The following is a 57,671-nucleotide window of genomic DNA, read 5'->3' as shown; positions in this document are numbered from 1 at the left end:
ATCTTTATCACAAATGAGCTCCGCAGTCGTTCGAACATCAGTAACAAGACTAGGAGTCTCCATACCAGCCTTCTCTAACACCCATGCTACGCGCGACGGAACATCGCCACAGCGAATTGCGACAGCATCTAAGCTCTCAGCTCTCCTAAGATATTCAGCTTGGCCGATAGCTGCACAGATAGCGTCAGTATCTGGATTAAGGTGCCCGATGACGTATGTGGGGTGTTGGCTTTTCAGAGTCATGTGTAAATTAATTTTAGGGCGTTAAGCTCAACAGATTTTAGGCGCATTGCAATAGCGAGTTACTAGATCTTCCAAATCTGGGAGTAAATCCATCCCTTAGACCATGATTGTTCGCAACTTATCTCAGCCCCTTTCTTCGTAAAAGCTGTGTCATCTCGAGACACCTCCCACATCGGCTGTCCTGCAATCACACAAAAAAAACACTGCATCAGCCACATCATAACACGTTCCCTCTTCCCCCCTTCATAGCAGAAATCACTCACCACAACACTCGCTCCTGGCTTTACTTTTTGAATCAACAAATCAGCTACTCTTGGCCTAACACTGGGCTCAAAAGTATCTAATACGAAATGTGCCACCACCAAGTCGTACTCACCTCCACCCCAATCTTCTATTCTCGATTGATGCCAGCTCACACGAGAGTCAGCCTCCACCCGACTCTGGGCCACTGCGACCATCGACGCGCTTGGCTCTACGTAGTCGACTCGGATACGTCCATAGCGGCCTATCAGTTCACGCAAAAAGCGCCCATCACCCCCACCAACAATAAGCACCTTACTGTCCTCTACCAGATGCAAATTATTAAGACACCACAACCGCACATTCTCTAACTTTCTAGCGAACACAATACGCTCAATCGCACAATAAAGCTTCGCTACCCTCGAGTAGTCTATACCAGCCACAACACCAATGGAGCTGGCAGAATCAAAGCTAAATCAGCCATGACTCTCAATGCATCTAGAGAGAACCGGGAACGCCTCCGATTTATAAACTGTAAAAGAGCTCCTGAAGCCATCACCGCATAACAAAGCGGTGCACTGTAATCATCCACCCAAAATGCAGCAGCCAATACGCTACCCACGATAAGAGCCATCAAACCAATGGTTAAAGATAGCTCACTTTCCTGCTTCACCAAGATATCGTCAGAACGCCTCGAGCGCTCCCACAGGTCGATCGCATTAATATTCATCACACACAGCAAGGCAAATAAAAGGACATGCACTGATAATAAAACCTGATGCAAGCTCGCAAATACCATCCCTAGCAATTGCGCAATCGATACAAAAAATGCAGTAACAAAGGAACCTCCTCCCGCCCCAGCTACTCGAACAAATGGCTCTACCACGTCCGACACGACAATCGGTAAAGGTTCAGAAGCCACCGCTATTGGAGCTGCCACCCCAAAAGCAAAAGTCATCCCAGCAATAAAATTTTTCCAATAGGCAACGTCCCCTCGATCAAAAACCGAAACGAAACAATAGAGCACCACCAACAGTCCTCCAACAATCCCAATGGTCAATAAATCCATCGAGAGAATAAAAAGAGAAGCGTAACTACAATAAGCTACCACTATCCCCACTAGCACCAATAACACCCAACGACTTTGCCAATGGAATCGGTGCCGCCACGGCATTTCACCATCTAACTCATGCTTCCCGCGCTTAACATCGCGAATTCTATCTAAGACATAGACACACCAAACTGCGCCTGCCAGTACAATATAGGAAGATGACTCCACGTACTGAACCCGCGTAGAGCGCGCCAACATCCACATCCAGACTAATGCCACCAAAGGAGCGTCTAGGCTCAGTAAATTTGGCAACATCCAGGCTGGAGGGCGCTTAGTCATAACAAGTTCTCCTCCTGCTGAAGGAATTAGTGAGTATGCTCTTCATCCTTATGATCATGGTCATGATCGTGACTATGATCATCGTGTGCCGCATCAGAGTGGCCGTGCCCATGGTCGTCGTGCCCGTGCTCATCATGAGATTCATAAAGCTTCTGAGTTTTATCCCAGTCGTGCTTTTCACAAGAAGAGATGCCTACGAATGCTGCGACAACGCCTGCGCTTAAAATAAAAGATTTCATTACGGCCAGAATCCATACCCCGTATCCAACGGAAATCAAGCCATCAATATGCAAATGCCTTAACAAGCCTGTCAGAATCAGAACCTAAAGAGACTTCCCCCTCGTCTACCAACTAAAACAAAGGCCCCTCCAATGGCGACACCAAGGAAAATCATCGCCCAGACTCCTAATGCTGAAGCAATTTCATGCCCATTACCCAAGGTACTCAACAGAGCGTAAATCGCTTTAGTCACTGGAAAATGCTCGACCTGCTGCGCCAAAATCAAACTGTCAGACACCTCCAACATCGCAAACGCAAACGCCAGAATCGAACCTGCGATCAAACTAGACCCAATGAGAGGCAAGCCAATACGCCAAAACGCACGTGATGGAGACGCCCCAACTGTATGCGCAGCCTCCTCAAGCTCTACGCTACTCTGCTCCAGCCCCGCTACTGCCGCTCTCACAACAAATGGTAAACGCCTCACTCCATAGGCAACAATCAACAGCATCGCTGGATTACCATTAGCTCCCACCAAAAAGCTAAACAAACCATCACCTTCACTCATTGAAAGATAACCAAAGGCTAAAACCAAGCCCGGCACAGCCAGAGGCAACATCATCAAACCATCAAGCAAGCTCCGTCCCCACAATTTACTTCGCACCACAACCCACGCTATTCCCACACCTAATACTAAATCTAACAATGTTGCACCAGTGGCATAGAACAAACTGTTACGTATAGAACCGACAACTAACGGATGCCCTAAGCCATCACTATAGTGAGCCAGAGTCAGAGACTCAGGCAATATCGTCCCATACCAGTCAGTGGAAGTTGAAAGAAACAACACCCCAAAATGGGGAATACAAGCGATCAAGAAAACTGCCACAAACCCCACAGACACACACCAACCTCTAAATCCACCTAAATCCTTTGCCGAGGAACTACCCTTAGGCTTAGTCGAATGTGACAGCTTATTTCGACCCAACAAAAGCTTTGAAAAAACGAATACAAAAACTGAAATCGTCAGCATTACTGCCACCAGCGCGTAAGGAATAGGGTTACTCCCTAGATCTTTGATTCCCTCATAAACTTGAACTGGAGCCACACGATTATAGTCAAATACCAAAGGCACTCCCAACTCAGTAAATGCCCAAATAAAGACAATCGCAGCTCCGGCAAAAATCCCCGGCATGCAGAGTGGTAGAGTAATTTTCTTAAAGCGCTTCCATGGCGAGGCACCTAAGTTCTGAGCCGCCTGCTCCATCGCTGGATCCAGATTCCCTAGCGCAGCTAGGATGTTCATATAAAGTATTGGATACAAATGCAGAGCATTCATCACCACGACGCCAAAAAACTTACCTTCACCTAACCAGTCGAATGGTTGAGCAGCCGACATCATCCCTAAATCTATCAAAAATGCATTGAGGGCACCCTCCACTCCTAGAATTTGACGCACCCCCACAGCCCCCACAAATGGCGGCAAAACTAGAGGTGCGAGTACTAACATACTCAACCACTTCTTGCCAGGGAAAGCCCAGCGATACGAAGCCAGCGCTAGCGGCAAAGCCACCAGAAAGGTAACTACTGTACTTACCACGCCGAGCGCAAGAGCGTTCCACAAGCCCTCTAGATACACTGGATTCGAAAATACAGCCCATAAGTAATCGATAGAAAACGCCCCATTCTCATCAAGAAACGCCTGCTTCATGACATCGGCCACAGGCATCAAGAAAAAGATCCCAAAAAACACAATGACACCCAAAGCGATGAGCACCGCACGGCTATTTTTCATTACTTACCTCCACCTCTAAATCTCTCGTTTCGCTGTACAATCTTCGGAACACACCAGTCATACGCTTCGACATCTCCACCACTTCTAGCTTTGACTCCGAGCGCAGCTGTCCCTGAATTTCCCCACGGGCTTTATCATAGGATGCATAAGACACATCGTGAAAATGCTCCCCAGCTCGCTTTGGAAAACCACTTCGCGCAAGCGACGCCCACGCTTCTTGTAGTTCGCTATGAGCATCAATACACATACTCTTAATGATCGTTCGCAGAGAGTCAAAAACCGGCCCAGTAATATCTCCTTGGTAGACAAACAATGGCGCTTCTTTAAATGGATCGATCGGGTCTGAGAAATCTTTTAAATTCTTCGCAGTGTAGACAGCTGGTCGGATAGGCAACCTCCTCAAACTCCTGCACTCGGGGCCATTTTCAGTCCCCACTTTCTTATTCCACAGAACTTGCCCTTCCTCTGTTAATAAGAATTCCACAAAGCCCTGTGCTAAAGTTTTGTTCGGCGCTTCACGAAATACTGCCACCGGGTCTACCCCTATAGAAGTCCCTCCAGATGGAGCTACCCATTGAAGCCGCGAACTGCCATCCGCTTTCTTTAACTTCTCATGATACGTCCTCCCATAAAAATCAATACACATACCTGCCACAGCATCCCCCTGGGCAACATCATGAGGAATTTTCGCTGCTGAATCTGTAAAATAACGAGCATTAGCAGCGATCTTTTGGATCAAATTGAGCCCCTCTGCCCATCCTATGCGGATCGACCTCAACCTTCTCATGCTCTCAGTCTCGCCTGGTTCACGCTTGGTCCGGGCTAAAGCCAGCTGAATTTTTTGTTGCACTAGCATCTCAAAAGCACGAGCAACTGAGCCGCTTTTCGTAGGATCAGCTAGAGCTATTTTTCCAAAATATTTAGGGTCGCCGAGATCATCCCAACTCGCAGGAGGATCGACACCAATGCGTTTCAAACCATCTACATTATAGCAGATCCCAAACTGAGCGACACACACACCTACCCAGTACTGCTCGTCATCATAAAATGCCTCACCTGTATACTGCTTAGGAATTCCATGTTCACCCTCAAACCATTGCGACTGCTTCGTAAACACCTCTAACTTCTCAAACCGACCTGCCTGAGCCATCTTTTCATAAATAAATTCCCCACCCCCAAAAAATACATCCAACCCAACACCTTCCCCCTCAGTCGCAGCATCAAACTTACGGTCTAATACCATCCGAATTTCTGAGGAACCACCCGGCGTGCGCCAATCTATATACACACTCTTCCCCGTCTTTTGCTTCCAGTAACGATTAAATGCTACACCAAACTCACTGCGAATCGTCTCATTATGTGGAGTCATCACCACTAAGACTTCATCAGCTTTTGAACGGCTAACAGCTTCGGGACGTTGTAAAACCAACGGAGCAATCGCCACAATCAGTAATACCCCCACAACCCAAAGCCGTTTATTCCAGTACTTCTTCATCTGTTGTTAAGGCTTCAACATTACGACATCCTGCTGTCGTGCCGTAAGAGCTATGCGCTCATTAGGTTCACGTAAAAGCCGTGGATTCAGCTCTGACACTTGCAAATACAAGCCATCGTCACTTTGCACTAAGTATTGAATAGTCGCACCTTGATACACTCTCTCAACTACCTGACCATGAATCTGATTGATCACATCTCCACTATCATCAAAACGTAACGCTTCAGGCCGTATCGCAATAGCGACAAAATCACCAACATCTGGCTTCCACCCAGGTTCAGTAACAAAACCTTGGAAAATTTCACCCGCTCGAGAAACTACCCTCACCACATAACCACCAGCGTCATCGCGCACGATCCAATCCACTTTACCACTGAGAAAATTCACTTCTCCCATAAACTGAGCAACGTGTTTGCTACGTGGCGCCCGGTAAACCTCTTCAGGAGTGCCAACCTGAGCAATATGCCCATCCCGCATAATCCCAATTTTGTCAGCCACCGAAAGTGCCTCCTCTTGATCATGCGTCACGTAAATAGCCGTCAGTCCAAACTCTTTCACAATACGACGAATCTCAGTCCGCATTTCCAATCGTAACTGAGCATCTAGATTTGAAAGCGGCTCATCTAACAGTAAACACTTAGGTCTAACAACAAGTGCCCTAGCGAGCGCGACCCTCTGTTGCTGGCCGCCGGAAAGTGAGTCTACTCGACGATCTTCATAACCATCGAGGTGCACACCTTTCAAAGCTTCGAGCGTACGATCGACCAACTCATCGCCATCCACTCCACGTTCCTCTAACCCAAACGCCACATTTTCACCTACTGACATGTGTGGCCATAGAGCATAAGACTGAAAAACCATTGCCGCTTCACGTTTATGCGTAGGGACCTGAGTCACATCGCGATCACCGAAATAAATAGTTCCTGCGTCTGGTTCCTCGAGCCCTGCTATAGTTCTGAGTAAAGTCGTTTTGCCGCAACCACTAGAGCCTAACAAAAAGAACAATTCACCTCCTCCAACATGCAGGTTCACACTATCTAACACCACAGCATCCTTGCTATAGCTTTTCTTCACCCCATCTATCTGAATTGCATCCATCGCTTCGAGCTCATACTTCCCATATACAGAGGGGAATGCAAGGAGAGATCTATCTGTTACGTTATTGCTCCAATGCCTGCAAGGGGTAATCCGAAACTTGCTCAAGTTTGATGCCGTACACCTTTGCTATTTCTGGCGCATCTGACTTCTTATAAACATCTCGATAATAAATCTCTTTCACCCCATAAGCGCACAATGTTTGCATACATGCAGTGCAAGGCATAGTTGTCGTAGCAATTACCTTGGCCTCACCTCTTTTAAAAAGACTGCACAAGTTCACCTCAGCATGAAGCATGAACTTCTGACGCCCCTCTCTATCATCCCAAAAACCAAATGGAGCATCAAAGCCTGGCGCAAGTCCGTTATACGCTGTTCCAATCACGCGGTTATCAAAATCAAGTGCCGCGGCTCCCACCTTACGAAATGGATCTTCACTCCGCAAACTCGCTACATGAGCTAAAGCCATTGCATACTGAGGAATAGAAAGTCGTTCGCTGCTCATGTCGGCATAGAACATGGTGCGACAAAATCTCTCAACACTTTTCTGCAAGCGCACTCATTACGATATACGATCACGATCACCCTACTTTTTTCACATTGGCTTCATCCCCACTTCAACTTAGCATAAAAACTAGCTCGCATGTTCTCACGTAGAAAATCTCTTAAACTCCTTCTCGCAGCCACTCCAGTTGCCGCATGTGCCCACGCATTTCTTTTTGAGCCAAAACTGCTCAGCATCACTCGAAGAGAAATCATCATTCCCTCACTCCCCCCTGAGTTCGATGGATTCACGATCGCTCAGCTCAGTGACTTTCATTTCAAACCAGGAACTGACAACCACCTTATGGAAGAAGTTGTCTCCTCGGTTAACCAAAAAAAGGTAGACTTGATAGCTCTCACTGGAGATTACGTAACCGATGATAGCGAAGTCATCTTCCCCTTGTTAGAATATATAAATCGCCTGCAAGCTAAACACGGAATCTATGCCACTCTGGGCAATCACGATGGCTGGAGTAATCAAAGAACCTTCTACAAACGCCTCTTCGAAAAATCTAACATCCCATTTTTAATCAATCAAAATACAGAACTCTCGATCAATGGAGAATCCATCTTCATTGCAGGTACAGACTACGTCTGGGACGGTCAGCCAGATGCGAAGCAAACACTCAAAGGCATTCACAAAGACGCCACCGTATTAGCACTAGTCCACGAACCAGACTACTTCGATACCATGCGCTCCCTCAGGAAAATCGACATCCAGCTCTCAGGTCACACCCACGGAGGTCAATGCCGAGTCCCTTTCATCGGCTACGCTCCAGTAAAAGTGCGATACGGAGAAAACTATGTGTATGACCATTTTGAAAGGGACGGCTCCCAGCTCTTTGTCTCTCGAGGAGTTGGCACCTCTGGCCTCCGCGTGCGCTTTGCCTGCCCTCCAGAGCTCGCTATTTTAACTTTACGAAGTGCAGAAAGCTAAAGAAAATCGAAGCTAACTCCCTCGTGAAATCCATTCATTTAGCTGAGTCCAGCCTTTCACTAAGGCTAGTATTGACGGATTATATTTCTCCTCCATAATCCGCTGCGCACCCAGTGCGACTGAATAAAATAGCGCCTCATCCGAGGTGAAATTTCAGATTTCAACACATAATACAATTATGGCCAATTACGCAATTAACGGTTTCGGACGTATCGGACGTAACGTCCTTCGCTCACTCATCGAAAAAGGTGAACTTGAAAAGGTCGTCGCGATCAACGACCTCACTGACAACAAGACTCTCGCACACCTTCTTAAGTACGACTCATCACAAGGCAAGCTCGACGCAGAAATTTCCTATGACGAAGAAAACATCATCGTCAACGGTCACAAGATCAAAGCTACTGCACAACGCGACCCTGAGCTACTTCCATGGAAAGAGCTCGGCGTAGACGTCGTTCTCGAATCCACTGGTTTCTTCGCTTCCCAAGAAGGTGGCCAGAAGCACATCACAGCCGGTGCTAAAAAAGTTCTTATCTCCGCACCAGCAGCTGGTCCTGACCTTACAATGTGTATCGGCATCAACGATCACGAGTACGACGCAGCTAAACACCACATCGTATCTAACGCATCCTGCACAACAAACTGTCTTGCACCACTCGTTAAGGTTCTTAACGACAAGTGGGGAGTTGTTCGCGGCGTGATGGCTACTATCCACTCCTATACGAACGATCAGCGCATCCTCGACCTTCCACACAGCGATCTCCGCCGTGCACGCGCAGCTGCAGTGAACATCATTCCTTCCTCCACAGGAGCAGCTAAGGCAATCGGTCTTGTGATCCCTGAACTTCAAGGCAAGCTCACAGGTAACTCCTACCGCGTGCCTACACCTACTGGTTCCCTCACTGACTTTGTTGCTGAGCTTAAAGCTGACGTAACTGTTGAAGAAGTAAACGCAGCATTCAAAGAAGCTGCTGAAGGCCCTATGAAGGGTGTACTCGAGTACTCTGAAGATCCACTCGTTCTTCAAGACATCGTTTCTAACCCACACAGCTCTATCTTCGACGCAGGCTGCACCATGATCATTGAAGGTAACATGATCAAAGTTGCTTCTTGGTATGACAACGAGTGGGGTTACTCCAATCGTGCCGCTGAAGGCCTCGCAATGCTTGCTAAAGGTCTCTAATCTATCACTTTTGATGGAAATCATTTCCAACAGGGGAGGCTCTAACAGGTCTCCCCTGTTTTCTTTACTTCACCACTATTTTTAACCGATACATTTTCAAACTATGTCCAAACTAACCATCCGCGACATCGACGTTCAGGGCAAAGAAGTCCTCATGCGTGTAGACTTCAATGTCCCTCTCAACGATGAACTCGAGATCACTGACGAGACTCGTATCCTCGGTGCTCTCCCATCTATCAAGCACCTCCTCGATGGTGGCGCAAAACTCGTACTCTGTTCCCACCTCGGCCGCCCTAAGGGTGAGCCCCAAGAAAAATACTCACTCCGCCCAGTCGCCAAGCGCCTCTCTGAGCACCTCGGTGCTCCAGTCGCTTTTGCTGACGACACCGTGGGTGAGCACGCGGCGACTCTCCGTGCATCACTCGAAGCTGGCCAAGCAATGGTCCTTGAGAACACACGCTTCGACAACCGCGAGACAGCAAATGACGCTGAATTCGCCAAAGCTCTCGCAGGAAATGCTGAAATCTTCGTCAACGACGCATTCGGCACCGCTCACCGCGCTCACGCATCCACCGAAGGAGTCACACACTTCGTCGAAAAATCCGTTTCTGGCTTCCTCATCGAAAAAGAACTCGAGTTCCTTCAAGTAAAACTCGAAAGCCCAGCAAAGCCGTTCCTTGCAATCATGGGTGGCGCTAAAGTTTCCGACAAAATCCAAGTTATCAAGTCCATGATGGATAAGGCTGACGAGTTCATCATCGGTGGCGCTATGGCATACACATTCCGTCTCGCTCAAGGCTACAAAGTCGGTGATTCACTCGTGGAACCTGACTTCGTAGAACTCGCAAAAGAAATTCTCGCCCAAGCTGAAGCAAAGGGCATCAAATTCCACCTCCCTGCTGACACACGCGTCACCCAAGAATTCAGCCCGACTGCTGAAACAAAAGTGACTGCACCATACGCAGACGGTGGCGGCATCGAAGACGGCTGGGAAGGTATCGACATCGGTGATGTTGCAATCCCACAGTTTGAAGAAGTCGTTGCTCGTGCGGGCACCATCCTTTGGAACGGCCCAATGGGCGTATTCGAAATGGACAACTTCGCAGCAGGCACCAAAGCTCTCACAGCAGCAGTAGCTAAAGCTGACGCGCTCACCATCGTTGGTGGTGGCGACTCCGTAACTGCGGCGAATAAGTTTGCCAACCCAGCTGACTTTAGCTTCCTCTCCACTGGAGGCGGCGCATCACTCGAACTTCTCGAAGGCAAGACCCTTCCTGGCGTAGCAGCACTCACAAATAAATAACTTAAAAGGGGCTACCAACCTCTTTGTAACAATTTCAAAACCTCCAGACCTAACACTCTAACAAACACTAACTAATATCATGTCACGTAATCTCATCGTTGCAGCAAACTGGAAGCTGAACAAAGGCCCAGCAGAAGCAGCAGCATTCCTCGACGCATTCGTTCCTAAAGTAGAAGCATTTACAGGCTCCGCCCAGATCGTCATCGCAGCTCCATTCGTTACCATTCCATCAGTCGTTGCCAAACTTGCAGGCAACAGTCGCATCGCAGTAGCAGCGCAAAACTGCTCCGAGCAAGAGTCCGGTGCATTCACTGGCGAAATCAGCACAGCAATGCTCAAAGAAGTTGGCGTTCAGTACATCATCACCGGCCACTCCGAACGCCGCTCCATCTATGGTGAAAGCGATGCAGTCATCAACGCTAAGAACAAAAAGATCCTCGCAGAAGGCCTTAAGCCGATCTTCTGTATCGGTGAAACTCTCGAAGAACGCGAAGGCGGCAAGCTCGAGTCCGTTCTCCGCACACAGATCACTGAAGGACTCAAAGACATCGCTTCCCTCGAAGACGTAGTCATCGCTTACGAGCCCGTTTGGGCAATCGGCACAGGTGTCACAGCCTCCGCTGAGCAAGCACAAGACACACAGAAGTACGTCCGCTCCGTGATTGCTGACCTCTATGATCAGTCCACTGCAGACGCAGTACAGATCCAATACGGTGGTTCCGTAAAGCCAGGCAATGCTGGTGAACTCCTCGGCCAAGCAGACATCGACGGCGCACTCGTCGGCGGTGCAGCCCTCGAAGCAGACAGCTTCTTCGGCATCCTCGAGAACTCTGCTTCTTAAGCATAGAAAGCCGAGCAACCGCTCAGCAATCCAATCATTTTAGCCTCGCTCACCCCAGAGCGAGGCTTTTTCATTTATCAGCTTTTCTAAATAGGAACACACTACACGACAATTTTTTTGGGAAAAGCTCCATTATCAATCCATCCTAAAAACTGATTCCACAGTTGCTCTAAGCGTTTGGGGTGATTGAGCATTTCAATCACATGCTCGAGGCCAGCCCTGAAGTAACTCTTGCGTTTTATATAAGCAGGCAGGGTTTTGTTATGCTTCAAAATGACTCCCCAACTAAAACAGAAGAAGAAGCTTAGGGTGACCACGGCTACTAGTGTGTCGACTCTTTTTGCTTCCCTTAGATGAGTGTCTTCTATGTTGAGCCCTTTCTTTTTGAAGTGACCAAAGAGTACTTCAATACCCCAGCGACGCTGATAGGCGTTCAGAGCTTTCTTACTTTTGAAACGGTTACTCACGACGTAAAGCGTTTGGGTACGTTGTGTTCGAACTTCTTTTTTACCAAAATAGAGATTCATTCCCCAGATACTTTGGCGTTCTACCCGCGAGCGTTTACACTCCATAGCGAGTAGATCACCAACAATGGTATTTGCTTTGATTCGCAACACAAAAGTAACTTCCTTCTTGTCTAACCAAGCAAGCCACCTCTTCCCGTGGAATTCGCGATCCATAGCAATGAAGTAAATGTCCTTGGCAGGCAGAACTTCGAGAAGTTTACTCATTAGCCCAATGCGTAGCTTTGTGTTGGAGTTCCCTCGTTTGGAAGTCTGTGGTAAGGTTTGCCAAACGAGAGGAACAGCTATTTTTCCCACAATCACTCCGATAGTTAGGATGTTGATGTGAGTTTTACCGAACTGCCAATTGGTTCGATCAATACTCAAAATATAGCCATCCTTAGGTTTAGGGATTTTTCCCAAAATGAGTTGCGTGATAGCGAGCATGGGCAGTTCCCATGTGGCAAAGAACCTTTGGAACCGACGGTAACGACTACTTTGTGAGCACTCCATTTGGCTATCCGTGGCCAGCTTCACCAAATTGACAGATCGAGACTTTGTGATCGCAAAAATAATGTCAGCGAGACACTTGAGACGTGAAAGATTCCCTCCAACCTGCTGTCTCAGAGTTGTTAGTATAGAAATGTGTAAAGACATGCCTATTTTGCGGCATGGCACTTGTAGTCAAGGTTTTATCTAACAAGCAGTTGTGATTTTTTGTCGTGTAGTGTGAAATAGGAAATCAGACGCCATATATGAAAGTTGTTCCGATTACTCCCACGATCCAACAATGAAATTAACGATACTCTCAATCATCACCCATCTGTCCACAATTCCAGCAATGCTGGCCGCTGAGATAGCATGGAACAAAGTTGACAGTTGGGCCTATCAGCTTTGCAACTATACCAATGATACATTAGACGAAATCACTAGCTCCCAATTTGACCTAGTAGTGATTGACCTCTCTAGAAATGGCCAAAGTGATTTCTTTAAAAGGGCTGAAATCGAAGCCGTTCAACAATCCAACAAACTCGTACTCGCGTATTTTGAAATCGGCGCCATTGAACAATATCGCCCTGAGTGGAACGATGTGCCAAAGGATCTCAAAGCTGGCCGTGTCGCAAACTGGCCAAAGGAACAATATGTTAAATTCTGGGATGAACGTTGGTGGCCAATTGTCAGAAGTCGTATCGACCAAGCGTTAACAGCTGGTTTCAATGGAGCTTATCTCGACATGGTGACCACCTACGCAGAAATACCAAACACGGAACTGAAGGAAGAAGAACGAGCCCATAAAATGGTAGAACTTATCGAACGCATCAGCACATACGCCAAAACCAAAGATCCATCTTTCAAAATTGTCCCACAAAACTGCCCCGAACTCTACACTTGGTCCTATTCGGAACCCAAACTGAACCAAAAGTATATCAACGCCATCGATGGTCTAGGCTTAGAATCCGTATTTTTCATGGCCCATGACAGACCCGCCCAACATCAATGGAGCGTAGAAAATAGAAAAAACGCTATAGCTATTAAGGCGGCCAATAAACTTGTCCTCGGCGTTGACTACGCAAAAAAAGTAACTTCGATTAGACAAGCCTATCAAAAACAAAGAGCCCTAGGATTTATTCCTTATGTCAGCGTGGAAACTCTGGAAGTTCTTCAAATAAAAAACAGCTTTTGAGCCTATTATAAAAACATCTCCCTATCATCTAGATTAAAAAAATAAGACATCATTCAGCAAAAGGATAATCGGTATACCCTTCTGCCCCACCGCTGTAAAAGAGGTCAGCTCTAGGCTCGTTCAAGGGTAAATCTTTTGCGAAGCGATGCACTAAATCAGGGTTGGCAATAAACTGCTGACCCCAAGCTGCGCCATCAGCTTCCCCCTTCGCTATGAGGCCTGCGGCTGTGGCGGCATCCAATCCTTGATTGGCGATAAAAACACCTCCAAAGCGTTCTTTTAGTTTCGGTCCGAGTCGTGGCTCCTCTTGCGACTCGCGGGCGAAGATGAACGCGATGCCACGTTCCTTCATCGCATCGGCTACGTAACCAAAAGTCGCCTCCGGATCGGAGTCGCCCATGTCGTGAGCATCACAGCGTGGCGCTATGTGCAGGCCGACACGATCGGATCCCCATACAGATATAGCCGCATCCACTACTTCAAGCATGAGCCGTGCACGATTTTCAATCGGCCCGCCATATCCATCGCTCCGCTGATTAGTGGAATCCTGCAAAAATTGGTCGAGTAGATAGCCGTTGGCCCCATGCAGCTCGACCCCGTCGAAACCCGCGAGTTTGGCATTCTCAGCCCCTTTGCGATAAGCTTCTACGATGTCGGTAATCTCATCGATCTCCAGAGCACGGGGCGTTTCAAATGCTTTCTTTGGGCGCACTAGACTGACATGGCCATCGGCTGCGATCGCGCTCGGTGCCACTGGCTGCTTACCCTCTAAATATGTAGAATCCGAAATGCGTCCCACGTGCCAGAGCTGTAAGATAATCTTTCCACCTTTGGCGTGCACTGCCTCGGTGACTATCTTCCAGCCTGCAACTTGCTCGTCCGACCAAATGCCCGGCGTGTCAGGATAACCGACTCCCATCGGGTCCACCGAAGTCGCTTCGCTTATAATTAACCCAGCGCTAGCGCGCTGCGCATAATACTCTGCCATCATAGCATTCGGCACGCGACCTTTGCTAGCACGGCAACGGGTGAGTGGAGCCATGATAATACGATTAGCTAAGTCCCATGCTCCGATTTGGATCGGGCTAAGTAGAGTGGATTCAGAAGGCTGTTCAGTAGTCATAATCATTCTTTTGTTCTAGTTTCATCGAACAAGTCGACTCGTTATCTGTGAAGTCAATTAATAGTTCGTATTTTATCGAACAATGTGTATCTATTTACATACGTGAAAATCTACACTCACCCGGATCTCGAGCAAGTTTCACTTTCTCAAGTGATGCAGGCTTTGTCTGACCCCTGTCGTATAGGGATTATGCAGGCACTCATCGCCGAGAAAGAGCTCGCCTGTAATGCCTTGCCAGTGTCAGTGGCGAAGGCGACACTATCACACCACATGGCTGTATTGCGCGATGCGGGACTAATCCGAACGCGTGTGGAAGGAACAAAATGCCTCAACTCAGTGCGCATGGAAGCTTTCGAAGACTATTTTCCCGGCTTACTCGATCTGTTGAAGGCCGCATAATCAGCCTAGCACATGCCCATGCACTCACAGAAAAAACTCCTTCCACCAACTTTTCCTTCACTCAATTCAAAACTACCTGTTTACTTTCACTGTTCACGCTGCTGCTGAAGCAAACATTGATAGCACAATCGCAACGATCCTCAGTAAAGTCCATGAACTCCAAGCTACGTTTGATGCTGATGGTCCCTATGTCACAGAAAAATCTGGAAAAGCTAAAAACGCACCAAGTATCTGGAGCCATCAAAAGAGCTCATCTTGGCATAGCTCGCCTGTCAACTTTTCTAACAAAGACCCTCGGTAATTCTGGCCAAACTCGACCCACTCTGTAGGCGCGTCTTGTTTAGCGCAGAAGACATTCACTTGCCCTAAACCTCCATCTTTTAAAAGCCCAGAGACTGTTCGAGTCGCAACATTGGGGCAATTGCAGTCACCACTAAGATGACCTAACACCACATGCGCGAGGCGCTCGCACCCGACATCGGCAATGAGTTCACCAGCTTGGGTATTCGATAAATGCCCGTGGCGACTCGCAATCCGTTGCTTAGTTGACCATGGTCGTTTGGTGTCAGCTTCTAGCAGCTCTTCGTCATAGTTAGATTCAACAAACAGCGCATCAGCTTCGCGCAGGTGCATTCGCATCGCTTGCGTTACATAGCCGACATCAGTCACTAAACCAAACTTCGTTGAAGCCGCTGTCAGAGTGAATCCCACCGGCTCCGCGGCATCATGCGGGATTGGAAATGGATGGACAGTAAATTGTTCGAGCTCGAAATCTTGTCCAGTGTGGAAGACCTTCCACTGCACCTCAGACTTCATCCCCCATTGCAGCGCCTCCTTAGTCATAGCATTCGCGTAAACTGGGATACTCCTTTTCCGCAAAAGAACATCCACTCCTCGAGCATGATCACTATGCTCATGGGTGAGCAAAATACCAGTGAGCGAATCTGGATCGATACCTAACAAGGTGAGTCTGTGGGTAAGCTGTTTAGCACTCAGTCCTGCATCCACTAATAGCCTAGTGTTGCCACATTCTAGAACTGTTGCATTTCCTCCGCTGCCACTCCCTAGTACTGCCATCCGCATTCTCACTGCAAAAACAGTATTCAAATCCACCGTCTACTCAAGCCAGATTCTAATGTTCCTAGAATATCCTGCAGACTCATTCACCTCCTTCATTAGGTACCAGTGGGACCACGAGCTTTTGAAATATCTAACACATTAGATTATGGATTAAACTCTAACATCTTACACTCAACAATCATACAAAGGAAACCATCCACCGAGTCAGGTTTCATTGGTAGCTCGTAGTTCACACATATTCTCAAGCATTACTTCTGACCTAGAAGCTCTTGGGTAGTTCTGAGTCAGAGAAAAAGGTGATCGTTGAGACTAATGGTAAAAGAATTCAATCTTTAAGCGTGAAGCGATTGTGCTCGAGGTGCTAAGGTCAAAAGAAATTACTGCCATGAATTTTAATAGTTAGTGATTTTTATTCAATGTAGCAACTATGGCTTATAATCTCAGCACATGCATTGACGCTATCTACCGGCAGGAATCTGGTAAGGTATTGGCGACCTTAGTTCGAGTCCTCAAGGATATCGACCTTGCAGAAGAAGCAATGCAAGATGCTTTTGTAGCCGCCATCACAGCATGGAACTCAAAAGGTATTCCAGAAAATCCTGCGGCTTGGTTGATCTCGACGGGCCGTTTTAAGGCGATCGATGCGATCCGCAAGCGAGCACGTCTGAACAAATTGGAACCAGAACTCCAGCGTCAGCTCGATGAAATACAATCTGCTAATCTTTCTTTTTCCGAGCGTGCAATCAAAGATGACCGTCTACGACTCATCTTTGCCTGCTGCCACCCAGCGATTGACCTCAAAGTTCAAGTTCCTTTAACACTCCGTGAAGTCTGCGGATTGTCCACGGAGAACATATCGAGTGCCTTTTTAGTGCCCACTGCTACTATGGCTCAACGTATCGTGCGTGGCAAAGCTAAGATTCGGGCAGCAAAAATTCCATTTGAAATTCCCGATGCCACTGCACTACCGGAGCGCCTTGATGGAGTATTGTCTGTGATTTACCTCGTGTTCAATGAAGGCTACTCCGCTTCATCTGGCGATACTGCTCTGCGAGCCGAGCTTTCACAGGAAGCTATTCGACTTGCACGTCTTTTGTATGACTTACTTCCTGATCCCGAAGTCCAAGGACTGCTCGCTTTGATGCTACTGCACGAATCTAGGAGGGCTGCACGCACAAATGAGCAAGATGATCTCATTTTACTCGAAGAACAAGACCGCAGTCTTTGGGATCAAAACATGATTCGAGAAGGGCAACAGTTAGTTCGGCAAAGTCTCGCTTCGCGAGAGTTTGGTACTTTTACGATTCAAGCAGCCCTCTCCGCCGTACATGCCGAAGCCAAAACGGCTGAAACAACTGATTGGCCGCAGATTGTGGCACTTTACAACGTACTTGGCCAAATCGAACCTTCGCCAGTCGTTGAACTCAACCGAGCAGTAGCAATCTCCATGAGCGAAGGCATAGAAGCGGGACTCAAAATCGTAGACGACCTACTGAGAGAGGGAGAACTTGATAACTATCACTTGGCCCATGCTGCCCAAGGCGAATTATTGCGACGCTTAGGCAAATTTACCGAGGCCAAAGGCTCATTCGAAAAAGCGCTTTCACTCACGAAACAAGCCCCCGAACGCCGTCTTCTGCAGCGCCGTATTGCGTCTCTCGTGTCGAAGTGAAATAAATGTAAAAAATTTCTGTCTCTTTGTCGAAATCGTAAATGACCAGACGACTAGTCAATGAATGACGTCACTGCTGAAGCAATTGCAGGACGGATTCGACTAATCATAACAACAGAAAGAAAAATAATATGAAAGTAATGGTCATCGTAAAAGCGACTCAAAGCTCTGAATCAGGAGAACTTCCCGATCCAGAATTGATGAAGGCAATGGGGAAATTCAATGAAGAGCTCGTTAAAGCTGGCGTCATGCTATCAGGAGATGGACTCAAGCCGAGTTCCGAAGGTGTACGAATTCGGTTCAGTGGAAAAGAACGTAGTGTAACCGATGGTCCCTTCGCAGAAACCAAGGAGCTGATCGCTGGATATTGGGTGTGGGAAGTAGAATCGATGAAAGATGCTATCGACTGGGTGAAGCGTTGTCCTAATCCGATGATCGAGGACTCTGATATCGAGATTCGCCCCTTCTATGAACTCTCCGATTTTGCAGAGATTGACCCGTCCGGTGAAATACGTGAGCACGAAGCTAGCTTACGGGATGAGATTTCCATGCAAACTGCGAATGTAGAACCTTACTTATTCTTTGGAGGCCGTTGCGAAGAGGCCCTTAAATTTTATCAAAACGTGTTACATGCAAAAGTCGGTCTTGTAATGCGTCACTCGGACAGCCCTGAACCAGCCCCTGCTGGCATGCTTCCCGAAGGTTTTGAGAACAAGATCATGCACACCGAGTTCTCAGTAGGGAAAGTTAAACTCATGGCATCCGATGGCTGCGGCGAGTCAGTCAAAAGTGATTCTAGCGGCTACCAGTTGGCGCTCACCGTTCCCAGCGAGCCAGTCGCGCAACGCGTTTTTGATGATCTCTCCAAAGGTGGGGAAATTGTCATGCCAATTGGGAAAACCTTTTGGTCGCCATTCTTCGGTATCGTCACTGACCAGTTCGGTGTCGGATGGATGGTCATGGTACCAGCTATGAACGATTGCAAATGTTAGCCTTTAGTCGATATACACTCAACCCCATACAATTATGAAATATATGTTACTCATCTACGGAAGTGAAGAGTCTTGGACAGAGCAAGAGCGGAAAGACTGCATGCTTGAATCGATGGCTATTTGTGACGAATTGGAGGAACAAGGAAAATGGATTGCCTCCTCGCCCCTTTATCCCGTCTCCTGCGCCACTAGCTTACGGATACGCGAAGGGCGTCGCGAAATCACTGATGGTCCCTTCGCCGAGACTACGGAGCAACTAGGCGGTTACTATATAATCGACGTCGAAAACCTAGACGAAGCGATTGCCATCGCCGAACGACTCCCTCCATCGAAAAAAGGCACAGTCGAAATTCGGCCGCTATTTCCATTGCCCACTCGCAATACGACCGACCATGCTGAGCAATAGTGCAAAAACGAATTATCACAACAATCAAAGGAAAAAAAAGTTATGTCAGGATATACAGATGGATTTGTCATCACGATTCCAAAAAGCAACATCGAGGAATACCAAAAGACGGCTGAGGTCGCTAAAGACGTGTGGCTGGAGTACGGTGCACTTGATTATCGGGAATGTATTGGTGAAGACCTTGAAAGTCAAAACGACTGTGGATCGTTTCTTTCCGCTTTAAAAGTTGGCGAAGGTGAAACAGTAGTTTTCGCATGGATCTCTTTCGAGTCCCGGGTGCATCGAGACATCGTAAATTCCAAGGTTATGAAAGATCCTCGTATCATGGATATATGCGGTAGCGATGAAATGCCATTCGATCCTAAACGCATGCTCTATGGTGGTTTCGAGGTTTTTGTATCTCGTTAATTTTAATCGAAAGGTCTATGAAACTAAAGTTACCCTTTAGCTCGGATTTAAGCACCAAACAGAAGAAAGCGCCCGTTTTTACACCTGGATCATACTGGATTCCCAGATCCTCAGTGTGACACAAGTCGCCCAATAGATGGGTAAAAACTTCAAAGCCTTTTACCGATTTCAGCTTTAGCTCAGCGCCCCCCAATAATTGAGTAGTCACACAAGTATCATATTATCCCACTTAGTAGCAGACGGCTGCTTCAAGTAAGATTGTTGTGCAAATCTCTCATTTTTGCCTTTCGTCGCTGGGTAAATCCTCTACACCTCTGTGCATGAACGTGATGAATGTAATGATCGGGTCGACTTTTGCCCTTCTTGTTGCGGGACTTTTTATTTCCTACAGTAGCATGAAGAGTACTCCTACCGAGACTCCGGCTGCTCTTGAAATTGCCCGTCTCGAAAAACGTGAAGCCCAGCTAGAAACTGCTCTCGCTAAAGGAAAGGCAGAACAGCAAAACTACACATCTCAATTCGAATCAGCTCCTAGCCAATTCAGCCCTATGTCTGGAAGCAACGAACTTGAAAAAGTCAGAGCCGAATTACTGAACCTTAAAAAAGAACGTGACTCCATCGAAGAAAAAGCAGGTGCAGTAATCGAAGATGCACTCGCTCACAGTTCACCCGATCCTAAAGAGAAGAAGCGCTCAAGCCTCATCGACACAGCACTCGTTATGGCGCGCATCACTGAATACGACAACGTCAACAAAGTCGCGGGCATCCACATCGAACGCGTCGGCAATGTCAACACTGGTGACGTTCTCGGGATTCGCAGAAATTCTGGCATCATTGGCCGCCTCACTATCGGAATGATTGACCGCAATCAAGGCGTCGCCGACCCACTTCCTGGTTCATTCCTCGGTGGATCAATCGATATTCAAGAGGGCGACGAACTCATTCTTCCTCCAGACTGATCCATCCAGACATTACTTGAGAAAAAGCGAGCTTCGGCTCGCTTTTTTATTGTCCACCACCATCCCAACAGATTTAGAGTGGCTTCGTGGATCAGCTTACTATCACTCAACTCAAACAGCACGCTGGCGACTCACCAGTCACCGCCTCTATCGACGTTCAACTTCAGTCGTGCATCACCAAAACGACGAAGTCTGGAAAACCCTACCTCGAGCTCGTCCTCGCTGACTCCATTGACCAATTCACCCTCAAAATCTGGGAGAACCTCCCGCAGTTCAAACTTGCTCAGGAACTCCCGGCCGAATCCTTCCTTCGTCTGGCTGGTGACTGGACTCAGAATCAATATGGACTCGACGCCCAACGCTGGGACTTCCGCCCGCTGACTGAAAGCGAAATTGCCGACCTGCTCACTGGGGATCCAGAAACAAGCGCACAGCAAAAGAAAGATTGGAAAGCCATTCTTGAACTCACAGGCTCGATCTCAGATCCAAGGCTCAACACTCTCTGTAAGCTATTCATCGAAAAGCACGGGCTCCACTTCCAACGCACTGCCGCTGCGCGTAAGAACCACCATGCTCGACGCGGTGGACTCGTTGAACATGTGGCTCAAATGATGCGCAGCGCAAAGGCGATCTCAGGAGTCTACACTGACCTTAACTCCGATTTACTTATCGCCGGTGTCCTATTCCACGACTGTGGAAAAATGTGGGAAAACACCTACCCAGAAACTGGTTTCGCCCAGCCATACGATCTGCAAGGTGAAATGCTAGGGCACATTCCCCTCGGCATCGATCTCTGTGGTAAGCTCTGGGCTGAAATGATGCAAAATACTCCAGAGTCATGGAACGACCTCTATCCACTCAACGAAGACGTGAGAATCCACCTCCTCCACCTCATTGCCAGCCACCACGGCACTTACGAATTTGGTTCTCCGACTCTACCGCGCACACCAGAAGCAATCGCCCTCCACTACATCGACAACCTCGACGCAAAGTACGAGATGTTCAAACAGGCTTACAATGCCGCCCCAGAACTCGCCCCTGGTATCCAACAAAAACAATTCCCACTCCCTGCGAATCTGGTTACGCCGCTAGCTGTATTTCCACCCCTCGAAGATTCTCCAGTTCTCAAAGAAGAGAACGCTAAAGAGAAACCCGTGCTCGAAGATAAACCCGCAGAAGCAAAAAAGCCCAGCGTCCCTGAGACGGAAAAAAAGGAAGTCGAGGCTCCTGAACTCGAAGACGAACTGCAGGCCCAACCTTTCACTGGAGAACTTTTTTAAAAGCTCCCATCCCGATTAAATCAAAAAGCCTAGATGAAATAACCATCTAGGCTTTTGTTTAGTATTTCAAATAAGAATTCCTATTTCTTCTTGCCTCCCTTATCTGCGATCCAACCAATCTTCTTGGTCTTTGGGATTTCAGCCTTGTGTGCTTCTACCTTCTCATGAAGTTGCTTAGCAATTTCAGGGAACTCGTTGATCACGTTTTTCGTCTGACTCAGGTCATTCTCTAAGTCATAGAGCTGAGCCTTTGGAGCATCTTTCTTATAACTCCCTTTCACCACATCATTATTGTGCTGACCAGTATGCGGAAAAACTCTCACCCCACCCACAGCATGCTGTCCCCATGGTTGAACGAAGCCACCCGTGTCACGAGCGGGAATATAGAGCCACTTCTTAGTCCGGATAGATACATGGTTTGAGCTATTCGAAAGCACGATTAAATCCTCGCGAATTGGCTTATCTACCTCTCCCTTAATCTCCTTCAGCTGACTCACACTATCAAGTTCCTCAGGGAGTTCTTGCCCCACGATTTCTGCAAAGGTTGCTAAGAAATCAATCTGACTCACTAGATTATGAGACTCACGTCCAGCAGGAACATTCCCAGTCCATTTTACGATCATTGGAACGCGGTGACCACCTTCCCAAACGCCAAATTTAAAACCTTGGAGCTCACCATTGAGCTTGTGCCCCATCTCCCACGCCTTTTGGCCTTCATGATTCAGCATCCCCCCATTATCTGAAGTGAAAATGATCAAGGTCTCACGTCCATTTTTTTCCTTAGCAGCTTCTACAGCCTTGACCACCTCACCGACCATCCAATCGAGTTCATGCGTAAAATCTCCATACTTACCACACTCACTGGTCCCATCAAATCGTGGATCCGGTGTGAACGGGTGATGGATATGGCTTGTTGCTAGATACAAGAAATACGGTTTCTCATTCTGCGCGTTGATCCACTCGGTCGAGAGTGCAACAAATTGATTTCCGATCTGGAAATCATCATACAGCTCGTGTGCCTTCTTACCTCCACCTATACGACCTGCTCCCTTTCCTGGCAACGGCTTCGCCCATACTTTTCCACCATTTTTTATAGGGTCCTTAGGGTCATGTCCGACGACAGTTCCATTCTCCATAAAAATAAATGGAGGAACCGAGTTCGCAGATGGAATCACATAACTGTAATCAAAACCAATATCATTCGGCCCTGGCACTACTGGTGTTTCATTATAATTCGTTTTTCCCTCACCCAGCCCTAAATGCCACTTCCCTATGATCGCAGTGGAATAACCTGCTTTTTTTAGGAGGCTCGCCATGTTGACCTGATCAGTTTTTATAGTCAGAGGAGAAAAGCCAGTCGTTGGCCCCCAGAGATTAATCCTTGTTGGGTAATTTCCGGTCAGTAGTCCGTAGCGAGATGGCGAACACACAGCAGAGGGCGAATGCGCATCAGTAAAACGCGTTCCTTGTTCAGCCAGTTTATCAATATTCGGTGTCTGAAGTTTTGTTGCTCCGTAACAGGATAAATCGCCGTAGCCGAGATCATCGGCATTAATCAATACAATGTTCGGCAGCTCACTCGCAGCAAAAAGTGATGAACTGACAGTCATAAACAAGCCACTAAGATAGTATTTCAATTTCATAATCGTTTAAAAAAAATCTTTCCCAGCCTTACTTCTTCTTGCCCTTGATCTGGACAGCATGCTTATTATCAGGAGTTTTATATGGCTCATCTCCGAGTGGGCGCGCATTGACCCCACGCTTCGCACTATCACCAATATCTTTTCGTGCCTGTTCAACTAACTTCTGCAGTTCAACTACAATCTCAGGATTCTCATTAGCGATGTTGTGTTCCTCAGAAATATCCTTCTCAATATTATAAAGCTCAACCTCTGTCTGCCATCCTCGATCTGCTGGAGGTACCATCTTTGGCCAATTTTTGAGCGAGGCGATCTTTTTATCCTCTTCTATGTGCGGAACTAACAACTTCCATTTCCCCTTCCTCACCCCACGTAAACGGGTATGCGAGTAGTAGTAAAACGTACGGTCAAGTTCACTATCTTCACCGTGCCACAGCTCACTCACATCGATCCCATCAATCACCCGGTCAGTCGGGACTTCACCGCCAGCGAGCCTAGCAAAGGTCGGAAGAATATCGATCGTCGCGGTAACTTGTTCACTCACTTTCCCTGCTGGAACTTTCCCTGGAGCTCTAATCACGAATGGAACACGTGAGCCTCCTTCATATGCCGAACACTTCGCACCACGCAATGGTGCAGCGCTGCCACCATCCTCTTTCTTCACCCACCAAGGACCATTATCACTGGTAAAGATCACATAGGTATTGTCATCGAGCCCTTTCTCTTTGAGTTTCTCTAACAATCGGCCAACGTGAAAATCAATTTCTTCAACGACGTCACCATAAAGTCCGCGCTCCGACTTACCTTTAAATGGAGGTGCAACAGCGAGTTTTGTATGCGGCATCGAATGCGCCAAGTATACGAAAAATGGCTGATCCGCATTCATATCAATGAAGGAAATCGCTTCATCCGTATATCTGCGTGAGAGCTGCGCCATGTTTGCTCCTGACTCTATCATCTCATCTTGTCGGAGGATATTTACTATCGAGTCGTTGCTTCCCGGTGTCCAAAATGCAGTATCAAATCCTTGTTTCGTGGGTGCTAAGTCATAATTAAATTGCGTTTGACTATGACCAGCTAAATCCCATTTGCCAAAGACACCCGTAGCATAACCTGCATCTTTCAGCACCTCAGCTACGGTCACCTCTGAGAGCGCCATCTTCGGATGCGGAATACTCCCATTATCATTTCTAGCGAGTCGTAACGGATAGCAACCGGTCAACAAAGCCGCACGTGACGGACCACATACTGTCTGCGCGTAGAATGACGTAAACTTCATTCCTTCCTCAGCCATCTTATCAATATTCGGGGTCTTAATCTTTGGCGAACCAAAGCAGCCAATATCCTGATAGCCAAGGTCATCGGTAAAGATCACCACAAAGTTTGGCTTCTTGTCCGCGGCGAGCACATTGGCCACCAGAGAAACCCCTAGCACAAAGCCAGCGAAATGTTTTTGCATAAGCATCATACCCTTTATTACAGAGCCGTTGGCTCCTAAGGGACAGCTAAAATGTCTTTTTTGCAGATTAAAAAAAACTCCCATTCAAACTCCACAGTGTTCTCACTGCCGATGAGCAAAGCTTCCTCACCCAAATCAAAAATGGGGCGCTCAGTATATCTACCCAGCGCCCCATTGATAAAGTTTCATCAATCTATTTCACTGAGATCGCTTGCTCTGAAAGCGACGATTTCTTCTTTGCCTTATCCTTACTCTCTTTCGCACTAATCTTAGGATAGCTCACGAGAAAGTTATTTTCATCGATCAGATTCACATAGAAATATCTCGTACCTTTCGGCAATTTCACTGCTGCTCTCCCCCCCTTTACTGACATTGGTTCTGGAAACCATTCTTGGTAACCTGAGTTCGCCTTCATTATGGTGTAAATAAGTTGAGCTTGGGCGACTTTTGCTCCATTTTCTTTGAAGCTAACCGTTAACTCTTCCCCCTCGATCTTATGCTCGGAGACAGTCGGAACTGACTCTTTATGAGGAAGGCCTCCAGGATAATCCGGATTGTAATGTGGATAGCTCGCTTTCATCTCTGTGAGCTGAGCCTTGAGTTTAGCATCCATTGCTCGCACTTTCTCAGGCATGGAGTCCGCGAGATTCTTGGACTCTTCGATATCAACACGTTGCTTTTTGCCGTCCTTACTTTCATAGAGCTGATAGAGTTCGAACTCCTTTTGTTTTGGGTTTTTTACGAAATCGTAATTTTTGACCAACTTGAAGTCTCCATCGATAAGAGCACTTTCCAGAGCGTCATGCGGAAAATGCCACATCATTTCTTTGCGCGGTTCGCCATTATTATCTTTCACTAAAGATGAATCAGTAGGGTCATTTGTGAGAAGCTGGAAAAGGTCGAGACCGTCCAACCGCTTCTCAGGCTGTTGAGCGCCAACCATGGAAAGAACAGTCGGATAAATATCGAGACCGTTCGCGAGAACATCCGTCTCCACTCCAGCGGGGACATCGGGACCTGTGACAATGAATGGAACTCTAATACCACCTTCTTTAACCGATGTTTTCCCAAGGTCTAGCGGAGTATTGTCGGTGTATCGCTCATACGACTTTCCTTCAGTTCCTCCATTATCTGAAATGAAAATGATGTACGTGTTTTCGATCAGCTTATGTCCGGGCCAGCGCGGATCATCCGTATGCTCTAGATAGTCAAAAACTCGACCAATATTGTAATCAAGCTCTTCTACCATCGCTCCATAAAACGGATTCACCTGTCCTGTGGAACTTCCTGAAAAGCTTTTCCGATCTGCAGGATCAATTCCCATCTCCTCAGCATATTTCTCTAACAACTGCTTAGAACGCGTCTGAATTGGTGCGTGCACGAGCCAAGTGGCATAGTAAAGAAAGAAGGGCTTCGCCTTATTATCATCTAAAAACTTGAGAGCATTTTCCGTCGTCTGATTGAATGGAAATCCATTTTCATCCAATTTATAAGGATCGTCTTCACCATTCGTCGCAAAATCTTTAAGGCGATCTTTCATTAAAGCCTTAGAAACCCGACTACCGTAACTCACATCAAACCCCAGCTCAGTCGCCTTTGGCTCAGAGTAGGAAATATGCCATTTCCCTACATGCCCTGTAACATAGCCATGATCTTTCATAGCTGATGCAATTGTGTAGTCGCCTACAGGAGTCCTTGCGCTAAACCAAGGAGACAGCATGCGCGCATCTTTCACCGACGGCTTCGGAGGAGAGCCTCCTTTGATGTGTGTTTTTTGCGCACGAGCTGGATGCACCCCACTGACGATGGCACAACGCGATGGAGCACAAGTTGGAGCTGGCGAATACGCACGCCAAAATTGCACCCCTTTTTTCGCGAGAGCGTCAATGTTCGGAGTCATATAAGCATTAGGCTCATCGATGTCGTAACAATCCACATCTTGCCATCCGAGATCATCGGTGAGTAGGACTAGGACATTGGGCTTCTCTGGACGATTTTCTTGAGCCTGCAACACTGCAGGCACCAGAAGTAAAAGTCCGACGCATTTATTGAATAGAGTGGTTTTCAAAAGGTTTAATTGGTTAATATAAAAAATGCAGGCGCCTAAGACTCACCTGCATTATTTTTGATTGCTTACTTTGCTTTATAAGGAAAATGGATCCGAGATAAAATCAATAGCTCAAAGTTCCACCTTTTTTCGGTCGTTGTTTATCCCCTAACCACCATTCCTTAGGTCCTTCCGCTTCGATCTCTTTCCAAGTTTTAATGAGAAGCTCTTTCATCTCATCAGTTTTTTCAGGCATCTTCGCCGCGAGATCATTCTTCTCTTGTGGATCTTTTGGGATGTCGAAAAGCTGAAACTTCGTAAGAGTCTCATCACCTACGATTTTCCAATTGCCAACGCGCATTGCAACACGGCTGTCAGGACCTGACACGTGTGTACGCCAGAAAAGCGGCACCTTGCGCTCCACCTTTTTACCAGCAAATGCTGGAACCATACTGACGCCATCGATGACACGATCCGTAGGCATTGGAATGCCACAAACATCAAGTACAGTTGCGAAAATATCAGATCCGATCACTGGCACATCGCTGGTAGTTCCCGGCTTAATCTGACTCGGCCAACGCGCCACACCTGGAACCCTGATTCCCCCCTCGTAGTCATCACGCTTACGGCCACGCAGTTCACCAGTGGAACCACCTTTTTTACCGCCAGCACCTTCTGGACCATTGTCAGAAGTGAAAATCAACAGAGTATTGTCGCTCACGCCCTGCGCTTTGAGCGCTTCCATCACCATTCCGAGCGCGAAATCGAGCTGTGTCACATTTCCTAAATAATTTTTATTCACATGGTCGCCGTAAAGCTCTTGGAAACGTGGATCGGTCCCGATTGGTAAATGTGGTTCATGTACCCAGATCGACAAAGCAAATGGCTTCGAAGGATCGCGCACATCTTTGAGCCAATGTTCAGCTTCTTCAGCAACTAATGGCGCAGAATAGCCTTTTAGCTCACCTAATGGCTTACCATTGCGTACGAAGTTGTTCGGATTCTCATGGCTCGGACTCGCATTATTGTGCGTGGAAAACCAGTAATCATAACCATGATCACTTGGCTGCGGGAACTCAGGATTGTTAAACATCTGTTTCGAGTTCAGATGCCATTTCCCCACGTGGCAGGTCTCGTAACCTGCTTTTTGTAAAAGCTCTGGGTAGGTAATCTCGCTCTCGCGCAAATGTGATGGACCATTTCCTGAAAGGTGACGCCACACACCATTGCGATACGGGGTACGCCCGGTCAAAATCGACGCACGCGATGGCGAGCACACACCAGCCGCAGAGTAGCACTGAGTAAATTTCACCCCTTGAGAAGCCAGCTTCTCCAAGTTAGGAGTCTGCACCTCCCCTTTTCCATAAATAGAGGTATCTCCCCAGCCCATGTCATCGGCTAAGAAGACCACAATATTCGGTCGCGTCTCTTTTGCCTGCACAAATAGGCTGCTAACTCCGAATGCGATAGCTGTTATAATTGTCTTTTTCATATACTTTAAACAGGTTCGTTTGTAATCTCCTATACTAGGATAATCGATCATTTCTTACCTCTTTTTCGCTGGAGGCGTCTGACCGTAGTACTGCCATGCTTTTACAAAAGTCTCATCGTAGATTTCCCTGATGTACTGACTTTAAAAATACTCGAAAGTTTAATGTAAGAATTTACGTCTACCTACAAATAGTAGGTGTGAGCACTGGACATCAATTAAAACTTCTAAAGAACTCACCCATCAGAAGCTCCTTTCTTACTCAAAAATCCACATTTAGATGCTCAATACCAACACCTTAAAGCTTTAAAGTTGATCTCTATTAACCCAAGCTTACATTGCCGTATTGCGCTCTCAGTAAATCTATGAATTTAAGTCGTCGTCATTTTCTAAGAGGAGCCGGAGTCACCATCGGTTTACCTTTTCTGCACTCACTACCATCCTTCGGACAAACAAAGTGGATTGAACCCACTTCTACCAAGAAAATGGTATTTGTGAATACAGGATTGGGAATGTACCCAGGTCACTTCTTCCCAAAAAACTACGGTCTTAACTTCACCGCCAGCCCAGTGCTCAAACCCATCATGAAGCACAAAGGCAAGTTCACTGTGTTCTCGAATATGGACCATCCAAACGTCTATGGTGGCCACGGCGGTCTCAATGCATTTCTTAATGGAACTGGACGCGGAGTCGGCGCCCTTCCCACCGTCGACCAAGTAGCAGCTGGCGCAGTGGGCTACGACACACGTTATCCTTCCATCCATTGCACCCTAGGTGGGAAAGGCTCACCATCTTACAGCTTATCTGGCACCAAAGTCCGTGTCACCGGCGGCGGCCAGCAACTCTTCAAACAGCTTTTCATTGATGACTCAGAGGCGGCGAAACAAGCCCTCAAAGTAGAAATTGAACAACAAGGCAGCGTGCTCGACCTAATCAAAGATCAAGCCAAAGCTCTTGGTAAGAACATCAACCACGTCGACCGAGATAAACTCGACGAATACCTCACTGCGATCCGCGACGCTGAGCGCCAGCTCCAAGGCCGCGAACGCTGGAGAAACGTTCCTAAGCCAAAAGTAGAGATGCCCGAACTCGAGGCAGAAGGGCGCCATGGCGAACCCGATGGACTCTTAGGCGAAAGCTCCCTGCTTTTTGACCTTTTCCACCTCGCGATTCAGACAAATTCTAGCCGAGTATTCACCGTCGCTTACGGTATGCACAACAAACGTTGGGCTCTCGACGGCGTCAATTCTGGCTACCATAGTTTATCCCACCACGGCAGAAACACGGAAAAACTCCAGCAGCTTGAAGTCATCGAATCCTTTTACATTGCTCAGGTGGCTCGCTTCATGGAGAAGCTCCAGAACAGCCAAGGAGAACGAGGAAATCTGCTCGATGACACTATGATTCTCTTCGGTAGTGCGCTCAGTGATGCAGCTAGGCACTCAAACCGCAATTTACCCATCGTTATTGCCGGTGGCGGCTTCAAACACAAAGGCCACTACAATGCTATCCAGCACAACAAAACTGCGACCCCGCTGAACAATCTCTACACGTCGATGCTTCAGAACTTCGGCTTAGAAGTTGAGAAATACAATACAGCCACAGGAGATATTAACCAAATCCTTACCTAAGTCGTAAATATGAAGGTTTTCCCCTTTCTAGGATTATTCGTAATTCTAACTGCTCGGCTACTTGCTCAAGGTGAGTACAGCCCCATTGTTCCGTTTTTCCAGAAATACTGTGTCGAGTGCCACGGCCCAGACAAGCAAAAGGGCGATGTTCGTCTTGATAATGTCCGTGAAATCACAGCGGATCTCTGGATTGAAATCTACGAACAGATGAAATACGGAGACATGCCGCCAGAAGAGGCGGATCAAGCTCCGAAAGAACACACCGCGGATATCATTCAGCTCGTCGACGCCATCTCCCGCGACGACCGCTTTACCATCGGTTCTGGCTACCGACGCCTCAACAAGCGCGAATACCGTAACACCGTACGCGACCTTCTTGGTTTATCAGATGAATATTTTGATCCCGCTCAAGGGGTTTTCGATGACGAAATCGAAAAGGGTTTCGATACCAATAGTACAAGTCTCATCATCACCAATGAACTGCTCTTAGAATACCTTAGATCGGCTTCTATCAGCTTGGAAACAGCTTTATTTACTGATGACTTTGAAAAGCCCCAACCGAAGAAAACAACCTTCACAAACAAACAATTCACCGTTGATGGCCAGCTCTCAAGTAACGGCAAAGACTATGCAATCCAACGCCAAAGAAAGGGCGGAATCTATCCTAAGAGAATAAAGGACTATATTCCGGCTACTGGCTATTACCGTATGACGACTACCGCTATGGGAATGGGCAGAACTCCAGACAAAAAAAAGGCAGGTCCATTCAGAATGTCCCTTATCGGCTCCTTTGCTGGCACCACGAAAGAGCTCAAAGAGTTTAATATCAAAGACGATAAAATGGGCCGCTACAGTGCGGTAGTTTGGTTAGAGAAAGGAGCCCTTCCCTACTATCAAGGTACGAGTGTGTCTATTAAGCCCAGAAACATCAATCGCCATCGAAAACCTGAAAATGCACTCCCTATCCCAGCGCTCGCAATTAAAGACATAACCATTGAGGGACCCATCGATGTCGAATGGCCACCAGTCACCTATAAGACAACATTCCAGTCGCAAACCATGCCCAACTTTGAGGACCGCGCAGTGCGTGACCAAATCTTGCGTAACTTCATCTCAAGAGCCTTTAGGCGCCAAGTACACATCACCGAACTGAAACGCTACACTGAGTATCTTGAAGATCAGTACAAAATTAACAACAACTGGTTACAGTCCTTCATCCGTACCTTTGCTGCCATCATGGCATCTACAGACTTCCTCTACATCAAAGAAGAAGTAGGAGAACTGACCCCATTCCAACTCGCAAGCCGCCTTTCCTATTTCCTCTGGAGCAGCATGCCTGACATGGAACTCTTCGCTCTTGCTAACACAGGAGAGCTTCTCGACCCCAAAGTATATCGAGAACAAGTCAGCAGGATGATTAGAGACCCGAAAGCTAAGCACTTCATCGAGGCCTTTCCTCTACAATGGCTCTCGGTCGATGAGCTAGGAACCATGCGACCAGCGGAAGACGACAAGCAATTCTCAATTTACTACAAAAAGAACCTCGAGCCCGCAATGCGAGAAGAAACGCTCAAGTTTTTTGAGTATGTTCTCATCAAAAATAAACCTATCACTGACTTCCTCGACTCTGATTACACCTTTGTTAATAAGGATTTAGCACAGTTATACGACATCCCTTTCGACGGTGACGACGAAATGAAACTCGTAAAATTACCCTCAGATTCAGTGCGCGGCGGGCTTTTAGGACAAGCAAGTATACATGCTATTACATCAAACGGAGTGGAGACATTACCTGTCACACGAGGACACTGGGTGCTCGATGAGTTAATGGGAACTCCCCCGCCGCCTGCTCCCGAAGAAGTCCCTGCCCTAGTACCGGACCTCAACGGAGTGACGACCCAGCGCGAACTTCTCAAAAGACACAGCGAAGACCCAAAATGTTTCGGCTGCCACAAAGTGATGGATCCTCCTGGTCTCGCGCTCGAGAGCTTCGATGTCATTGGACGCTACCGCACTACATACAATGGTAATGCTAAAATCGACCCTTCAGGCAATTTCCAAGGCACTCGCTTTGATGACATCAGAGGACTAAAAAAGGCTTTACTGAAACAGACCGATACCTTCACCTACAACTTCATTGTCAAGATCGCTGAATACGGAAAAGGTCGGAAACTCAACCGCCAAGACCATGATCTTGTCGAAGAAATTGCCGCCAAAGCAAAAGCGAAAGATTACAAATTCATGTACATCCTAGGCGACATTCTACTGAGTGATTTGATGAAATCCCGCTAGCTCACCAACTTTATGGTTTCATTTTCCGATTGCCGTCCAACAAGAACTCTTCAAACGCTGCATTCATAGCATCCATCGAAGCATAGCCAAAAATCGCAGGTAATTCAGTCTGAGAAGGAAACTTTCTATTTTCATAAATATACTCTGCAAGCTTGCTCACCCCAAACATATGCTTGAGGTCATGCTCCATAAAGCGCCCAGCTCCAACTACGAGCATCCCGAAATTATCATATTCCTTCTGGGTCGTAGGTGGAATATTTACAGGCGCATCATAAAACACTCTAAAGTCAGCCTTCACGTCTCCCGACTTCACTTTACGCGCTAATTCCGAAGTCCAGCCCCGAGATTCCCCATAACGCCCAGTTGAGAGTGCACTCGAGTTTTCTAAACCTCCACCAATAGTTCTCGAGCTCTCCTCAAAAGTTCGAATATCATTATTCATCATCAGGGCGCTAGTCAGGCAGAACGCTATCGAGTTTTCTTGATCATTTTGAATGTGTTTGGATCCTGCACCAGGAACACGAGAATGAATGTGGCGGCGATGTGGCCACAACGACCACCAGCGCTGATTATAAAAACCCACAACTTGGCGGTCCCTATCACTCTTCTTTGATTTCGGAAACTCAATGTCCACGCGCTTTGCCGCGTTAAACTTTTCTTGAAATTTCTGAGGAAGCGTCCAAGGGCGGTGACCGCGAAGAATCGCCCAGTCTGCTTTCACTTGCTGGATATCACGCTCAGCCATTCCCTCTTCGTACAAAGCTTCTATCTGAGATTTTCCCAATGCTTCATACAAATCGTCATCCTCAATAAACAGAAAGACTGCACGCTTCTTAGGCATGATTTCATTCTGGTTTGGATGCCTATATGAATGACTAAAATGAGCTAGTTCAAGAGCTTCTACAAAACCTTCTACATCTAATCTCTTCTCATAAAGAACCAAATAGTGTGGTGTCAGATACCCCTCTAAAGTCACCTCGTACCCCTCACCCTCGAGCTCGATTTCATCAATCTCTGCGATATCTCGAGCTCTGACCGAAACTTCCTCCTCAGCATTTAAAATATTCCCACCTTCCAGCTGCTCAATGGGTATATTATGCTGCTCGTGCAGATAATACCGATCAGCTACTCCCATGTCCTTGATCGAAAAACGAGCCTGTTTCCCAGACTCATTGGTCAACGTTAAGGTCCCACGACTAAAGCTCTCATACTTCGCCTTAAAAATGGTGCCATCATCAACTGTCCAAAACCGAAGATCTGAAGCTGCTATCGCTGAAACGCTGAGAATAATAAAAGTCAGAAGAATATGATACATAATATTTTGCTTACCTAATCCATTCACCTAACACTTCTCCGATCAGCTAACTAAAAGCAGTTCGGGTCCTAGGTATCGTGACGCAGTGAGGTGGTAAAAACCTTTTTAAAATCATCACTGCGCACACTTAATGGCCACTCAAACGAGAAAGCAAATATTGACCACTCACAAAAAGCGACAATCAATTTCACGTATTACACACCCCGCTAGGCTCAAGAGCAATTCACAACGCCACAGAGAACTGACTTAATCAGCTCTCTATCCGTGATCTGATAAATGAAAAAATGGAAACCTCTACGGCTTCATTCTGCGGTTCTCTCTCAACAAGAACTCTTCAAAAGCGGCATTTAGTTCCTCCATAGACTCGTAGCCCAAGATTGCAGGCAACTCCGACTCCGTTGGTAGCTTATTATGCTCGCTCATGTAGGCTGTCAGCCTACATACGCCGAACATATGCTCTAAATCATGCTCCATAAAGCGACCAGCCCCAGCGACTAACAGCCCAAAATTCCTGTATTGTTCTTTCGTCGTCGGAGGAATATTTTCTGGAGCCCTATAGAAAATGCTGAAGTCCACCTTAATCGCCCCAGATTTTACTTTATCCGCGAGCTCGGAAGCCCACTTGTCGGATTCTCCGAACCTCCCAGTAACCAACGCGCTCGAGTTTTCTAATGCCGAGCCAAAAGCTTTTGTGTTCGTCTCAAATGTTCGAATGTCGTTATTCATCTGCAAAGCAGTCGTCAAAGTGAAAGCTATTGAATTCTCCCGATCATCCTTGATATGCTTCGCACCCGTCCCTGGAACACGCGCGTGAATGCGCCTTCTATGCGGCCAATCGAGCCACCACTTTTGATTATAAAAGCTGACTAGCTGCTTCTCTCTGTCACTCTTCTTTGGATTAGGAAATTGAATATCTGCACGTGGCCCAGAGTTAAACTTCTTTTGGTATTCTTCAGGGAGATGCCAAGGTTGATGTCCTCGCAGAATCGACCAATCCGCTTCGATTTGCAGAATTTCACGCTCCTCTAGCTGCCCCTGCGCTCGCAAATCATCTACATGGGCCTTGCCCAGTTCATCGTACAACTCCCCGTCCTCGATAAAAAGATAAGCTTTGCGCTTATCTGCCACGAGCTCGTTCTGCCTAGGGTGTCTGTAAGAGTGACTATAATGCACTCGTTCAAGAGCTTCGACAAACTCCTCAACCTTCAATCCCTTCTCATACAGCACAGCATATCGAGGCGTCAAATACCCTTCCAAGACAACATTATATCCTTCACCTTCAAGTTCGATTCTATCGATTTCCTCAAAATCCCTCGCTCTAATCGAAATATCTTCCTCAGCACTCAAAATATTCCCACCTTCTAAATCTTCTAGCGGAATATCATGCTCTTCATGCAGGTAAAAACGATCAGCTACCCCCATATCCTTCACTGCAAATCGGGCTTGTCTGCCAGCTTCATTGGTCAAACTTAGGCTACCATTGCTAAAGCTTTCGTACTTAGCTTTGAAAATTTTTCCATCGTCTACCGTCCAAAACCTAAACTCTGAAGCAGCGACTGCCGAAATGCTCAATGCTATGAATGCTAGGATCTTTGTGTACATGTTGCGTAATCGATTAATTGAAATCACCTGAAATAGTAACCCCCTATTATTAGGGGGGATTCTAGATGTTTTGAAGCTCAATCATCATAAAAAAGGATTAGCATTTATAATGGCTCTCAATAATTTTAATAAATACTTGGCGACTATTTGCGGTAAAGGAAAGCGTCCGAAGTCACCAATGAAGTGATCAGAGCCTTCATACTCCCACCGCTATCACGATAGGCTCTGTAAGCATCTTGTAGAACTGGGCCATCATGTAAGGTTTCATTTCTACCCATCCAGTAGCGGAATGCATGACGAACAAAGACCTGCTCGACGCGCTCACTTTCAACTAACTTATTGATCATCTCAATAGCATCATTCACTGGCCCATTGAGTGCCGGATCACCTGAGTCGATAATCTCACCAGAAGCATCCACTGGTTCTCCCAATTCATATTCCCGATATAGACCAATGTGATTATACATTTCAAACGGCAAACCTAGTGGATCCATTTTCTCGTGGCAGCTCCAACAATACTTCTCACGCGTAACACGCATCCGCGAGCGCAGCGTCGTTCCTGGCTCATCAGGAAGCTGAGCGTCCACAGTGATCGGTACGTCTGGAATCCCACCACCTAACAAGCGCTCACGCACCCAAATCCCCCGGTGAATCGCGTGGTTATCCATCGCGTCTGAATGCGAAACCAACCAAGCAGGATGCGTTAAAATCCCCATGCGCTGGCCCTCTGGAGCCGTTGCTAGTTTTCGCTCAGGCGTGAGCGAGCCTTTACCGAAAGAACGATATCCAACTCGAGCAGATATTTCCGGTCCGTTCAGATTTGCTGAAGTAACCCCTTCATGGGATTGTTTTCTGGAGCCTCCTATTTGAGAATAAAACTCCTTCACCTTCGCACTCGCTGAAGCAAACTGACGATAGAGTTCCTTTTTCTCCTCCTTACTTAGACCTTTTTCAGAATACTGGACTTTCAGCTCATCTTTACGTGCCTCAAGCTCTTTAAATTGACGCATCAACTCAGCATCCTTCGCGATCGTCTTTTGAAGCTTTTTAGGGACTTCCGCTTTATCGTCTGGAGAATTCTGCTTACCAAAAAGAATGCTATCGTTGGGAGATGCTACCACCTGCTGAGTCGTCAGCAACTCTTTGAGCACTTCTTTATCCTCAGCTAGAATCAGCTCCACCAGTCTGTCAGTACTTGCCGATGCTCGAAACATCCCTTTATTCAAGGCGGCACTCTTGGTCTTAACTCCCGCAGCCTGAATCGCCTTTTCATCCTTACAGATATAGCCACCGAGATCGTAATCAAAGTACTCACGGAAAAACTGCAAAACGCGAGGTTTACGAAAACTATCATCATCAAGCATCCGAGTAATCTCTCGCTTCACGTCTTCTTTAGTCCGCATCCTGCCATCCACGATCGCTTGCCGCAAAATTTCGTCTGGTTTAATATAACTCAGTGCATGGTTAAGCGCGAGACCGAGCTCCCAATCCTGCAACATCACTCGTCCATGCTCATCAACCACTCCTCCTTCTCCTAGCTCAGGACGGAACAATGCATCACGATCCAAGAAAATCGCAGATAACCCCATAATTAAACCATCCTCAGAACCAACCTTGGCTATAGTCTCACGCACCAAATCTAGGTAATCGTCTACCTCATTTTCTTTAGCAGGACGGAATGTCAGCATCTCAAACAGGTAGTTGATCGCCTCGCGGATTTCTTTATCAGAATATGCCATTTTGGGCTCTTTCAGAAGCTCGTACACTGGTGTCAAAGGACGAATAACTTTTGTGCTATAAATGAGCGAAGACGGCAAACCTCGGATATCGCCCTTAGGTTTCACATCATGATAAGTACCCACATCATCCGTAATTTGCTCAGGAAACTTCACCAGACTTCCTGGCCCATACGCCATATACTTGAGAATATCGCCAGCCTTATTCAAAATCTGCGTGGCTTCCGCGCTGTTGACGCTTGAAAAATGGGCATAGTTTTCAAAACCGTGACTACGCGCAGCGGCAAATACTACAGGCACACTTTTCACCGCCGTCGCATATGCCACCGTGCCACCTTCCCAATGCGTGATTCTATCGACTCCGAAATAAAGTTTAAGTTCCCCACCATGGTTTGTCGACACAGCGTCTCCGTGCGTGCGTAGACCTGGCTTCTTTGGATCGTATTCCGGCTCAGTATTGATCAACTCATTCAACCGCGTAATATGCTCAGAGGGTGTGAGCCTCCAAATACGTTTCGGTGAAGACGTCGGCTCAAGTTGAATACCATCTGGCAAATTGCCAAAGAGTAAATCGTGATTAACAAAATTCGCCTTCTTCGGCTCGCGATGCGCATGGAAGCCACCTTTATCTTCCATCACCCGTTCCAGTTCACTTACAATCCAATCGGTGAACTGGAGCCGCTCCAGCACCTCAGGCTGATCCTCTTTCTTCGGAGGCATTTCTTCGATGGCTAACTGCGCCCAAATCGCTTTCCAGATGGAGGCATTCGTCTCATCCACTGGCCCTAGATCGAGCAAATTTAAGTCAGCCTTCGTTATTCCATCATCATGACAATCGTAACAATAATAGGCTAAGAAGTTCGTCGCATAGTCCTCATACTCTCTATCCAAGGCGTTACCTGGAATATACGCTTGCTCGGCGCGAAGAGGTAAAACGGCTATCCCTGTCAGGCAGAGAATCCAACAAAGGGCTGTCATCTTTAAATAAGGTAATGAAATATGTTACGCCAAAATTTCACTCAATGGACCCGCTCCAGAATCGTAGCGCATCGCCATATTCTCAGACATATTGAAATGATCTACATGCACACCCGTTGCACGGAGGATCGAAGTATACAAGGCATTGATCGGGCGCGTTCCATCAAGTTGCGTAAAACGACCCGACTTAAAAGCACCACCGCAGTTACCGAGCAACATCACTGGCCATGTCTCACCTTTGGTATGCTGCTTGTCAGCGTTGTTGCTAGTGTAAACGATCAGGGTATTATCCATCATCGTCCCGCTCCCTTCAGGAATGCTTTCTAACTCTTCCATTAGCTTTACTAACATGCTCATATTATACTTACGAATTTTCACCCAAATCGGGTTATCTTTCTGCGGCATATGCCCGAGGCCATGTCCTTGCTTATCGATCCCTAGCCCTTTCCAAGAACCAAAAATTTCACCGCGCCCAGAACCGATCGTCAGTACATTGGTCGTTCCCGACTTTAACGCTGAAATTCCCAAATCAAGCAATCGATCATGCCAATCAGTTTCAAACTCTGGAGTAGCGTAGTGTTGGTCAACCGGCGGAGCAAACTTGCGTAAATGCTCTGACGCATCGCCAAGCCGCTCCCGCAAACCATTCATATCACTGAACCCTTGAGTAAACTCGCTATAACGTTGCTGAGCCAACTCCGGCAACGCATCCCCTTTTGCAATCGCAAACTTTTCGATACGGTCCAGCATTGCCGAGCTCGCTTCATGTTGATTACGAATCTCGCCACTCGAAATCCCACCATAAAGGAGTTGGTAAAGGTGGTTGGGGTTCGAATACATGAAAATGGGTTTCCCTGCGCCACTCGCCGATAAGTTGGCGACAGTCGGTTTGGCCACCATATTATCCAAGGAATCCATTCCGATACAAAGGTGCGGCAACAAGGTCTCGGGCAAAACCTTGCTCAATTCATAATCAATGGTCGAAGCACTCGGCGGAACGCCATCACTACCTCGATAACCACCTAACGCTCCAAAAAAGGCACTATGTGACGGGCTGGTATGACGCCCATGAAGTCCATTGATAATATGCAATTTTTCTTTAAATGGATCGAGAGCTTTGATCGGTTCGGGTAACACCGCTGAAGCCAACGAACCACTATTGACCATATTCGTGGGAATGCAGGTTTTAGGGTCAAAGCCTTGGTTCTGCATGAAAAACACCACCCGTTTCGGACCTCCAGCGCTAGTAATAATTGAGTTTGCTGCTTGCCCGATCTGAGGCAACATCGAGCCTCCAAAACCAGCATATCCTATGCCAGCTACTAGCTTCTTGAGTGATTCTCTGCGTGTCATCATAATAAAGTGTGTGTGCCGTTCCCTTCATGAACCACCCCACACCTTAGTACAGAATCGTTCATAGTTAAGAAGATACGCCGACCCTATTATTCTTCTTACACAGAAATATTTATAAAAATGCCCCATTCCCAGCGCGCGCAGGAATGGGGCATTCTTAAGTAAAACCTCTAACCTACCAGATTTTGACCTTCTTAGCGTCGTTTTTCTGAGGTTCGCCAGGAGTACTCCGTCCTTGCTTTACCTCATACTCAAGCATCGTGAGAAGCTTCTCCACTACTTCTGGTTTTTCTGTGTAAAGATTCTTCGTCTCACTTTCGTCGTTCTCCATGTCATAGAGCTGACCTTTGGGAGCTGCAGCCATTTCCTCTTTCGTGAGTCCATCATCAAGCCCTCCTGAACCTTTGGCCAAGATCAACTTCCACTTTCCTGAGCGATACGCAAACTTCCCAGTGTAAGAATGGTGCACGATTCCTTTGCGCTCAGTCACGATCTTCTCGCCTTTCAGTGCTGGAAGAAAACTCACACTGTCTTCGCCCTCGTTGTCCTTCAATGCTCGTCCTGTGATCTCACTGCACGTTGCCATGAAGTCATTGAGACAAATAATTTCATCTGAGCTGCTGCCAGCTTTCACCACTGCTGGCCAACGGACGATGTGCGGCACGCGATGCCCACCATCCCAAAGTTCCATTTTCTTTCCACGGAACTGCGCGTTCGGGTAATGCCCTTTACTGATTAAATCAGGGATTTCAGCCTTCTTTGCACAACCATTATCACTCGTCACTATGATCATGGTATTTTCAGCGCTTTCACTTGCATCCACAGCTTCGATGATTTTTCCAATTACAGCGTCTGTCTGCATCATGAAGTCACCGTAATCGCCGAGCCCACTCTTCCCCTTCCATTCCTCAGAAGGAACAATGGGCGTGTGTGGTGATGTGAGTGGAATATAGAGGAAATAAGGCTTCTCCCCATGTTGTTGCTGAATGAACTCAATCGATTTTTTCTCTAATTCATCCAGCACTTCCACAGCTTCAAAGCTAGGTTCTGCTGCTCCAGGTCGGTGAAATGCCTTCTTCGCAGTGGCTTCTCCGACAAACTTGTTGTTGTGAATGTAAATGTAGGGAGGGAAATCCAATGAAGCGGAAATTCCATACCAATAATCGAAACCTAGATCGACAGGCCCCTTGGTAATAGTCCCTTTCCAGTCGAGACTCTTCCCCTGCTTTGGTAAACCAAGACCAAGGTGCCACTTCCCGACCATCGCAGTATGGTAACCAGCGTCCTTCAGAACTTTTGCCACCGTGGTTCTAGTCGTTGGAATAAGCGGCCCAGAAGTTCCACTTAACACACCACGTTGTTTCGTTGTGCGCCAATTGTAGCGCCCAGTGAGAAGCCCATAACGCGTTGGAGTGCAAACGGATGAACAGGTGTGAGCATCGGTAAAGATCATCCCATCTTTCGCCAACTTATCCATCGCTGGCGTTGGAATCTTCCCTTTCTCAGGGTTAAGGATTTGCACATCTCCATAGCCCATATCATCTGCTAAGATATAAACGATATTGGGCAATTTCTCTTCTGCATAAACAAAAGAAGAAAGAGCGAATACAAATGATAAAAATTTTTTCATAACTGAATGGATAAGTTCAAACGCACTTATTGTTTGTCGAAGTATGCGGGTCTCCACGCCTCCTTACCGCCTTTAGCTCCGAGGAATTTTGCATCATGCGATTTATACCAAGCGTGAAGGTTAGCTCTCATTTTAGCTACCTTTTCAGGATACTGCTTGGATAAGTCATTCAACTCACCAATATCCTCTTTGAGGTTGTAAAGAGCAACACTGCCGTCTTCGTAATTCTCAAGTAGCTTGAAATCACCCTGGCGAATCGCACCACCTGGAATACCTCCTTGGTTGCTGTAATGAGGGTAATGCCAATACAAAGCATCGCGATCAAACTCTTCACCCGCGAGAAGTGGTTTCAAGTCCACGCCGTCCACTTCTGGCTCAACCTTGTAGCCCGCTGCAGTAACGATCGTTGGATAAAGGTCAATTCCTGAAATCGGCTCGTCTGAAACACTTCCTTCTTTAGTAACCGATGGATAACGAATGATCCATGGCTCGCGGATTCCACCATCGTACATCCAGCCCTTACCACCATTCAGTGGTTTGTTGCTGGTTGGCCAACCTTCAGAAGTCGAGAGACCTCCGTTGTCAGAAGTGAAAACTATAATCGTGTTGTCCCACTGGCCTTCTGCTTTGAGTGTGTCAATGACCGAGCCGATCGCGATATCCATCGCTTCGACCATTGCCGCATAAGTGAAATGCGTTTGTTTAACGCGAATTTTCTTTTCCTGCCCACTCGCGCCCATGACTTTCGCAAAGTCATCCGTTTTCGATGGTTTGACACCTAGCTTCTCCGCTTTCTCTTTGTATTTATCGATCAGATCCTTGCGCCCCATCAAAGGTGTGTGGACTGAGTAAAAGGAAAGATAGGCCAAGAAGGGTGTATCCTTATTGTCTTTAATGAACTTAGAAGTCTCCTTTGCGAGTCGCGCAGGTAGGTGTTCTCCGGCTGGCCCTTCTTCTTTAATCTCAGGGTTTTTGTATGGAGCAAAATACTTCTTCCCAGTGTACGGACCACCTCTGTCGTGGCCGCCGATGTTTACATCGAAGCCCTGCTTCTGTGGGCGAAAGTCTGGACCATAACCGAGATGCCATTTCCCAGCGAAAAACGTCGAATAACCGACAGACTTGAGAGCCTCCGCTAGCGTTGTTTCTTCTAGCGGCAATTCTGCTAAAAATGGCGCGGGGGCGAACTTCCCACTTTTCCCCATACTGCCCTGCTTTCCAGGGAAAAGGTGAGTCGTCCCGATTCGTGTCGGGTACTTCCCTGTCAGCATACTCACCCGTGATGGTGAACAAACTGGACAAGTCGCGTAGCCATCAGTAAACAGCATCCCGCTCTTCGCAAGCGCATCAATATTGGGAGTTTCATAAAAACAGTTAGGATTGTTAGCGCCAATGTCCATGTAGCCCAAGTCGTCTACTAAGAATACAACGACATTAGGTTTCTCTGTAGCACTGAGAGACATCAGCGACATTCCGGCAAAAGAGAGCAGTGTAAATAATTTCTTCATAATGGAGTGGATTTTCTGACCAACTTTATTGGTCTAAGGTGAGAATTTGTGGGTTTTCAACATAACCGGCAGGGCGAATCTCGCTTGTAATTTGACGATCAAATTCCTGCATAGCAGTCTTAAGTTGCTCCACTATTTCGGGGTGATTCTTGGCCACATTTTGCTTTTCGGCAACATCCATATTCAGATCCACCAAGACAGGCTTACCTTTCGACATCCGTAGTTTCCAATGCATCCAACGGACTCCCCCCATCTTGTTCTTGTCATAATAAAAGAAAAACTCGTGGGGGCTCGACGCCCCTGCGGTCAGTGTCTCGGACACATCTTTACCATCGATCACTCTATCTTGAGGAACCTCACCGCCCATCAAACTCGCCATCGTAGGAAAAATGTCCATTGCGGTCATCACTTCGTCATTATCTTTCCCAGCAGGTATCCCTTGAGGCCATCGCACTACAGTCGGCACTCTCATCCCACCTTCCAAAATGCTCCCTTTCCCACCGGTCAATTTACCTGACGAACCTAGTTTTGGACCGTTATCACTCGTAAATAACACAAAGGTATTCTCATCGATTCCTTGCTTTTCTAAGGCTTCTAAAATCTGCCCCACAGACCAATCGACTTCAGCAATCGCCCTAGAATAAAGATTATCTCGCAACTTGTAGTTGATCGTACCGTTTTCCTCCTTCAATCCCTTTTGAATGGTTTCAGGTAAATCCTCCATAAATGGTGGCGATGCATGAATCGGCCGATGCGGTAAGGGATGCGCCACATACATAAAGAAAGGTTCTTCCTTGTGCTTCTCAATGAAACCAACCGCCCGCTCCGTGATGCGCTTTGTTAAATAATCTGCATCCGGCTCCAACTCGATGACTTTTTCACCTTCTAACAAGGGAAGCGGAGGAAAATTATACTTCTTCTGATTCCCATGAAATGGATGAATGTCATGGCTATACGGCAAACCAAAAAACTCTTCAAACCCCTGATTCATAGGAAGGAACTCCGGCTGATCCCCTAAGTGCCATTTCCCAAACATCCCAGTCTTGTAGCCATTCAATTGAGCAAGCTCAGCAATGGTTATCTCACTAGGATTCAAACCCTTTTCATCACACGCTAGGTTCACCCCATCCGACATATCTATGCGCTTCGGGTAACACCCTGTCATTAAGGCCGCACGGGATGGAGTGCAAATTGCAGCCGCTACATAAAAGTTCGTCAACCTCGCACCCTCTTTCGCCATCTGATCAATATGTGGAGTCACTACCTTATGTTTACCTCCCCCATTGCACCCAAGATCACCATACCCCTGATCATCAGTAAGAATCACAATAATATTTGGTCTTGGAGCAGCCTGAAGACTCAACCCCAATCCACACAAAACCCCTAAAATTCTCCTCATCATAAGCTCTATTTTTTAAGAGTAAGTACTTTGGGGTTCTCTACTTTACCAGCAGGTCGAACTTCTTTTGCCATCTTAGCGTCGAATTTCTGAATCGCTTCTTGCAGTTGTTGCACGATCTCTGGATGCTGCGCCGCTAGATTTTTTTTCTCCGAAATATCTTTATCAAGATTATAGAGAGTCACCTTCCCATCAACTTTACGCAATTTCCACGACTTCCATCGCACAGCCTCCGTTGTTCCCCAATAATTATAAAAGAAATACTCATACTGACTCTCCGCTCCATCCTCCAAGACAGGCATCATATCCTTCCCATCAATCACCCTATCATCAGGCAGATCCGCTCCCATCAGCTTCGCAAATGTTGGTAACACATCCATCGCTGTCATCAACGTATCATTGTCACGTCCCGCTTGAATCCCCTTCGGCCAGCGAATCACAGCCGGCACTCGCATTCCCCCTTCGAGCGTCTTTGTTTTTTTACCGCTCAAAGGTTTCGCTGAGCCTGCAGCTGGGCCATTGTCACTAGTAAAAAGGACAATAGTATTTTCATCGATTCCTTGTTCCTTCAAGCTATTAAGGATTTCACCCACTGACCAATCGATTTCATAAATAGCAGCTGGATAGACCTTCGGAGATTTTTTCTTATTCTCAGGCTTCTTCAGTTCTTCAGCGTACTGCCTCTTGATTTCGGGTGAAGCGACAACTGGGCCATGCGGCAAGGGATGCGCTACATACATAAAAAAATTTTCATCCTTATGTTCCTTAATGAAAGCAACTGCACGCTCAGTGATTCGACGCGTCAAGTAACGAGGATCAGGGCTCATCTCGATCACCTCCTCACCCTCCAACACAGGTAATGGAGGAAATTTAAATACCTTATTATTTTTGTGCTTCGGAGTGATATCGTGGCTATAGGGAATGCCAAAAAATTCCTCGAAACCCTGACGCGTTGGCAAAAATTCAGGCTGATCGCCTAGATGCCACTTGCCGAACATCCCAGTCTTGTAGCCAGCCGATTGCGCAGCCTCAGCGATAGTAAATTCATCAGGATTCAAGCCTCTGCCATCACCTGCCAGACAAACTGGAAATCTCGTACCAGATGAGATGTGGGGCAACTTCACCTCACGACTTGACGCTGGGGCCATATCGACACGTTGTGGATAGCACCCCGTCATCAGCGCGGCACGGGACGGCGTACACACGGGGGCCGCCACATAGAAACTCGTTAAACGCGCTCCCTCCTTTGCCATTTGATCAATATTCGGAGTCAACAAATGCTTCCCTCCAAAACATGCCAGATCGCCATAACCTTGATCATCAGTAAAAATAATCACCACATTTGGCTTTTCAGTCGCAAAAAGGTTGGATGCCACAATGACTGAAAGCAGTGATTTCCCTAAAATTTTAATCATCTAATCTCTATAATTCTCGATTGTTCAATTCCTAGCTTTCTCTGTTAAGAAATGCTCTAGGCGCTAATTGTGCTTATCTATACAGTGACACCTGCGCAGAATGACACCTTTTTACGGAAAATTTTGCTCGATCTATCACTGAAACCCAAAATCCAGCGAAAAACCGCCAAATAAATCCAAAATTGTGACTTCTCACTGATAGGAAAGTAGGTCACGATGGGTAGCTAACACAGCACGTTTTACCTTGATTGCATTCAGAGAGTCTTAGCTCTAATGCGACCGATGTCATCGGTAAAACTCATTATAACACCACTCAAAATCATGCGCACTAAATGTACATTTAGCGTTTTAACGTCACTTTTACTTTTTTCGGCACACCAAACTGCCTCAGCCCAAGCTGACTTCTACGTAGCTCCCAATGGAAACGATCAAGGCACGGGCTCACTCGAAGATCCATTCGCGAGCATCGAGCGCGCAAAGCTCGCCGTGCGTGAACTCAAAAAGAGTAAACAAGCAGATATCAAGGTCCAGCTCCGCGGAGGACGATACGAAATCTCAGAAACACTCACTTTCTCTCTCGCTGACTCTGGATCTGAAAACAGCACCATCAGCTACGCTGCTTACCCAAATGAAACTCCCATCCTCAGCGCCGGAGCCGCAATCACTAACTTGAAGCCAACAACTGGCGAGATCGAAGGACTACCCGACATCGCTAAAGGCAAAGTCCTCGTCGCCGATATCAAAGCTGACTTCCGCACCCTTTACGACTCTGAAGGCATTTTACCCCGAGCGAGTTCACCAGGATTCATCACCCGCGAAGGAGGTGGACGCAACAAAATACTCATTCCAAAAAGCGCTCTCAAAAACTGGTCTAACACTGAAGGGCTCGAAGTGTTAGTTCGCCCACACCACGCGTGGATACGTAATATCCTACCAGTCTCCAAGTTTGACTATGAAAAAGCTACTTTCCATACATCCATTGATGGTTCCTACGTCGCCAACCCACTTCATTTCCTCAAGGATACCCCGAATTGCTGGGTAGAAAATTCCATCGAAGAACTCGACAAGCCAGGTGAATGGGTGCTCAACCCCACAGAAGGAAAACTCTACCTCTGGCCTAGAAATGATTCTAAGATCTACCGACCACTTCTCAACGAAATCATCCGCGTCGAAGGCGATATCGATTTCAAAGGGCCAAAAGACACGCCGGTGACCCATCTAACTTTTGATGGCCTCACTTTTATGCACGGGGAGCGCTACACTCTCACTAAAGATGATGCCGGCCTACAGCATGACTGGGACATGCTCGACAAAGACAATGCCCTCGTCCGCTTCCGGGGCACGGAACATTGTACTATCAAGAACTCTCATTTCCTCAACAGTGGAAGCGGAGCTATCCGTGTTGATCTCCACGGTATGTTTAACGAAGTCTCAGGAAACCACATCGAGCACCTCGGTGGTGGTGGCATCCTCATCGCTGGATACGGTCCGGGCACTAAAGATGTCAGTCGGAAAAACTTTGTTTCCAACAACCACATCCACCATGTCGGAGAAATTTACTGGCATTCTCCAGGGCTTTTCATTTGGCAAAGTGGCGAGAACCAAATCTCGAACAATTACATTCATCACACCAACTACACAGGCCTCATCCTATCAGGTTGCATGCTAGACTTCTTCCAGAAAAGAGGACGCGAACTCGGCAGAACGCTGCGCTTACATGAACTCGGCAACACTAAAAAGATCAAGACAGACGAGGATGCCATCCCCTATTGGCACTCACATGACAATCTCATTGAATACAACGAAATTAGCCACTCCATGCAGAAACTTGGAGACGGCAATGCCATCTACATTCGTGGAGCAGGCCCCAACAACATCATCAGACGCAACTACGTCCACCACCTCATCACACCAATGATCATGCAGTGCGCTATCCGCACAGATGGCGGCCAACGCGGCACGATCATTAACGAAAACATCATCTACAAATGCACCTCCCAAGGCATGATGCTCAAACTCAATACCACCTTTGAGAACAACATCATCGCAGATGTGATCTACCCGCCTCGCGGCTACTACCTCTCACTGCGTGAAGGCCCGCTTACTGGTGCCAGCATCAAACACAACATCTTCTACTCCTCTGGCCCTGTCGAAGATTTCATCAATGAACTCGAAGGAAAACGCGCAGGAGGCACAGAAGATCGCCGCGGTCGCGCACTCGCCCGAGTGCAGGATGCCAACACTGGAGCAAATCTCTTCTACTCAGCAAGCAATCCAGAACAAGCCCAAGCCATGGTAGACAAACTCCACTCCCTCAACACAGGGAAAGGCAGTATCGCTGCAGACCCAATGTTTGCCGACCCATCCAAGGGCAACTTCCAGCTCAAGCCTGGCTCTCCTGCACTCAAAATGGGCTTCAAGCCGATCGACCAATCCAAAATCGGCCTCCTCAAGTAGCCATCCAGCTCAGAGCCTCGTTGACGCGAGTGATGCAAATTACTAAATGCCTATACCATAGTCCTCCGCAATCTTTGCATCACTCTCAGACTCTTTTTCTTCATCAGCTCCCCTCACCCTTTCAAACCCTCGAAAACTAGACCCCTTCAGCTTTGGTCTACTTCAGCATATTCTCATACCACACGACATTTTTCGAGGCTCGGCCAGCATTAAGCAAATCCATATCGCCGTCACCATCCATGTCGACCGCTCGTAAATCGTAGCTTTGTTGACTCTCATCGATTGTGTGAATCGTGAAATTCCCTTTCCCATCGTTTTCATACCAACGCGTCAACTCATTACCAAAGCCACAACTCGCCGCATCTAGGTCACCGTCTTGATCAAAATCCGCCAATGCTAAGCTATGCGGATCCTCGATTTCTTCATCAATCGAGTGAATCTTCCAACTCGGATTCTCAAACCATAACACGCCAGCTGAATGCCCACGCGAGGCCACCCAGTCAACCTTACCATCGCCATTCACATCTCCTGGCACAATATTCGTCGCGGCTAACTGCAGATCTGCCAGCAGAACCTTCTCCCAAGCTCCGGTCACACCTTCCTTCCCTGGATTTTTCCAGAAAGCAAACCAGTTCCCATTCGCAAAAGGTTTCCCTTTCGCCCCAACTGCGATCTCCTTCCAGCCATCTCCATCGATGTCAGCAGCGCCCATATAATGGCTGCCTCCCTCTGCATCGCCATCCGCAAACACATGCCTATTCCACGGCTTTGCCCCATGCGGATTCTCGGGCACGCTCAACCATGCAATCGAATTCTTTACACCTTCATTAGGTTTAAAATTATTAATCACCAAATCCTCTTTACCATCATTATCAATATCAGCAGCAAGCACACAGTGAATTCCTGTAATCTCCGTATCAATCAGCCGGTACTTCCATTCACCTTTGTCAAATTGCTTCCGCCCCGGATTTTCTAACCAAAATGGATTCCCGTGCGCCAGAGCCCCTGCCCAATCTAGGTCGCCATCGCCATCCACATCCAGCACTGCACTGTGAATGCATTTATCCTTTACCCTCGGAAAACGGTGCAGCACCACTTCCTTTTCCCAATCTGGAGCCATCAACAAACTCACCTTCCCATTGATGCTCGTCACCACATCCATCTTCTCATCTCCATTCGCATCCAGAGCGACCGCTGTCGTACAAAACCCTTCCTCCGTCACCACATGCTTCACCCAAGACGACTGAGCTCCTGCATTACAACTAAGAACAACACACATAATAAATCCCTTCAACATGCGACAGACTCTATCCTCTCATCAATTTTCACCGCAAGACGGAAGTTATTCAGCTAATAGGTCTAAAGCAAAAAAGAGCTATCTGAATTTGATGATCGGATCCGATTCACCAAAACAGATAGCTCAAATGTTCAAACACCACTAACTTTTTCTACGTCTCAATAACAGCAGCATTCCAGCTAAGCCAATGCTCACAGCAGCTTGAGGTTCTGGTATAGCATCGAGACCCGACATTGATTGTCCTATAATAATATCGCCAGATACTATCCCCAAAGAGCCACCTAGATCTACAGCGTCTACGTCTATGCGGATTGCATTCGTAGTCATATATGAATCAGATATACCATCGCCACTAACTGTTTGCTCATTTAGAAATACGCGTACACCAGCGACTCCTGCAGCAGAAACGTTTAGCTCCGTATTAGGGCTATAGGTACTCGATAGGTTAAAACTAGTTGAGCCTATGTTTAAAGTAACGTTCTCTAGCGTTGATGTCCCTATCGAAGATAATGAACCATAGGAACCTGAGCTGGAAGAGGTAGAACTAATGACATCGCCAGCGCCTCCAGTGCTGAGACTTATCAAACCACCTGTACCTAGTGAGAAAGAAAGACCTGTCACACTTCCTGCTCCAGTGGAGTTTCCAGTAGCAGAAAATCCATCGATATTGGAACTTGCACTAGCATCTAGAGCCGCTGCTTGCACAGAGCCTAGCGTTACAAGAGTAGCCACTATATCTACATTGAGACCAAGTACCTGAGCCGAATCTGTATCGGGGCTTGGAGCACTCACATCAGCTTCAGCAAAAGGCCCTACTCCCACATCAAGAACCAGCAATGAAAGATCTACATCCATGCCCAAGCCCGAAGCTGAGCCAGATGTTACGATGCTCGTTGCTGCTTCCACTGGACTCAGAAAAGCTACAAGAGGGAGAAACCAAAGACGGCGATTTGTTACACTTTTATTCATTTTTTTGGGGGGGATTAAATTAATTCATCAGGCTCACTAAAACATACGTATGAAATAAATGAAGACTGCAATAAATAGTATTACCTAAATAATATAGTGTGTTCAAGCCATTTCAGAAAACATCCCACTACTAAAGCAAGCAGTACCTACTCAGTACACGGAACAACAAGAAACCGATAAACACATCTATACTATTTGTATAAATTAATGATTAAAAACAAAAACCAAGCAAAAAATTGCTAAGGATTTACCAGATCCCTCACGATCTAGCATAGTTCCCCCCTGAAACTCAGAGCGATAGCGTAGTTATCTATATATAACACATCACTCAATAATTACGGATACCTGCGTCATCTGATATAGTACATTGATTATCGCACTAAATTCATGAGCCTATCTTCTCGATCAGCCTTAAAACCGACAACGACGGCTCAATCACAAACTCCAACTGCACACGTGCATAACGCATATGAATATGTGCGTCACAAATATGACAATTTTGATCTATATACATGGTACACATAGTACCTAGTCTTATCTATGCTTTTAAAATATTGGCCAGCAGCAAACCAACGCCCTCAAAAGATGCTTTCTTTCCTAACCGCATGCATCGTGGTGGCTCTCATCGTGCCTTTTCATAAAGCTTCTGCCGACAACTTTGCCAATATCGCTGAGCCATTTTTCCAAAGCTATTGTTACCGTTGCCACAGCGCAGACGAGAAAACCAAGGGCGATGTCGACCTTAAAGAATTCGCCTCGGACGCCTCCATCACTAAAGACCGTGATATGTGGCTCGACATTCTCTACCTCGTAGAGACCGAAGAAATGCCCACCAAGGAACCACTTCCTACAGCCGCTGAGCGTGCAGCCTTTGTCGAATGGCTCGACTCAAAGGTTAATTCCGTCGATTGGTCAAAAGTAAAACATGCTGGCTATGTGCCAATGCCACGTCTGACCAAGAAAGAGTATAACAACACCATGCGCGATCTCCTCGGTGTCGATGTCCAACCCGGACACATCCTTTTTGAAGACGGTGAAGGAAACAGCGGTTTCACCACAGACCGCAGTAACCTCTTCTTATCCCCAGCAGCAATGGAAAAATACATCGAAGCTGCAGACAAAGCACTCGATGCCGTGATCGGTGGAATAGAACCTATTTCTAAAACTTTCGAGGCCGAAAACATGCTCTCCACAGCAAACATCAAAGCACTCTCAAGCTCATTAAGAGGTGGTGGCGAAGGTGTCAGACTTACTATTGGACAAACCACCATGTACGAGTCACTCGAAGTCCCAGCCGATGGCACCTACATCATTGAACTCCGAGGACAATCAGCGAATGCAGACAATGGCTCAGCCTTAGTACGCCTCAATAACGAGCCCGTCGGCCTAGCTACTTTCCCCGGTGAGAAGGCTAGCGTACAAGAACTCAGTACATTCATTCCAAAAGGTGCTCACCAGCTCACGATCAATAAAGGAATCGACGCTCGGCGAATCATTAAGGACGGGAATAAAACCTTTCTCAAAGAAGTGGTCTTCGATTGGATCAAAATAACAGGTCCTGTCTCGGCAATGAACAGGCGTTCTAATAAACCTCGCTATAGCTTGCAGCCAAAACCTGGCATAAGTGAAGTCGAATCTGTTAGAGAAATGATGATCCAGTTCTTGGTCCGCGCATTCAGACGCCCGATCAAGCCTTCCACCCTCGAAAAATACGTCGACATTTTCAAAAATGCCAGAGCACAAGGCGCTGGTTACACCTACTCGCTGCGCCAAACAATGCTCGCGGCTATGGTTTCTCCCAGATTTCTCTACAGACATGAATTTGGCCCCAGCGAAGACGGTACACGCGAAGAATACGCGCTCGACGATTTCCAAATCGCTTCTCGTCTTTCCTATTTCCTTTGGCTCTCTATGCCAGACGACGAGCTCTTCAAACTCGCAAGCCAACGCAAGCTCCGCGACCCAGAAGTCCTCAGATCTCAAGTCAAACGCATGCTCGCCGATCCGAAATCCCGTGATTTCTCCTCCACCTTCCTCGGCCAATGGCTCAAATTCGAGGCACTAGGCAAAGACGTCATCCCTGATTCCAAAACCTTTCCAGAATACAACAAGCAGCTCTCGGATGCCATGAAAGCGGAAACCATTCTCACCTTCGAACACCTCATTGCCAAAGACTACAGCATCCTCACCCTCATTGATTCCAGAGCCACCTTCCTCAATGAAGTCCTAGCCAAACATTACGGAATTGATGGAGTCGAAGGAAATCACATGCGTCCCGTGCGATTAGAAGACCCTCATCGTGGAGGATTACTAGGCATGGGAAGTATACTCACTGCTACCTCCACCCCGACCAGAACTAGCCCCGTGATTCGTGGCATATGGGTCAAAGAAAACCTCTTGGGTGAACGCATCCCTGAAGCCCCAGCTGATGTTCCTGAAATTGATGAAAAAGCTGGCATCAAAAAGAAAACCACTCTGCGAGAAGAATTACAAATCCACCGCGACAACCCAGACTGTGCACGCTGCCATGACAAGATCGACCCAATTGGCTTCGGACTCGAAAATTTCGACGGCATCGGCAGATTTAGAACAAAAGAATTTTCCGGTGTCCCTATCGATAGCCGAGGCGAAATGGAAGGATTCAGCTTCGAAGGTGCAGCTGAGCTGAAAGCTTGGTTGATGAAACATCGTAAAGACCAGTTCGTCCACACAGTCAGCAAGAACATGCTCGCCTACGCCCTCGGTCGCGAGATTGAAAGTTTCGATGAACCTGCTATCAGCAAGATTACGAAAGCTTTAGCAGAAAACGATTACAAAGCCTCCATTCTCATTCAAGAAGTCGTCCTCAGTTACCCATTCCTTAACAAAAGCAACTCTAACGAAGTCAACCCTCATGAATAAATCCTGGAAAATATCAAGACGCACCGTTCTCCGTGGACTGGGCGCTACCATGGCGCTCCCGCAGCTCGAAATTATGGCTGCGACCACAAGTAGCATCTCTGGAACCACATCCACTCCGAGCGCCGTCCCCCTCCGATTTATTACAATGTTTAAGCCCAATGGTGTCATGCCAAAAGATTGGGACGTCACAGGAGTTGGGAAAGACTATAAAATGTCCCCCATTCTTGACCCGCTCTCACGCCACCGCGAGGACATCAATATTCTTTCAGGAATTAACAATCAGAGCAGCGGACACGTTAAAATGACCGCCTCATTCCTAACGGGTGTGGATATTAAAAATGGCAAAGCCGGCCAGTCACTCGACCAAAGAATCGCAGACCACATCGGCCAGCAAACACGCTTTAAATCTCTTGTGCTTGGTACCGAACCTCCTCGACAGGGCAAAGCTGGCCTACCTATTTCCATTGCTAGCACTGTCAGTTGGAGTTCTGAAACCACCCGCGTATCACCAGAAATTAACCCACGTATCGCATTCGACCGCCTATTCCGTGGCAACACAGGACCGGATGCTATTAAAGAAGCGCAGATGCGGAAAAGCGTAATCGACCTCGTGCTCGAAGATGCCAAAAGCCTCCGCCGAAAAGCCAGTTACCTCGATAAAGAAAAAATCGATGAATACCTAGAGAGTGTTCGCTCAGTGGAAACACAACTCGAACGCGTCATTAACCCTATCGCTAAAGACTGGGAACCACCTACCCAGCCCAGCCCAGATGACTTTATCCGCCCCATGGCAGGTATTCCAAGAGAAAGAGATAAACACCTCCGCCTCATGATGGACATTTTAGTTCTAGGACTATGGACCGACACCACCCGTGTCGGAACGATCATGGCTGCGCACGGCTTCAGTCGCCAAAACTTCAGCTTCATCGATGGAGTATCAGGAGACCACCACAGTATTTCACACCACAAAGGCATTCCCGATAAAACTAAACAGTACACTGCCGTAAGTCGCTGGTATGTTGAACAATTTGCTTATCTCATCGATCGACTCAAAGGAATCGATGAAGGTGGTTCTAGCCTCTTTGACAACTCGATCCTTCTCTATGGATCTGGAATGAAAGACGGCAACGGCCATAAGACGAAGAACCTTCCCCTCGTCGTAGCTGGCCATGGCCAAGGACAAATCAAGACTGGTAGCCACCTCCAACTCCCTAGCCAGCCCCTCAGCAACCTCCACTACACCCTCGCCCAGAAATACGGAATCGAAGACGAAGATTTCAACAACACCAACAGTCGCTCCATTCCAGAACTAAGCTAACAGAAGCCCATTAGATCACTCTAACACACCACTTTTATACGCTTTAGAAATAGCTGCAGGAGCATTCTCCACCTGTAGTTTTTCATAAATGTGGCGGATATGAGAAGCCACCGTCGAGAAACCAATGCCAAGCTCTTTGGCTATCTCCTTCTTCACTAGCCCCTCACCTAACAGAACTAGGATCTCCATTTCTCGCTCGGATAATGGCCTCTCTAACTTCAACTCAGCTGACTTCGTTTTTAATGCCGATGTAATATAGCGCGCCACATCACCATCTAACAGAGCATTCCCACTTTGCACACTGCGCAAGCCATCCATAATCTGCGACAAAGTCGACTGCTTCAGCAAGTAGCCAGATGCCCCAAGCGCAATCGCTTGAATCACATCTGCTTCCTTATTCGATTGTGTAAGCATAATAATTTTAGCTTCTGGACTATACTTTTGAATCCATGGAATTGTCTCTAAACCACTCATTCCTGGAAGATTAAGATCCAATAACACAACATCTGGCATAGCGCTTGGCACAAGCCCTTGCAAATATCGTAATGCCACCTCAGCCGTACCCAGTGTCTGAACCAATTCAATATTGGATTCCCTCCCAATAGCCAGAGCTATGACCTCTCGATATTCTGGGCTATCCTCCACTAAAATGACTTTAATAGACTCTTTCATTTCTCTCATTCTTACTTTCCATTGCGCAGCTTCAAGGAAATTGATATTCCTCCATCCACTGAATTCTCTACGTTGAGCTTAGCCTTCAATAGTCTCGCGCGTCTTCGTAACGACTTCGGCACTCCATACGATTGTTCAATCCCCTTTCCATTGTCTTCGATGCTAAGGCTTACTTCTTTAGCTGTTGCCACCAAACGCGTTTTCAATTCAGTCGCATTCGAATGACGACAAGTATTGACTAAGCATTCCTTGTAAAAAAGAAACAAGTCCACACTCGTTCTTGGTTTTAAACGGGAGAGGTATTCCTCACCCTCGACTGAAAAATCGTGCTCAAGCTGTGTCAAAATCCGCTCAGAAGAGCGTTTCATATCTGTCACTAATTCAGAAAACAATGCACTGGATTCATTCAATGTAGTCACATGTTGAACTGCATAACCAGATCGCTCCGTCATCACTCGGATACGCTCTAAATAACCAGAGAGTTCCTCAGGGGATTCTTTTGAAACCTCAGCGAGGTCACTCAACAAGCCAATGGTGTGCAAATTCGCGCCGAGTTCATCATGAAGATCAGCGGCAAAACGTTCCTTAAATGCAGCAAGATTTTTTAAATGACTATAGCGAACAATCAATAAACTAAATCCAATTCCAGCCCCCATGATCACCGCTGCCCAAATCGCTATGCTCAAGTACCTTTTCTGACGTTCGTAGCGCAAACTTAATTCTTTCGCAACAATCGGACGTAGTGTCTCCAGATCATGTCGTCGCGCCAACTGCCCCATCCATTCTTTCTCAGGCAGTATCTTGCCATAGTAGTTCAAACCATCGGTCATTCTCTCAGCCCCATCCTCAGCCCTTCCAAGATTACTGCTCATAACAATGTCAGCTCCGAGAGCAACGTTGCGCCCCTTTGTGAGCACTTCAATTTCTGAGAACGCAACAACCGCAGCTGCTCCCTCTAAACTAGCGACTGGACGGTAATCAACAATCGTGAGACGAATATAGCGGCAGAGCGTTTCCTCAAACCTGCGCATGATCACTGGCCCATTATCTAAAAGAGTGCGTTGTTGGTATGCACAAAGAAACACTTCATCAGAAAAATCAGCTGACTGCGCACCTGAAACACGCACATGCCTAGGAACTGAACGAGCCCCAAGTGTTTTCATTGGGATCGATAGAGCGACGTGAGCCGTGTGCAAATTAATTTGGTTTACTAAATATGCCTCGCCTAAATCCACTGTTATGGTCGGAGCTGACGAAGGATCTAGTACCCCCATCACACGAGTTTGACTGAGCTCTCCTTTCGCTGCATCCATGAGATATGGAGTGAACCCATCGGTGAGCGATGGCACCCTCCTGCTCCCTTGTTCGTTTCCGGCTATCGCTACTCTTTGTAAAGCCACGTTCTCAGCACCACTAAACACTAAAATTTCTGACAGCTGCACGACATATTTTAATCCGTTAATTAACAAAGACATCTCAGAAATTTCAATCCTGACCCACGAAGCTAATTGAGGTTTAAACGAAACGACCAATGGTGCGATCCGAGGCAGTAATCCATCTTCAGAGTGAAATGATGCCACCTCATGACTCTCATCTTCCGTGCCAACCACAACACGAAATGCCTTTGGAAATCCTTCGGAACGCACACCTGTACTGGTATCTCGCCACAAACAAGGAACTAAAACAACCTGATCGATCAGGACTTCATGCTCCAAATTGATCTCAATCCAATGCTCATTAGTCGGCTCAGTATATACTTTCGATCGATACCCAAGCGAGCCAACTCCCCCTCGCAAAGTGAAATTGGCTAGCTTTTCTAACTCATCATCAATTTCTGTGAGCTCCATTTCGATTTCGCCAAGAGATTTGTCAGACACCTCTTCACCCTTACCCGCCGCCAAAGTCATCTGCATTGTTAGACATCCTGACCAACATAGAAAAATAATTAACAAAAAAAGGCGCATGGTGATGAGATCAATAAACCACAAGTGTAGAAGTCTGTAGATAGTGAAATATAGCACCAATAGATAAAGTACCATCCCCCAAACAATGGATACCCAGCTGCCTCGCTTTCTGCCATTATTACGATAATAATTAGGACTACCGCCAGTTTGCACAGGCAATCCACTTTCTTTAAAACACTATCACTAACCGAAATTCATCTATGAAACTTTCTCACGTAGCACTCATGACAGCCTTGCTAAGCTCACAGCCAACATGGGCAGCCAAAACTCCAGCAAACGCTACTAAGACCCAAAAAGGTGAGAAAGCACAGCTTCCTAACGTCCAGATCAACAATGATGGAATGACGCTCATGTACGGCAATTCCCTCATCGAGCGCCTCCAAGAAGAAGGCACTTTCGAAGCCCTCATGCAGGCCTCAACTCCTAACAAAAAAGTCCAATACCGATCCATGGCTTACATGGGTGACCAAGTTGACTTCCGCATCCGCGCCTCACGCTTCGGCACGCACCTCGATTACCTCGTCAAACAATGGCCAGCAGACCGAATCATCATGGCATTTGGTGGCAACGAAGCCTATGACGGTGCAGAAGGTCTCGACGAATTTAAAGCCCAGCTCACCTCCTACATTGAGCTCATCAAAAAGCGCCACCCTAAGAGTGAATATATTATCGTTTCACCCACCGCTGCTGAAAAAGTGAGCAGCCTCATGCTCCCCGACATCAATGATCGCAACAATTTGTTAGAACAATACAGTGCAGTCATGAGTTCTGTCGCTAAAGAAAAAGGCGTCACCTTCGTTGACCTTTTC

45 protein-coding genes (2 of these 45 cut by a window edge) are annotated in these 57,671 nt (G+C 47.1%); 18 read left to right on the top strand and 27 right to left on the bottom strand.

The window, feature by feature from the left end; translation table 11 throughout:
• The 8 genes from ACFPK9_RS12725 to ACFPK9_RS12690 all read right to left on the bottom strand — a co-directional run.
• On the bottom strand, nt 1-243 hold the beginning of the coding sequence (locus ACFPK9_RS12725) for a putative manganese-dependent inorganic diphosphatase (protein ID WP_377095287.1). The gene continues 1,464 nt to the left of window position 1, outside the view; 243 of the gene's 1,707 nt are visible here — the first part of the coding sequence; it begins with the start codon at nt 241-243; its stop codon lies off the left edge, out of view.
• 62 nt (nt 244-305) lie between these two features.
• Complete coding sequence (locus tag ACFPK9_RS12720; RefSeq protein ID WP_377095286.1) at nt 306-926, bottom strand: class I SAM-dependent methyltransferase; 621 nt, start codon at nt 924-926, stop codon at nt 306-308.
• The gene (locus tag ACFPK9_RS12715; protein ID WP_377095285.1) at nt 914-1,873 is read right to left on the bottom strand and encodes a hypothetical protein; all 960 of its coding nucleotides are present in this window, start codon (nt 1,871-1,873) and stop codon (nt 914-916) included. Before ACFPK9_RS12715 ends, ACFPK9_RS12720 begins: the two co-directional genes overlap by 13 nt.
• Before the next feature lie 26 nt (nt 1,874-1,899).
• On the bottom strand, nt 1,900-2,112 hold the full coding sequence (locus ACFPK9_RS12710) for a hypothetical protein (RefSeq protein ID WP_377095284.1): 213 nt from the start codon (nt 2,110-2,112) through the stop codon (nt 1,900-1,902).
• A gap of 77 nt (nt 2,113-2,189) precedes the next feature.
• Nucleotides 2,190-3,887, bottom strand: coding sequence for an ABC transporter permease (locus tag ACFPK9_RS12705; RefSeq protein ID WP_377095283.1), 1,698 nt, complete (start codon nt 3,885-3,887; stop codon nt 2,190-2,192).
• Nucleotides 3,877-5,382 carry an ABC transporter substrate-binding protein gene (locus ACFPK9_RS12700; protein WP_377095282.1) on the bottom strand — a complete coding sequence of 502 codons (1,506 nt, stop codon included), beginning with the start codon at nt 5,380-5,382 and terminating at the stop codon, nt 3,877-3,879. Before ACFPK9_RS12700 ends, ACFPK9_RS12705 begins: the two co-directional genes overlap by 11 nt.
• Nucleotides 5,383-5,388: 6 nt before the next feature.
• Nucleotides 5,389-6,480 (bottom strand): ABC transporter ATP-binding protein, encoded by a 1,092-nt coding sequence (locus ACFPK9_RS12695; RefSeq protein WP_377095281.1) that lies wholly within the window; start codon nt 6,478-6,480, stop codon nt 5,389-5,391.
• A 61-nt stretch (nt 6,481-6,541) separates the two neighbouring features.
• A complete protein-coding gene (locus ACFPK9_RS12690; RefSeq protein WP_377095280.1) occupies nt 6,542-6,997 on the bottom strand; it encodes a deoxycytidylate deaminase in 456 nt (151 codons plus the stop codon).
• 123 nt (nt 6,998-7,120) lie between these two features.
• Here ACFPK9_RS12690 and ACFPK9_RS12685 point away from each other — a divergent pair, with 123 nt between their 5' ends.
• From ACFPK9_RS12685 to tpiA, 4 genes are all read left to right on the top strand, one after another.
• Nucleotides 7,121-7,957, top strand: a complete 837-nt coding sequence (locus ACFPK9_RS12685) for a metallophosphoesterase (RefSeq protein ID WP_377095279.1) — start codon at nt 7,121-7,123, stop codon at nt 7,955-7,957.
• A 175-nt stretch (nt 7,958-8,132) separates the two neighbouring features.
• A complete protein-coding gene (gap, locus tag ACFPK9_RS12680) occupies nt 8,133-9,140 on the top strand; it encodes a type I glyceraldehyde-3-phosphate dehydrogenase (RefSeq protein WP_377096638.1) in 1,008 nt (335 codons plus the stop codon).
• A 103-nt stretch (nt 9,141-9,243) separates the two neighbouring features.
• On the top strand, nt 9,244-10,443 hold the full coding sequence (locus tag ACFPK9_RS12675; protein ID WP_377095278.1) for a phosphoglycerate kinase: 1,200 nt from the start codon (nt 9,244-9,246) through the stop codon (nt 10,441-10,443).
• A 79-nt stretch (nt 10,444-10,522) separates the two neighbouring features.
• Nucleotides 10,523-11,284, top strand: coding sequence for a triose-phosphate isomerase (tpiA, locus tag ACFPK9_RS12670; protein WP_377095277.1), 762 nt, complete (start codon nt 10,523-10,525; stop codon nt 11,282-11,284).
• Nucleotides 11,285-11,385: 101 nt separating this feature from the next.
• Here the strand turns inward: tpiA and ACFPK9_RS12665 are convergent, their stop codons facing one another.
• Nucleotides 11,386-12,444: an IS4 family transposase gene (locus tag ACFPK9_RS12665; protein ID WP_377092544.1), complete on the bottom strand. Its 1,059-nt coding sequence runs from the start codon at nt 12,442-12,444 to the stop codon at nt 11,386-11,388.
• A gap of 133 nt (nt 12,445-12,577) precedes the next feature.
• Here ACFPK9_RS12665 and ACFPK9_RS12660 point away from each other — a divergent pair, with 133 nt between their 5' ends.
• Entirely contained in the window at nt 12,578-13,471 is an 894-nt protein-coding gene (locus ACFPK9_RS12660) for a glycoside hydrolase family 191 protein (protein WP_377095276.1), read from the top strand.
• A 49-nt stretch (nt 13,472-13,520) separates the two neighbouring features.
• On the opposite strand, the gene ACFPK9_RS12655 is transcribed toward ACFPK9_RS12660, so the two are convergent.
• Nucleotides 13,521-14,594, bottom strand: coding sequence for an alkene reductase (locus tag ACFPK9_RS12655; protein ID WP_377095275.1), 1,074 nt, complete (start codon nt 14,592-14,594; stop codon nt 13,521-13,523).
• 84 nt (nt 14,595-14,678) lie between these two features.
• On the opposite strand from ACFPK9_RS12655, the gene ACFPK9_RS12650 reads away from it, so the two are divergent.
• Complete coding sequence (locus tag ACFPK9_RS12650; protein ID WP_377095274.1) at nt 14,679-14,993, top strand: ArsR/SmtB family transcription factor; 315 nt, start codon at nt 14,679-14,681, stop codon at nt 14,991-14,993.
• 240 nt (nt 14,994-15,233) lie between these two features.
• Here ACFPK9_RS12650 and ACFPK9_RS12645 read toward each other — a convergent pair whose 3' ends face one another.
• Complete coding sequence (locus ACFPK9_RS12645; protein WP_377095273.1) at nt 15,234-16,100, bottom strand: MBL fold metallo-hydrolase; 867 nt, start codon at nt 16,098-16,100, stop codon at nt 15,234-15,236.
• Nucleotides 16,101-16,500: 400 nt separating this feature from the next.
• Here ACFPK9_RS12645 and ACFPK9_RS12640 point away from each other — a divergent pair, with 400 nt between their 5' ends.
• The 6 genes from ACFPK9_RS12640 (at nt 16,501) to ACFPK9_RS12615 (ending at nt 21,790) form a co-directional block, all read left to right on the top strand.
• Entirely contained in the window at nt 16,501-17,745 is a 1,245-nt protein-coding gene (locus tag ACFPK9_RS12640; protein WP_377095272.1) for an RNA polymerase sigma factor, read from the top strand.
• Nucleotides 17,746-17,876: 131 nt separating this feature from the next.
• Nucleotides 17,877-18,737 (top strand): YciI family protein, encoded by an 861-nt coding sequence (locus tag ACFPK9_RS12635; RefSeq protein ID WP_377095271.1) that lies wholly within the window; start codon nt 17,877-17,879, stop codon nt 18,735-18,737.
• Nucleotides 18,738-18,771: 34 nt separating this feature from the next.
• The gene (locus tag ACFPK9_RS12630; RefSeq protein ID WP_377095270.1) at nt 18,772-19,143 is read left to right on the top strand and encodes a YciI family protein; all 372 of its coding nucleotides are present in this window, start codon (nt 18,772-18,774) and stop codon (nt 19,141-19,143) included.
• 42 nt (nt 19,144-19,185) lie between these two features.
• Nucleotides 19,186-19,551, top strand: coding sequence for a DUF1428 domain-containing protein (locus ACFPK9_RS12625; RefSeq protein ID WP_377095269.1), 366 nt, complete (start codon nt 19,186-19,188; stop codon nt 19,549-19,551).
• Nucleotides 19,552-19,871: 320 nt separating this feature from the next.
• Nucleotides 19,872-20,510 (top strand): hypothetical protein, encoded by a 639-nt coding sequence (locus ACFPK9_RS12620; RefSeq protein WP_377095268.1) that lies wholly within the window; start codon nt 19,872-19,874, stop codon nt 20,508-20,510.
• Nucleotides 20,511-20,596: 86 nt separating this feature from the next.
• Nucleotides 20,597-21,790 carry an HD domain-containing protein gene (locus ACFPK9_RS12615; protein ID WP_377095267.1) on the top strand — a complete coding sequence of 398 codons (1,194 nt, stop codon included), beginning with the start codon at nt 20,597-20,599 and terminating at the stop codon, nt 21,788-21,790.
• A gap of 80 nt (nt 21,791-21,870) precedes the next feature.
• Here the strand turns inward: ACFPK9_RS12615 and ACFPK9_RS12610 are convergent, their stop codons facing one another.
• The 4 genes from ACFPK9_RS12610 to ACFPK9_RS12595 all read right to left on the bottom strand — a co-directional run bounded on the left by ACFPK9_RS12610 (nt 21,871) and on the right by ACFPK9_RS12595 (nt 28,428).
• Nucleotides 21,871-23,433 (bottom strand): sulfatase family protein, encoded by a 1,563-nt coding sequence (locus tag ACFPK9_RS12610; protein WP_377095266.1) that lies wholly within the window; start codon nt 23,431-23,433, stop codon nt 21,871-21,873.
• A 28-nt stretch (nt 23,434-23,461) separates the two neighbouring features.
• Nucleotides 23,462-24,889 carry a sulfatase family protein gene (locus ACFPK9_RS12605; protein WP_377095265.1) on the bottom strand — a complete coding sequence of 476 codons (1,428 nt, stop codon included), beginning with the start codon at nt 24,887-24,889 and terminating at the stop codon, nt 23,462-23,464.
• Nucleotides 24,890-25,082: 193 nt separating this feature from the next.
• Nucleotides 25,083-26,957 carry a sulfatase gene (locus tag ACFPK9_RS12600; RefSeq protein ID WP_377095264.1) on the bottom strand — a complete coding sequence of 625 codons (1,875 nt, stop codon included), beginning with the start codon at nt 26,955-26,957 and terminating at the stop codon, nt 25,083-25,085.
• A gap of 103 nt (nt 26,958-27,060) precedes the next feature.
• Nucleotides 27,061-28,428: a sulfatase family protein gene (locus ACFPK9_RS12595; protein ID WP_377095263.1), complete on the bottom strand. Its 1,368-nt coding sequence runs from the start codon at nt 28,426-28,428 to the stop codon at nt 27,061-27,063.
• 362 nt (nt 28,429-28,790) lie between these two features.
• Here ACFPK9_RS12595 and ACFPK9_RS12590 point away from each other — a divergent pair, with 362 nt between their 5' ends.
• Together ACFPK9_RS12590 and ACFPK9_RS12585 are read left to right on the top strand one after the other, a co-directional pair.
• On the top strand, nt 28,791-30,056 hold the full coding sequence (locus tag ACFPK9_RS12590) for a DUF1552 domain-containing protein (protein ID WP_377095262.1): 1,266 nt from the start codon (nt 28,791-28,793) through the stop codon (nt 30,054-30,056).
• Nucleotides 30,057-30,065: 9 nt separating this feature from the next.
• The gene (locus ACFPK9_RS12585; RefSeq protein ID WP_377095261.1) at nt 30,066-32,348 is read left to right on the top strand and encodes a DUF1592 domain-containing protein; all 2,283 of its coding nucleotides are present in this window, start codon (nt 30,066-30,068) and stop codon (nt 32,346-32,348) included.
• A 10-nt stretch (nt 32,349-32,358) separates the two neighbouring features.
• Here ACFPK9_RS12585 and ACFPK9_RS12580 read toward each other — a convergent pair whose 3' ends face one another.
• The 8 genes from ACFPK9_RS12580 to ACFPK9_RS12545 form a co-directional block, all read right to left on the bottom strand.
• Nucleotides 32,359-33,663, bottom strand: a complete 1,305-nt coding sequence (locus ACFPK9_RS12580; RefSeq protein WP_377095260.1) for a hypothetical protein — start codon at nt 33,661-33,663, stop codon at nt 32,359-32,361.
• 294 nt (nt 33,664-33,957) lie between these two features.
• Nucleotides 33,958-35,265 (bottom strand): hypothetical protein, encoded by a 1,308-nt coding sequence (locus tag ACFPK9_RS12575; RefSeq protein ID WP_377095259.1) that lies wholly within the window; start codon nt 35,263-35,265, stop codon nt 33,958-33,960.
• Nucleotides 35,266-35,408: 143 nt separating this feature from the next.
• On the bottom strand, nt 35,409-37,979 hold the full coding sequence (locus ACFPK9_RS12570; RefSeq protein WP_377095258.1) for a DUF1588 domain-containing protein: 2,571 nt from the start codon (nt 37,977-37,979) through the stop codon (nt 35,409-35,411).
• A gap of 24 nt (nt 37,980-38,003) precedes the next feature.
• Entirely contained in the window at nt 38,004-39,335 is a 1,332-nt protein-coding gene (locus ACFPK9_RS12565; RefSeq protein ID WP_377095257.1) for a DUF1552 domain-containing protein, read from the bottom strand.
• A gap of 172 nt (nt 39,336-39,507) precedes the next feature.
• Nucleotides 39,508-40,962: a sulfatase family protein gene (locus ACFPK9_RS12560; protein ID WP_377095256.1), complete on the bottom strand. Its 1,455-nt coding sequence runs from the start codon at nt 40,960-40,962 to the stop codon at nt 39,508-39,510.
• Nucleotides 40,963-40,988: 26 nt separating this feature from the next.
• On the bottom strand, nt 40,989-42,470 hold the full coding sequence (locus tag ACFPK9_RS12555; protein ID WP_377095255.1) for a sulfatase: 1,482 nt from the start codon (nt 42,468-42,470) through the stop codon (nt 40,989-40,991).
• Between the two features lie 25 nt (nt 42,471-42,495).
• Nucleotides 42,496-43,872 carry a sulfatase family protein gene (locus ACFPK9_RS12550; RefSeq protein WP_377095254.1) on the bottom strand — a complete coding sequence of 459 codons (1,377 nt, stop codon included), beginning with the start codon at nt 43,870-43,872 and terminating at the stop codon, nt 42,496-42,498.
• Between the two features lie 5 nt (nt 43,873-43,877).
• Complete coding sequence (locus ACFPK9_RS12545) at nt 43,878-45,284, bottom strand: sulfatase family protein (protein ID WP_377095253.1); 1,407 nt, start codon at nt 45,282-45,284, stop codon at nt 43,878-43,880.
• Nucleotides 45,285-45,605: 321 nt separating this feature from the next.
• On the opposite strand from ACFPK9_RS12545, the gene ACFPK9_RS12540 reads away from it, so the two are divergent.
• On the top strand, nt 45,606-47,741 hold the full coding sequence (locus ACFPK9_RS12540) for a right-handed parallel beta-helix repeat-containing protein (protein ID WP_377095252.1): 2,136 nt from the start codon (nt 45,606-45,608) through the stop codon (nt 47,739-47,741).
• Between the two features lie 157 nt (nt 47,742-47,898).
• Here the strand turns inward: ACFPK9_RS12540 and ACFPK9_RS12535 are convergent, their stop codons facing one another.
• Both ACFPK9_RS12535 and ACFPK9_RS12530 read right to left on the bottom strand, forming a co-directional pair.
• A complete protein-coding gene (locus tag ACFPK9_RS12535; RefSeq protein ID WP_377095251.1) occupies nt 47,899-49,020 on the bottom strand; it encodes an FG-GAP repeat domain-containing protein in 1,122 nt (373 codons plus the stop codon).
• Nucleotides 49,021-49,179: 159 nt separating this feature from the next.
• Nucleotides 49,180-50,007 (bottom strand): hypothetical protein, encoded by an 828-nt coding sequence (locus ACFPK9_RS12530; protein ID WP_377095250.1) that lies wholly within the window; start codon nt 50,005-50,007, stop codon nt 49,180-49,182.
• Between the two features lie 540 nt (nt 50,008-50,547).
• Here ACFPK9_RS12530 and ACFPK9_RS12525 point away from each other — a divergent pair.
• Complete coding sequence (locus ACFPK9_RS12525) at nt 50,548-52,908, top strand: DUF1592 domain-containing protein (RefSeq protein ID WP_377095249.1); 2,361 nt, start codon at nt 50,548-50,550, stop codon at nt 52,906-52,908.
• Complete coding sequence (locus ACFPK9_RS12520) at nt 52,901-54,226, top strand: DUF1552 domain-containing protein (RefSeq protein ID WP_377095248.1); 1,326 nt, start codon at nt 52,901-52,903, stop codon at nt 54,224-54,226. The genes ACFPK9_RS12525 and ACFPK9_RS12520 overlap by 8 nt, the downstream gene beginning before the upstream one ends.
• Nucleotides 54,227-54,241: 15 nt before the next feature.
• On the opposite strand, the gene ACFPK9_RS12515 is transcribed toward ACFPK9_RS12520, so the two are convergent.
• Both ACFPK9_RS12515 and ACFPK9_RS12510 read right to left on the bottom strand, forming a co-directional pair.
• On the bottom strand, nt 54,242-54,898 hold the full coding sequence (locus ACFPK9_RS12515; RefSeq protein ID WP_377095247.1) for a response regulator: 657 nt from the start codon (nt 54,896-54,898) through the stop codon (nt 54,242-54,244).
• A gap of 11 nt (nt 54,899-54,909) precedes the next feature.
• Entirely contained in the window at nt 54,910-56,862 is a 1,953-nt protein-coding gene (locus ACFPK9_RS12510) for a hypothetical protein (protein ID WP_377095246.1), read from the bottom strand.
• 200 nt (nt 56,863-57,062) lie between these two features.
• Between ACFPK9_RS12510 and ACFPK9_RS12505 the strand changes: the two genes are divergently transcribed.
• Nucleotides 57,063-57,671, top strand: the 5' end (the start) of a protein-coding gene (locus ACFPK9_RS12505; protein ID WP_377095245.1) for a DUF7133 domain-containing protein. 2,706 nt of this gene lie beyond the right edge of the window; the window shows 609 of its 3,315 coding nt (coding positions 1-609); its start codon is at nt 57,063-57,065; the stop codon falls past the right edge of the window.

The organism is Rubritalea spongiae, from assembly GCF_042652385.1.
Taxonomy (GTDB): Bacteria; Verrucomicrobiota; Verrucomicrobiia; order Verrucomicrobiales; family Akkermansiaceae; genus Rubritalea; species Rubritalea spongiae.
Note: the sequence above shows the minus strand (reverse complement) of the source record. Positions and strands in the feature narration are given on the sequence as shown.

Coding starts and splice junctions, on each gene's coding strand:
- ACFPK9_RS12545 (WP_377095253.1), bottom strand. CDS start 45,284: ATGATTAAAATTTTAGGGAAATCACTGCTTTCAGTCATTGTGGCATCC.
- ACFPK9_RS12580 (WP_377095260.1), bottom strand. CDS start 33,663: ATGTATCATATTCTTCTGACTTTTATTATTCTCAGCGTTTCAGCGATA.
- ACFPK9_RS12710 (WP_377095284.1), bottom strand. CDS start 2,112: ATGAAATCTTTTATTTTAAGCGCAGGCGTTGTCGCAGCATTCGTAGGC.
- ACFPK9_RS12515 (WP_377095247.1), bottom strand. CDS start 54,898: ATGAAAGAGTCTATTAAAGTCATTTTAGTGGAGGATAGCCCAGAATAT.
- ACFPK9_RS12640 (WP_377095272.1), top strand. CDS start 16,501: ATGGCTTATAATCTCAGCACATGCATTGACGCTATCTACCGGCAGGAA.
- ACFPK9_RS12520 (WP_377095248.1), top strand. CDS start 52,901: ATGAATAAATCCTGGAAAATATCAAGACGCACCGTTCTCCGTGGACTG.
- ACFPK9_RS12660 (WP_377095276.1), top strand. CDS start 12,578: ATGAAATTAACGATACTCTCAATCATCACCCATCTGTCCACAATTCCA.
- ACFPK9_RS12635 (WP_377095271.1), top strand. CDS start 17,877: ATGAAAGTAATGGTCATCGTAAAAGCGACTCAAAGCTCTGAATCAGGA.
- ACFPK9_RS12695 (WP_377095281.1), bottom strand. CDS start 6,480: ATGGATGCAATTCAGATAGATGGGGTGAAGAAAAGCTATAGCAAGGAT.
- ACFPK9_RS12700 (WP_377095282.1), bottom strand. CDS start 5,382: ATGAAGAAGTACTGGAATAAACGGCTTTGGGTTGTGGGGGTATTACTG.
- tpiA (WP_377095277.1), top strand. CDS start 10,523: ATGTCACGTAATCTCATCGTTGCAGCAAACTGGAAGCTGAACAAAGGC.
- ACFPK9_RS12625 (WP_377095269.1), top strand. CDS start 19,186: ATGTCAGGATATACAGATGGATTTGTCATCACGATTCCAAAAAGCAAC.
- ACFPK9_RS12690 (WP_377095280.1), bottom strand. CDS start 6,997: ATGTTCTATGCCGACATGAGCAGCGAACGACTTTCTATTCCTCAGTAT.
- ACFPK9_RS12630 (WP_377095270.1), top strand. CDS start 18,772: ATGAAATATATGTTACTCATCTACGGAAGTGAAGAGTCTTGGACAGAG.
- ACFPK9_RS12565 (WP_377095257.1), bottom strand. CDS start 39,335: ATGATGACACGCAGAGAATCACTCAAGAAGCTAGTAGCTGGCATAGGA.
- ACFPK9_RS12525 (WP_377095249.1), top strand. CDS start 50,548: ATGCTTTTAAAATATTGGCCAGCAGCAAACCAACGCCCTCAAAAGATG.
- ACFPK9_RS12595 (WP_377095263.1), bottom strand. CDS start 28,428: ATGAAAAAGACAATTATAACAGCTATCGCATTCGGAGTTAGCAGCCTA.
- ACFPK9_RS12555 (WP_377095255.1), bottom strand. CDS start 42,470: ATGAAGAAATTATTTACACTGCTCTCTTTTGCCGGAATGTCGCTGATG.
- ACFPK9_RS12510 (WP_377095246.1), bottom strand. CDS start 56,862: ATGCGCCTTTTTTTGTTAATTATTTTTCTATGTTGGTCAGGATGTCTA.
- ACFPK9_RS12570 (WP_377095258.1), bottom strand. CDS start 37,979: ATGACAGCCCTTTGTTGGATTCTCTGCCTGACAGGGATAGCCGTTTTA.
- ACFPK9_RS12540 (WP_377095252.1), top strand. CDS start 45,606: ATGCGCACTAAATGTACATTTAGCGTTTTAACGTCACTTTTACTTTTT.
- ACFPK9_RS12620 (WP_377095268.1), top strand. CDS start 19,872: ATGAACGTGATGAATGTAATGATCGGGTCGACTTTTGCCCTTCTTGTT.
- ACFPK9_RS12575 (WP_377095259.1), bottom strand. CDS start 35,265: ATGTACACAAAGATCCTAGCATTCATAGCATTGAGCATTTCGGCAGTC.
- ACFPK9_RS12705 (WP_377095283.1), bottom strand. CDS start 3,887: ATGAAAAATAGCCGTGCGGTGCTCATCGCTTTGGGTGTCATTGTGTTT.
- ACFPK9_RS12585 (WP_377095261.1), top strand. CDS start 30,066: ATGAAGGTTTTCCCCTTTCTAGGATTATTCGTAATTCTAACTGCTCGG.
- ACFPK9_RS12605 (WP_377095265.1), bottom strand. CDS start 24,889: ATGCAAAAACATTTCGCTGGCTTTGTGCTAGGGGTTTCTCTGGTGGCC.
- ACFPK9_RS12665 (WP_377092544.1), bottom strand. CDS start 12,444: ATGTCTTTACACATTTCTATACTAACAACTCTGAGACAGCAGGTTGGA.
- ACFPK9_RS12590 (WP_377095262.1), top strand. CDS start 28,791: ATGAATTTAAGTCGTCGTCATTTTCTAAGAGGAGCCGGAGTCACCATC.
- ACFPK9_RS12550 (WP_377095254.1), bottom strand. CDS start 43,872: ATGATGAGGAGAATTTTAGGGGTTTTGTGTGGATTGGGGTTGAGTCTT.
- ACFPK9_RS12685 (WP_377095279.1), top strand. CDS start 7,121: ATGTTCTCACGTAGAAAATCTCTTAAACTCCTTCTCGCAGCCACTCCA.
- ACFPK9_RS12530 (WP_377095250.1), bottom strand. CDS start 50,007: ATGAATAAAAGTGTAACAAATCGCCGTCTTTGGTTTCTCCCTCTTGTA.
- ACFPK9_RS12610 (WP_377095266.1), bottom strand. CDS start 23,433: ATGAAATTGAAATACTATCTTAGTGGCTTGTTTATGACTGTCAGTTCA.
- ACFPK9_RS12560 (WP_377095256.1), bottom strand. CDS start 40,962: ATGAAAAAATTTTTATCATTTGTATTCGCTCTTTCTTCTTTTGTTTAT.
- ACFPK9_RS12535 (WP_377095251.1), bottom strand. CDS start 49,020: ATGTGTGTTGTTCTTAGTTGTAATGCAGGAGCTCAGTCGTCTTGGGTG.
- ACFPK9_RS12675 (WP_377095278.1), top strand. CDS start 9,244: ATGTCCAAACTAACCATCCGCGACATCGACGTTCAGGGCAAAGAAGTC.
- ACFPK9_RS12715 (WP_377095285.1), bottom strand. CDS start 1,873: ATGACTAAGCGCCCTCCAGCCTGGATGTTGCCAAATTTACTGAGCCTA.
- ACFPK9_RS12655 (WP_377095275.1), bottom strand. CDS start 14,594: ATGACTACTGAACAGCCTTCTGAATCCACTCTACTTAGCCCGATCCAA.